The 56,501-nt window shown below is 67.9% G+C and carries 58 protein-coding genes (2 of these 58 running past the window's edge); 23 read left to right on the forward strand and 35 right to left on the reverse strand.

The window, feature by feature from the left end; genetic code table 11:
* Window positions 1-98: the 3' end of an acyl-CoA thioesterase gene (locus G432_RS08765; protein WP_015458462.1), read on the forward strand. The gene continues 295 nt to the left of window position 1, outside the view; 98 of the gene's 393 nt are visible here — the last part of the coding sequence; its start codon lies beyond the left edge, outside the window; its stop codon occupies window positions 96-98.
* 15 nt (window positions 99-113) lie between these two features.
* Here the strand turns inward: G432_RS08765 and G432_RS08770 are convergent, their stop codons facing one another.
* Entirely contained in the window at window positions 114-902 is a 789-nt protein-coding gene (locus G432_RS08770; RefSeq protein WP_015458463.1) for a DODA-type extradiol aromatic ring-opening family dioxygenase, read from the reverse strand.
* 168 nt (window positions 903-1,070) lie between these two features.
* On the opposite strand from G432_RS08770, the gene G432_RS08775 reads away from it, so the two are divergent.
* From G432_RS08775 to G432_RS08790, 4 genes are all read left to right on the forward strand, one after another.
* A complete protein-coding gene (locus G432_RS08775) occupies window positions 1,071-1,625 on the forward strand; it encodes a (2Fe-2S)-binding protein (protein ID WP_015458464.1) in 555 nt (184 codons plus the stop codon).
* 119 nt (window positions 1,626-1,744) lie between these two features.
* Window positions 1,745-2,632: an RcnB family protein gene (locus G432_RS08780; protein WP_015458465.1), complete on the forward strand. Its 888-nt coding sequence runs from the start codon at window positions 1,745-1,747 to the stop codon at window positions 2,630-2,632.
* Between the two features lie 220 nt (window positions 2,633-2,852).
* Entirely contained in the window at window positions 2,853-3,284 is a 432-nt protein-coding gene (locus G432_RS08785) for an RcnB family protein (protein ID WP_015458466.1), read from the forward strand.
* A gap of 103 nt (window positions 3,285-3,387) precedes the next feature.
* Window positions 3,388-5,226, forward strand: coding sequence for a DUF885 domain-containing protein (locus G432_RS08790; protein ID WP_015458467.1), 1,839 nt, complete (start codon window positions 3,388-3,390; stop codon window positions 5,224-5,226).
* 360 nt (window positions 5,227-5,586) lie between these two features.
* On the opposite strand, the gene G432_RS08795 is transcribed toward G432_RS08790, so the two are convergent.
* The gene (locus G432_RS08795) at window positions 5,587-5,805 is read right to left on the reverse strand and encodes a hypothetical protein (RefSeq protein ID WP_015458468.1); all 219 of its coding nucleotides are present in this window, start codon (window positions 5,803-5,805) and stop codon (window positions 5,587-5,589) included.
* Between the two features lie 179 nt (window positions 5,806-5,984).
* On the opposite strand from G432_RS08795, the gene G432_RS08800 reads away from it, so the two are divergent.
* Window positions 5,985-6,470 (forward strand): GNAT family N-acetyltransferase, encoded by a 486-nt coding sequence (locus tag G432_RS08800; RefSeq protein WP_015458469.1) that lies wholly within the window; start codon window positions 5,985-5,987, stop codon window positions 6,468-6,470.
* A 190-nt stretch (window positions 6,471-6,660) separates the two neighbouring features.
* Here G432_RS08800 and G432_RS08805 read toward each other — a convergent pair whose 3' ends face one another.
* Complete coding sequence (locus G432_RS08805; RefSeq protein ID WP_015458470.1) at window positions 6,661-7,674, reverse strand: polyprenyl synthetase family protein; 1,014 nt, start codon at window positions 7,672-7,674, stop codon at window positions 6,661-6,663.
* A gap of 106 nt (window positions 7,675-7,780) precedes the next feature.
* On the opposite strand from G432_RS08805, the gene G432_RS08810 reads away from it, so the two are divergent.
* Window positions 7,781-8,065, forward strand: coding sequence for a chorismate mutase (locus tag G432_RS08810; RefSeq protein ID WP_015458471.1), 285 nt, complete (start codon window positions 7,781-7,783; stop codon window positions 8,063-8,065).
* 71 nt (window positions 8,066-8,136) lie between these two features.
* Window positions 8,137-8,616, forward strand: coding sequence for a hypothetical protein (locus G432_RS08815; protein WP_236626899.1), 480 nt, complete (start codon window positions 8,137-8,139; stop codon window positions 8,614-8,616).
* A 2-nt stretch (window positions 8,617-8,618) separates the two neighbouring features.
* On the opposite strand, the gene G432_RS08820 is transcribed toward G432_RS08815, so the two are convergent.
* From G432_RS08820 to G432_RS08835, 4 genes are all read right to left on the reverse strand, one after another.
* Window positions 8,619-9,164 (reverse strand): SixA phosphatase family protein, encoded by a 546-nt coding sequence (locus G432_RS08820; RefSeq protein ID WP_015458473.1) that lies wholly within the window; start codon window positions 9,162-9,164, stop codon window positions 8,619-8,621.
* Complete coding sequence (locus G432_RS08825) at window positions 9,161-11,920, reverse strand: ATP-dependent DNA helicase (protein ID WP_015458474.1); 2,760 nt, start codon at window positions 11,918-11,920, stop codon at window positions 9,161-9,163. The genes G432_RS08820 and G432_RS08825 overlap by 4 nt, the downstream gene beginning before the upstream one ends.
* A gap of 321 nt (window positions 11,921-12,241) precedes the next feature.
* On the reverse strand, window positions 12,242-13,243 hold the full coding sequence (locus G432_RS24070) for a histidine phosphatase family protein (protein ID WP_144062017.1): 1,002 nt from the start codon (window positions 13,241-13,243) through the stop codon (window positions 12,242-12,244).
* A gap of 15 nt (window positions 13,244-13,258) precedes the next feature.
* Entirely contained in the window at window positions 13,259-13,840 is a 582-nt protein-coding gene (locus tag G432_RS08835) for a hypothetical protein (protein WP_015458476.1), read from the reverse strand.
* A 102-nt stretch (window positions 13,841-13,942) separates the two neighbouring features.
* Between G432_RS08835 and G432_RS08840 the strand changes: the two genes are divergently transcribed.
* Window positions 13,943-15,511: a lysine--tRNA ligase gene (locus G432_RS08840; protein ID WP_015458477.1), complete on the forward strand. Its 1,569-nt coding sequence runs from the start codon at window positions 13,943-13,945 to the stop codon at window positions 15,509-15,511.
* An 86-nt stretch (window positions 15,512-15,597) separates the two neighbouring features.
* On the forward strand, window positions 15,598-18,126 hold the full coding sequence (gene hrpB / locus G432_RS08845; protein WP_015458478.1) for an ATP-dependent helicase HrpB: 2,529 nt from the start codon (window positions 15,598-15,600) through the stop codon (window positions 18,124-18,126).
* A gap of 11 nt (window positions 18,127-18,137) precedes the next feature.
* Here the strand turns inward: hrpB and G432_RS08850 are convergent, their stop codons facing one another.
* The 13 genes from G432_RS08850 to G432_RS08910 form a co-directional block, all read right to left on the reverse strand.
* Entirely contained in the window at window positions 18,138-18,770 is a 633-nt protein-coding gene (locus G432_RS08850) for a glutathione S-transferase family protein (protein ID WP_015458479.1), read from the reverse strand.
* Window positions 18,771-18,910: 140 nt separating this feature from the next.
* Window positions 18,911-19,747, reverse strand: coding sequence for a 2,3,4,5-tetrahydropyridine-2,6-dicarboxylate N-succinyltransferase (dapD, locus tag G432_RS08855; RefSeq protein WP_015458480.1), 837 nt, complete (start codon window positions 19,745-19,747; stop codon window positions 18,911-18,913).
* Complete coding sequence (locus G432_RS08860) at window positions 19,744-20,415, reverse strand: pyrimidine 5'-nucleotidase (protein WP_015458481.1); 672 nt, start codon at window positions 20,413-20,415, stop codon at window positions 19,744-19,746. Before G432_RS08860 ends, dapD begins: the two co-directional genes overlap by 4 nt.
* Window positions 20,416-20,638: 223 nt before the next feature.
* Window positions 20,639-20,998 (reverse strand): HesB/IscA family protein, encoded by a 360-nt coding sequence (locus tag G432_RS08865; protein ID WP_015458482.1) that lies wholly within the window; start codon window positions 20,996-20,998, stop codon window positions 20,639-20,641.
* On the reverse strand, window positions 20,998-21,483 hold the full coding sequence (locus G432_RS08870; protein WP_015458483.1) for an SUF system Fe-S cluster assembly protein: 486 nt from the start codon (window positions 21,481-21,483) through the stop codon (window positions 20,998-21,000). The genes G432_RS08865 and G432_RS08870 overlap by 1 nt, the downstream gene beginning before the upstream one ends.
* Entirely contained in the window at window positions 21,480-22,694 is a 1,215-nt protein-coding gene (locus G432_RS08875; RefSeq protein ID WP_015458484.1) for a cysteine desulfurase, read from the reverse strand. Before G432_RS08875 ends, G432_RS08870 begins: the two co-directional genes overlap by 4 nt.
* Complete coding sequence (locus G432_RS08880; protein WP_015458485.1) at window positions 22,691-23,443, reverse strand: SufD family Fe-S cluster assembly protein; 753 nt, start codon at window positions 23,441-23,443, stop codon at window positions 22,691-22,693. Before G432_RS08880 ends, G432_RS08875 begins: the two co-directional genes overlap by 4 nt.
* Complete coding sequence (gene sufC, locus G432_RS08885; protein WP_015458486.1) at window positions 23,440-24,183, reverse strand: Fe-S cluster assembly ATPase SufC; 744 nt, start codon at window positions 24,181-24,183, stop codon at window positions 23,440-23,442. Before sufC ends, G432_RS08880 begins: the two co-directional genes overlap by 4 nt.
* A gap of 2 nt (window positions 24,184-24,185) precedes the next feature.
* On the reverse strand, window positions 24,186-24,713 hold the full coding sequence (locus G432_RS08890; protein WP_330218199.1) for an endonuclease domain-containing protein: 528 nt from the start codon (window positions 24,711-24,713) through the stop codon (window positions 24,186-24,188).
* Window positions 24,706-26,178, reverse strand: coding sequence for a Fe-S cluster assembly protein SufB (gene sufB, locus G432_RS08895; protein WP_015458488.1), 1,473 nt, complete (start codon window positions 26,176-26,178; stop codon window positions 24,706-24,708). The genes G432_RS08890 and sufB overlap by 8 nt, the downstream gene beginning before the upstream one ends.
* Window positions 26,175-26,597, reverse strand: a complete 423-nt coding sequence (locus tag G432_RS08900; protein WP_015458489.1) for an SUF system Fe-S cluster assembly regulator — start codon at window positions 26,595-26,597, stop codon at window positions 26,175-26,177. The genes sufB and G432_RS08900 overlap by 4 nt, the downstream gene beginning before the upstream one ends.
* Before the next feature lie 107 nt (window positions 26,598-26,704).
* Window positions 26,705-27,574, reverse strand: coding sequence for a helix-turn-helix domain-containing protein (locus G432_RS08905; protein ID WP_236626876.1), 870 nt, complete (start codon window positions 27,572-27,574; stop codon window positions 26,705-26,707).
* Between the two features lie 295 nt (window positions 27,575-27,869).
* The gene (locus G432_RS08910; RefSeq protein ID WP_015458491.1) at window positions 27,870-29,693 is read right to left on the reverse strand and encodes a DUF885 domain-containing protein; all 1,824 of its coding nucleotides are present in this window, start codon (window positions 29,691-29,693) and stop codon (window positions 27,870-27,872) included.
* Between the two features lie 144 nt (window positions 29,694-29,837).
* Between G432_RS08910 and G432_RS08915 the strand changes: the two genes are divergently transcribed.
* From G432_RS08915 to G432_RS08935, 5 genes are all read left to right on the forward strand, one after another.
* Complete coding sequence (locus tag G432_RS08915; protein ID WP_015458492.1) at window positions 29,838-30,872, forward strand: quinone-dependent dihydroorotate dehydrogenase; 1,035 nt, start codon at window positions 29,838-29,840, stop codon at window positions 30,870-30,872.
* A gap of 91 nt (window positions 30,873-30,963) precedes the next feature.
* Window positions 30,964-31,179 (forward strand): DUF2061 domain-containing protein, encoded by a 216-nt coding sequence (locus G432_RS08920; protein ID WP_015458493.1) that lies wholly within the window; start codon window positions 30,964-30,966, stop codon window positions 31,177-31,179.
* Window positions 31,180-31,876: 697 nt separating this feature from the next.
* Window positions 31,877-34,114, forward strand: coding sequence for a TonB-dependent receptor (locus G432_RS08925; protein WP_236626877.1), 2,238 nt, complete (start codon window positions 31,877-31,879; stop codon window positions 34,112-34,114).
* Window positions 34,115-34,212: 98 nt separating this feature from the next.
* Window positions 34,213-35,910 carry an amidohydrolase family protein gene (locus G432_RS08930; RefSeq protein ID WP_015458495.1) on the forward strand — a complete coding sequence of 566 codons (1,698 nt, stop codon included), beginning with the start codon at window positions 34,213-34,215 and terminating at the stop codon, window positions 35,908-35,910.
* Between the two features lie 144 nt (window positions 35,911-36,054).
* Complete coding sequence (locus G432_RS08935) at window positions 36,055-37,740, forward strand: amidohydrolase family protein (protein ID WP_015458496.1); 1,686 nt, start codon at window positions 36,055-36,057, stop codon at window positions 37,738-37,740.
* A gap of 147 nt (window positions 37,741-37,887) precedes the next feature.
* On the opposite strand, the gene G432_RS08940 is transcribed toward G432_RS08935, so the two are convergent.
* The 4 genes from G432_RS08940 to G432_RS08955 all read right to left on the reverse strand — a co-directional run bounded on the left by G432_RS08940 (window position 37,888) and on the right by G432_RS08955 (window position 42,699).
* Complete coding sequence (locus G432_RS08940; protein ID WP_015458497.1) at window positions 37,888-38,343, reverse strand: Lrp/AsnC ligand binding domain-containing protein; 456 nt, start codon at window positions 38,341-38,343, stop codon at window positions 37,888-37,890.
* 108 nt (window positions 38,344-38,451) lie between these two features.
* Window positions 38,452-40,248: an AMP-dependent synthetase/ligase gene (locus G432_RS08945; RefSeq protein ID WP_015458498.1), complete on the reverse strand. Its 1,797-nt coding sequence runs from the start codon at window positions 40,246-40,248 to the stop codon at window positions 38,452-38,454.
* A 106-nt stretch (window positions 40,249-40,354) separates the two neighbouring features.
* A complete protein-coding gene (gene ggt, locus G432_RS08950; protein ID WP_015458499.1) occupies window positions 40,355-42,022 on the reverse strand; it encodes a gamma-glutamyltransferase in 1,668 nt (555 codons plus the stop codon).
* A 110-nt stretch (window positions 42,023-42,132) separates the two neighbouring features.
* Window positions 42,133-42,699: an HNH endonuclease gene (locus tag G432_RS08955; RefSeq protein WP_015458500.1), complete on the reverse strand. Its 567-nt coding sequence runs from the start codon at window positions 42,697-42,699 to the stop codon at window positions 42,133-42,135.
* A 177-nt stretch (window positions 42,700-42,876) separates the two neighbouring features.
* On the opposite strand from G432_RS08955, the gene gluQRS reads away from it, so the two are divergent.
* The 6 genes from gluQRS to G432_RS08985 all read left to right on the forward strand — a co-directional run bounded on the left by gluQRS (window position 42,877) and on the right by G432_RS08985 (window position 47,880).
* Window positions 42,877-43,737 (forward strand): tRNA glutamyl-Q(34) synthetase GluQRS, encoded by an 861-nt coding sequence (gene gluQRS / locus G432_RS08960; RefSeq protein ID WP_015458501.1) that lies wholly within the window; start codon window positions 42,877-42,879, stop codon window positions 43,735-43,737.
* 9 nt (window positions 43,738-43,746) lie between these two features.
* Window positions 43,747-43,974, forward strand: a complete 228-nt coding sequence (locus tag G432_RS08965) for a twin transmembrane helix small protein (RefSeq protein WP_015458502.1) — start codon at window positions 43,747-43,749, stop codon at window positions 43,972-43,974.
* Window positions 43,975-43,994: 20 nt separating this feature from the next.
* Window positions 43,995-44,567 (forward strand): cob(I)yrinic acid a,c-diamide adenosyltransferase, encoded by a 573-nt coding sequence (locus G432_RS08970; protein ID WP_015458503.1) that lies wholly within the window; start codon window positions 43,995-43,997, stop codon window positions 44,565-44,567.
* A gap of 92 nt (window positions 44,568-44,659) precedes the next feature.
* Window positions 44,660-45,943 (forward strand): ergothioneine biosynthesis protein EgtB, encoded by a 1,284-nt coding sequence (gene egtB, locus G432_RS08975; RefSeq protein ID WP_041865283.1) that lies wholly within the window; start codon window positions 44,660-44,662, stop codon window positions 45,941-45,943.
* 1 nt (window position 45,944) lies between these two features.
* Entirely contained in the window at window positions 45,945-46,919 is a 975-nt protein-coding gene (gene egtD / locus G432_RS08980; RefSeq protein ID WP_015458505.1) for an L-histidine N(alpha)-methyltransferase, read from the forward strand.
* Between the two features lie 91 nt (window positions 46,920-47,010).
* Entirely contained in the window at window positions 47,011-47,880 is an 870-nt protein-coding gene (locus G432_RS08985; protein WP_015458506.1) for a 3-hydroxyacyl-CoA dehydrogenase NAD-binding domain-containing protein, read from the forward strand.
* Here G432_RS08985 and G432_RS08990 read toward each other — a convergent pair.
* From G432_RS08990 to panB, 7 genes are all read right to left on the reverse strand, one after another.
* A complete protein-coding gene (locus tag G432_RS08990; RefSeq protein WP_015458507.1) occupies window positions 47,847-48,218 on the reverse strand; it encodes a DMT family transporter in 372 nt (123 codons plus the stop codon). The two genes, G432_RS08985 and G432_RS08990, sit on opposite strands and share 34 nt — an antisense overlap.
* 67 nt (window positions 48,219-48,285) lie before the next feature.
* Window positions 48,286-48,711, reverse strand: coding sequence for an Hpt domain-containing protein (locus G432_RS08995; protein ID WP_015458508.1), 426 nt, complete (start codon window positions 48,709-48,711; stop codon window positions 48,286-48,288).
* 132 nt (window positions 48,712-48,843) lie between these two features.
* Window positions 48,844-49,047: a sulfurtransferase TusA family protein gene (locus G432_RS09000; RefSeq protein WP_015458509.1), complete on the reverse strand. Its 204-nt coding sequence runs from the start codon at window positions 49,045-49,047 to the stop codon at window positions 48,844-48,846.
* Window positions 49,047-50,426 (reverse strand): ribosome biogenesis GTPase Der, encoded by a 1,380-nt coding sequence (gene der / locus G432_RS09005; protein ID WP_015458510.1) that lies wholly within the window; start codon window positions 50,424-50,426, stop codon window positions 49,047-49,049. Before der ends, G432_RS09000 begins: the two co-directional genes overlap by 1 nt.
* A 102-nt stretch (window positions 50,427-50,528) precedes the next feature.
* The gene (locus tag G432_RS09010) at window positions 50,529-51,872 is read right to left on the reverse strand and encodes a PQQ-like beta-propeller repeat protein (protein ID WP_015458511.1); all 1,344 of its coding nucleotides are present in this window, start codon (window positions 51,870-51,872) and stop codon (window positions 50,529-50,531) included.
* 5 nt (window positions 51,873-51,877) lie between these two features.
* Complete coding sequence (locus G432_RS09015; protein WP_015458512.1) at window positions 51,878-52,594, reverse strand: tetratricopeptide repeat protein; 717 nt, start codon at window positions 52,592-52,594, stop codon at window positions 51,878-51,880.
* Window positions 52,595-52,672: 78 nt separating this feature from the next.
* Complete coding sequence (gene panB, locus G432_RS09020) at window positions 52,673-53,533, reverse strand: 3-methyl-2-oxobutanoate hydroxymethyltransferase (RefSeq protein ID WP_015458513.1); 861 nt, start codon at window positions 53,531-53,533, stop codon at window positions 52,673-52,675.
* Window positions 53,534-53,646: 113 nt separating this feature from the next.
* Between panB and G432_RS09025 the strand changes: the two genes are divergently transcribed.
* Window positions 53,647-53,901: a hypothetical protein gene (locus tag G432_RS09025; RefSeq protein WP_015458514.1), complete on the forward strand. Its 255-nt coding sequence runs from the start codon at window positions 53,647-53,649 to the stop codon at window positions 53,899-53,901.
* 13 nt (window positions 53,902-53,914) lie between these two features.
* On the opposite strand, the gene G432_RS09030 is transcribed toward G432_RS09025, so the two are convergent.
* Genes G432_RS09030 through G432_RS09040 form a run of 3 tightly spaced genes read right to left on the reverse strand, consistent with a single transcriptional unit; the run spans window position 53,915 to window position 55,436 of the window.
* On the reverse strand, window positions 53,915-54,262 hold the full coding sequence (locus G432_RS09030; RefSeq protein WP_015458515.1) for an ArsC family reductase: 348 nt from the start codon (window positions 54,260-54,262) through the stop codon (window positions 53,915-53,917).
* 55 nt (window positions 54,263-54,317) lie between these two features.
* A complete protein-coding gene (locus G432_RS09035) occupies window positions 54,318-54,983 on the reverse strand; it encodes a glutathione S-transferase family protein (RefSeq protein ID WP_015458516.1) in 666 nt (221 codons plus the stop codon).
* Between the two features lie 9 nt (window positions 54,984-54,992).
* Entirely contained in the window at window positions 54,993-55,436 is a 444-nt protein-coding gene (locus G432_RS09040) for a hypothetical protein (RefSeq protein ID WP_015458517.1), read from the reverse strand.
* A gap of 270 nt (window positions 55,437-55,706) precedes the next feature.
* Here G432_RS09040 and G432_RS24075 point away from each other — a divergent pair, with 270 nt between their 5' ends.
* Window positions 55,707-55,988, forward strand: a complete 282-nt coding sequence (locus tag G432_RS24075) for a hypothetical protein (RefSeq protein ID WP_236626878.1) — start codon at window positions 55,707-55,709, stop codon at window positions 55,986-55,988.
* A 133-nt stretch (window positions 55,989-56,121) separates the two neighbouring features.
* Here the strand turns inward: G432_RS24075 and guaA are convergent, their stop codons facing one another.
* Window positions 56,122-56,501, reverse strand: partial view of a glutamine-hydrolyzing GMP synthase gene (gene guaA, locus G432_RS09050; protein ID WP_015458519.1) — the 3' portion only. Its footprint extends 1,195 nt past the window's final position; the window shows 380 of its 1,575 coding nt (coding positions 1,196-1,575); the start codon falls outside the window, past its right edge; it ends in the stop codon at window positions 56,122-56,124.

The raw sequence follows: 56,501 nt of genomic DNA on the forward strand, positions 1-56,501 counted from the left end.
GCGATGCCGGCGCGCAGGAGGTGAAGGTGACGGAAGGACTGTTCACCTTCGTGGCGCTCGACGAGAATCACCGCCCGCGCCCCCTGCCTCCCCGCTGATCGGATGGCCGCGCTTCAGCCGAAGCGGTAGCCGGAAACCTTCCAGCCGATCACATGATCGGCGAACACATGCGCCGCAGGATCATCCCCGCCGGCCCCGGCCGCGACCATCAACGGGATAAGATGCTCCTCGCGCGGATGCGCGAAGCGGGCATGCGGCAGCATGCTCCACGCCGAAAGGCGCCGGGCGCGCGCCTCAGGATCGGGATCGGTGGCGGCCGCGGTCAGCGCGGCATCGAAGATGTCGGCGGGGCCGGTGGCGTCGCCGTCGCGCACGCGCATATTGTGGAAGCTCATCCCCGATCCGACGATCAGCACGCCTTCATCGCGCAAGGGCGCCAGCGCGCGGCCGGCGGCGATATGCGCGGCGGGATCGAGATCCTTGCGCAGCGAAAGCTGGGCCGTCGGGATATCCGCCCCCGGCACCGCGACCTTCATCGGCACGAACACGCCGTGATCCCAGCCGCGCTCGGCGTCACGGGCAGTGGCGAATCCCGCATCGGCCAGCAAGCCGGCGGCGCGCCGCGCCACATCGGGGGCGCCCGGCGCATCCCAGTGGAGCTGATAGGTATGCGGCGGAAAGCCGTAATAATCGTAGAGCAGGCCCGGCCGCGCGCCATCCTGGACGGTGAACGCATCCTCCTCCCAATGGCCCGAGACGACGAGCAGCGCCTTCGGCCGTTCCGGCAGGCCCGCGACGAAGCCGGCGAGAAACGCCTCCATGCGCGTCCACATGCCGGCGGGATCGTCCATGAAGAAGCAGGGGCCTCCGCCATGGGGGATGAAGAAGCTGGGTTGGCGCATCCGATTCCATATCCTTCGCGGGCCACGCTTTACCCGCCCGTCGGGTCATGGCCGGCCATGGCGACGGAGATGGCATGTGCCGCGCCATTGGCAAGGGCCGGCGCGCGCCATGCCGATCGCCCGCAGCACTCTTTCAAGCGGCAGCCGCAGCGTTTATGCGCTGATGGCATGACGCGCTTCACGGTGAACGGCCAGCCGGTCCATTATCGCATGGATCCCGAGACCCCGCTCTTGTGGGCGCTGCGCGACGCATCGAACCTGACGGGCACCAAATATGGTTGCGGCGCGGGGCTGTGCGGAGCCTGCACCGTCCATATCGACGGCGCGGCGGTGCGATCCTGCCAGGTGCCGATCGGCTCCATCGAAGGCAGCTTCGTGACGACGATCGAGGCGCTGTCGCGCGATCGCAGCCATCCCGTGCAGCAGGCGTGGGTGGCCGAAAGCGTGCCGCAATGCGGCTATTGCCAGTCCGGCATCATCATGGCCGTGGCGGCGATGCTGGAGAAGAATCCCAACCCCAGCGATGCCGACATCGATGCGGAGATCACCAATATCTGCCGCTGCGGCACCTATCCGCGCATCCGCCGCGCGATCCGCCACGCCGCGCGCGTCGCCGCCGGGGGCGAGACGATCGCCGCCGCGCCGCCGCCGGGGATCGATCCCGAGGACGCCGCCCGCGCCATTCCCGCCCTCACCCCGCCCAAGCCCACCGGCAAGGAATGAGCGGAAAGATCCGGCAGCTTTCAATTCGCTGACCAAGGGGTTCAGCCTCCGCTCAGTGGACTTCGCCCAAGGTGTGCCCCAAGGTGGCGCGGATGTGCGCCTGGGCAAGGAGCATGGACATGGTGCGTGGGACTTTGGTGGCGCTGCTGCTGGCCGCGACCGCCGCGACCCCGGCGCTGGCGCAATCGCAAGGCTGGCACGGGCAGGGTTCGCAGGGACGGAGCTGGCAGGGGCAGACCGGCGGGCGCGGCGATATCGGCCGTCCGGGCGGCCGCATGGAAGGCCCCGCGCAGCGCCCCGACACGGCACGCCCCGCCCCCTCGGCCAATGCGTCGCCCCGCTGGAACGGATCCATCGCCCGCGGCAACAGCGCGGAGGGCGCGCGCGGCCCGCAGCGCCCGGCGCCGCAGCGCGCGGGGCTTTCTGGCAATGAAGACGGCCGCGACCGCGCCGCCCTCCGCCGTGGCGATAGCTGGTCGGCCGATCCCCGGACACGCCCCGGATCGCAGCCGGCCGACAGCCGCTATCGCGACCGCACGATCCGCTATGGCGATCGCGATGCAATCAACGGCCGGCCCGGAAATAACTGGAACGACCGGGACCGGCCGGGCCGCGACAATCGCTGGGACAATCGCGAGCGGTGGGACGACCGCAGGGATCGCGATCGCAGGGACAACCAATGGGACAACCGCAACCGCTGGTCGCAGGGGTGGCGCAACGACAATCGCTACGACTGGCAGCATTATCGCCAGTCCAACCGTTATATCTATCGCCTGCCCGTCTATTACGGCCCGGCCGGCCATGGCGGCTATCGCCGCTGGGCGCCGGGCTACCGGCTGCCGGGGGTCTATTATGTCCGCAGCTACTGGATCAGCGATCCCTGGTATTATCGCCTGCCGCCGATCTACGGCCCCTATCGCTGGGTCCGCTATTATGACGACGTGCTGCTGATCGACACCACCACCGGCCTGATCGAGGATGTCATTCCCGGCTTCTTCTGGCGCTGACCGAGGCGGATATCCAGGAAGGCCCGGCCTGCACAGCGCAGGCCGGGCCTTCTGTTTCGTCATCATGTTTCAGCCTTGAAAAAATCCAGCCTTCCCAGCGCCTTGTTTCTGTATGGAAGCTGACGATCGCATTCCTCCACCGTTCACGCGCGCTATGGAAATCCGGGGATCGGAAGCGGACGGCAATCGATCCGCGGACCTTGGAGGAAAGACCGGACCCATGCGCAAGCTCATCATCTCGGCCCTGATCGCGGCCACCGCCATGCCGCTGGCCGCCCAGGCGCAGACCGCCGAACTGAAGCGGGATCGCCAGGATATCCGCATGGCGCAGCGTTATGGCGACAGGCACGACGTGCGCGATGCGAAGCGGGAATATCGCGAGGACTGGCAGGATTATCGCCGCAACCATCGCGACGTCTATCGCCGTCCGGCCTATGTCGGCCCGCGCGGCTACGTCTATCGCCCGGTCGCCGTCGGCGCCCGTCTGGGTGCGCCTTATTATGCCTCGCGTTACGTGATCAGCGATCCCTATCGCTACCGGCTGCCGAAGCCGACCGGCGTCAACCGCTGGGTGCGCTACGGCAACGACGTGCTGCTGGTGAACGTGCGCACCGGCCGGGTGATCGAGGCCCATCGCGCCTTCTTCTGGTAAGCGGGCGGCGGCAGCCGCCGGGAGACATCGTCTTCCCGGCGGCTTGCGGCCGGTGTATTACCCCCGTAAAGCGGACGGCATATCTCCTAACAGGGAGCCATGCATGGCCGTTCGTCACCTTCTCCTCGCTTCCGCCGTCTCGCTGCTCGCGGCCCTGCCCGCGAACGCTGAGGCGCAGTCCCCCGCCCCCGTCGCCGCGGCGAGCCAGTCCGCGCACGATCAGCTCCACGCGCTGTTCCACGCCAGCGACGAGGCGAGCCTGAAGCGCAACCCGATCAACGCCATCTTCCGCGGCGACCTGCGCTATGCCGATCATCTCGGCGATTATGTGAGCGACGCTTATTACGATGCCGAGCGCGCCGCGGCCGAGGACGACCTGAAGCGCCTGCACGCGATCGACCGCGCCAGCCTCGATGCCACCGACCAGATCGCCTATGACGTGTTCGAATGGCAGACGCAGGAAACGCTGAAGAACCTGACGCCGGAGATGCTGGCGCTGACCGCCGTGCGCCCGATCGACCATTTCACCGGCTTCCACACCTTCTACCCCAGCTTCGCCTCGGGCCAGGGGGCGGCGCCGTTCAAGACGCTGGCGGACTATGAGAACAACCTGAAGCGCCACAAGGAATATGTGGCGCTGCTGGATCGTTCGATCGAGCGCTTCCGCCAGGGCATGGCATCGGGCGTCGTCCAGTCGAAGATGACGGTCCGCAACATGATCGACCAGCTCGACGAGATCATCGCCCTGGGGGTGGAGGGATCGACCTTCTACGGCCCGGTCAAGAAATTCCCCGAAGGCATTTCCGCCGCCGACCAGGCCCGGCTGAAGACGGCCTATGCCGCCGCCATCCGCGACGAGCTGATCCCCGCCCATATCCGCCTGCGCGATTTCCTGAAGAACGAATATCTGCCGGTGGCGCGCGAGGCCGTGGGCATCAGCGCGATGAAGGGCGGTGACAAGGTCTATCTCGCCGCGATCGAGCAGCTCACCACCCTGCCGCTGACGCCCGATTATGTGCACCAGCTAGGCCTTTCCGAAGTGGCGCGCATCCGCAGCCAGATGGAGGCGATCAAGACGCAGGTGGGCTTCAAGGGCACGCTGGCGGAATTCTTCCACCATCTGCGCACCGATCCGAAGTTCAAGCCGAAGTCCAAGCAGCAGCTCGTCGACGGCTATTATGCGATCGGCAAGCGCGTCGACGCGCGCATCCCCGAGCAGTTTTCGACCATCCCGAAGACCCCGCTCGAGATCCGCTATTACGAGCCCTATCGCGAAAAGACGCAGGCCGGCGGTTCCTACGAGCCGGGCATGTACGATCCCAAGGACCCGTCGAAGAACCGGCCGGGCATATTCTACTTCAACACCTACGACCTGCCTTCACGCACCACGCCGGGGATGGAGACGCTCTATCTCCACGAGGGCGCGCCGGGGCACCATTTCCAGATCAGCCTCGCGCAGGAGAATGATCGCCTGCCCGCCTTCATGCGCTATGGCGGCAACACCGCTTATGCCGAAGGCTGGGGACTTTATGCCGAGACGCTCTGGAAGGAGCTGGGCATGGAGACCGATCCCTATGAGCGGTTCGGCGGGCTGGACGACGAGATGCTGCGCGCGATGCGGCTGGTGGTCGACAGCGGCATCCACGCCAAGGGCTGGACCCGCGAACAGGCGATCAAATACATGCTCGACAATTCGGGCATGGGCGAGACCGACGCGACCGCCGAGGTCGAACGCTACATCGCCTGGCCGGGGCAGGCGCTGGCCTACAAGATCGGCCAGCTCACCATGTCCCGCCTGAAGGCCAAGGCGCAGGCGGAACTGGGCGCCAGGTTCGATCCGCGCGAGTTCCACGCCCAGATCCTGATGACCGGCGCGCTGCCGATGACGGTGCTGGAAAAGAAGATCGACGGCTGGATCGCCAGCGTGAAGGCGGCGAACTGATCCGGGGGCGGTGAGGCCCTCCCCGCCCTATCATGGGCGGCGGGCTGGACCGCTTTCGAACGAAGGACTTGCAGGCCCCTCTCCCGCCCTGGCGGGGGAGGGGTTTGTTTTGCGGCAGATTCGATTGCTGTGAGGAAGCTTCTGCCGCCAGCGATGCCGGCCTGCGCCGGCATGAGGGCTTGGATCGGCGCCCATGATCTTGGCGACTGCTTGTCGTCACCCTGCACCTGTTTCAGGGTCCATCGTGCGACAAAGGCTGTTGGCATTGGGGGAGAAGTGGCCCCTGAAACAAGTTCAGGGTGACGATTCTCTGGCGTGATCGAACCACCACCCTCCTGATGGCGATTGGCTTAGGCCGGCTCAGCCCCCGTCGTCATGGAGATAGAGGTCGACCGGCCAGGGCTGGGCCGACGCCCAGCGCACCGCCTCGGCGATACTGATGGCTTCGCGTTCGATCGGCGCCGTCTGGATGTCGCAGGCGAGAAGATAGGCGGGAACCGGCTCGGCGCCCACCGCGCCCTGCCCCGCGGGCTGCAGCACGGCGCGCACCGTCCGCCAGCGGCCCGGCCGATCGCGCATATCAATAAGATTCTGTATCAATGCGACTTTCCGCCCCTCTCGCTTGCGGCAGTAGATCATGGGCGCGAAGGAGGGAGCGTTTTTCTACGAACGGTGCCTGCAGGGCGATAAACGACGGCAAAACCGCCCCGAAATGGGACGACTTGTAAGGCCATGATCTTGCACGGCATATAGCCGGGATGATCCAGATCAGGCGGGCCACGGCGGCCGACGGGGCGGCCTTGTGGGCCATTATCGAACCGATCGTGCGCGCGGGCGAAACCTATGCCCTGCCGCGCGACATGGCCCGCGAGGACGCGCTCGCTTACTGGCTGGGGCGGGACCGGCATACGTTCGTTGCTGAGGCGGAAGGCCGCGTCCTCGGCACCTATTATCTGCGCGCCAATCAGGCCGGCGGCGGCGGCCATGTCGCCAATTGCGGCTACATGACCGCGCAGGACGCCGGCGGCCGGGGCGTGGCGCGGGCGATGTGCGCCCATTCGATCGATCAGGCCCGCGCGGAGGGGTATCGCGCCATCCAGTTCAACTGTGTCGTCTCCACCAATGTCCGCGCGGTCGGCCTGTGGCAGAAGATGGGGTTCGAGATCGTCGGCCGCCTGCCCGGCGCCTTCCGGCATCCGACCGCCGGTTATGTCGATGCGCTGGTGATGTTCCAGACGCTCTAGGCCGCACCCCGGGCGGGCGGGTGGTCGCTCCCGTGTAGCCGGGAAGGTCAGCCTTCCATCGCATCTCATTCCGCCTTCGCGGGAATGAAGGGTTTGGGCCTGCCTCGATGCGATGCCGGCCTGCGGCATGACGATTTGGAAGGGGCGCCCGGCGATTTTCCCGGATCGGCCGCCTTATCCTTCCGCCGATTCAATAAGCCCGGGCGACCGCGAACTCGACCGCCTCGACCAGCGCCGCGCGGGCATGGCCGCTGCCCAGCCCGCCCAGCGCATCGACCGCGCGCTGGCCGTAGATGCGGGCGCGGGCGAAGGTATCGTCCAGCGCGCCGGTTTCGCGCAGCAGGCGGGTGGCGTGGGCGAGATCATCGTCCGAGGCGCGCCGGCCTTCCATCGCATCGCGCCAGAACTGGCGATCCTCGTCCGAACCCCGCGCATGGGCGAGGATCACCGGCAGCGTGACCTTGCCGTCGCGGAAATCGTCGCCCGTGTCCTTTCCCATCGTCGCCCCGTCCGACAGATAGTCGATCGCGTCGTCGATCAGCTGGAAGGCGATGCCGAGGTTGCGGCCATAGGCGTCGAGCGCCAGCTCCACGCTTTCGTCGCGTTCGGCCACAACCGCGGCGATGCGGCAGGCCGCGGCGAACAGCGCCGCCGTCTTGGCGCCGATGATGTCGAGATAGCGTTCCTCGGTGGTTTCGATCCGGCGCTGGGCGGTGAGCTGGTTCACCTCGCCCTCGGCGATCACGGCCGATGCGTTGGACAGGATGCGCAGCACGCGCAGGCTGCCATCCTCCACCATCAGCTCGAACGAGCGGCTGAACAGGAAATCGCCGACCAGCACGCTGGCGGGGTTGCCCCAGATCATGTTGGCGGTGCGCTTGCCCCGGCGCAGGCCCGATCCGTCGACGACGTCGTCGTGCAGCAGGGTGGCGGTGTGGATGAATTCCACCGACGCGGCCAGCTTGTGGTGGCGCGTGCCGTCATAATCCAGCAGGCGGGCGCAGGCGAGCGTCAGCATCGGCCGCATCCGCTTGCCCCCGCCGGCGATCAGGTGGCCGGCCAGTTCCGGGATCAGCGGCACATCGCTCTGCATTCGATCGAGGATGACCGCGTTCACCTGCTTCATATCGGCTTCGACGAGACGGACCATCGGCTCCAGCGAGGGCGCGGCCTTGCGATGCAGGGGGGTAACGGTAGCAGTCATGACAAGCGCCCTTGGCGCGGCGCGGCCGTAAAGGCAAGCGCCCGGGGTTGCACAGAGGCCCGAACCTCCACAAAAGGGCGCCGGTTCCGAGCCCGAAGGGAAAATGATGTCAGACGACGTGCTGAAGCGGTATCGCGAAAGCATCGACAATATCGATGCCGCGCTGGTCTTCATGCTGGCCGAACGCTTCAAGGTCACGCAGGCGGTGGGCCGCTACAAGGCCGAGGCCGGCCTGCCCCCGGCGGACCCCGGCCGCGAATCGGCCCAGATCGAACGGCTGCGAACGCTGGCGCGATCGGCCAATCTGGACCCGGACTTTTCCGAAAAATTCCTGCGCTTCATCATCGACGAGGTGATCCGCCACCACGAAAAGGCGCGCGAGGCGGAATAAGGGCCGGGGACGCTACCGGAACGCGGCATCACGCCTTGTTAAGCGGGCGGATTTAGGCTCAACCCTTGCTTGTGGAAAAGCCCCCGCTGACGCCCCTCGACCTCCTGCCGCTGACCCATAGCTGGCCGCTTTTCGAATCCGGGCAGCGGTTTGACCTGGGAACGCTGCGGGGCGATGCGGGGCCGGCGACGAACGTCGTCCTCGATCCCGACCATTTCGAGCGGCGGGGCATCGGCGTGTGGCAGTGCGATCTTGCCGACAACGGGCTCCGCTGGTCGCCTACCGTCTACGACCTGTTCGGCCTGCCGCGCGGGGCCGGGCTATTGCGGCCGGAGATCGTTGCGCTTTATTGCGAGCCCTCGCGCGCGGCGATGGAGCGGCTGCGCGCGCACGCCATCCGCCACCGCCGCGGCTTCACCATCGATGTGGAGATCCTGCCCGCCCGCCGGAGGAGCCGGTGGATGCGTCTGGTGGCGGCACCGATCTGCGAAGGCGGCCGCACGGTGCGCCTGCACGGCCTGAAGCGCGACGTCACGCACGAATATCGGTAAGATCAGCGCCGGGCCTCTGGACCTAGCGCGGGATCGAGATCGCGGGGGCGGATGAAGCGGGCGAGCGCGCCGCTGCCCGCCTTCACATCGGCCCAATGATCGACGTCGATATGGATTTCCGCGAGCGCGGCGGTGGGGAATTTCTCCTCCACCTGATCGCGCGCGGCGTCGTCCGGCCGGTCGGGCACCAGCAGCAGCACCAGATCCTCCATCCCCGGATTATGCCCGCTGAGCAGCAGGGCATCGGCATCGTCGGGCGCTTCCTGCACGACATCGAGCAGGGTGGCGGCGGATGCGAGGTAGATGCGCTTGTCGAGCTCGACATGGAGCGAGCGGCCATAGCCTTCCCACAGGCCGTCCAGGGTTTCGACCACGCGCAGGGCGGGCGAGGCGATGACGAGATCGTAACGCAGGCCGAGATCGCGCATGTGCCGGCCCATCAGCCGGGCGCCCTTGAACCCGCGCGGATTGAGCGGTCGATCGAAATCGCGGGCGACGGGATCGTCCCAGCCCGATTTCGCGTGGCGCAGCAGCGTCAGCCGTTTCATTCCGTTCCAACATCCCCTTCCGGCTCCATGCTGATGCCGGAAACTTGTTGCGGTGAAAAGGCGCCGACAGGGTTAGCGGGCGCGGATGCGTTGAGCGCCGCGACATGCGCGACGGCTTCGTCCAGCGTGAGCCGCCGCACCGGCACGCCGGCCGGAAACGCATCCAGCAGGCGGGACGGCGTGGCCGCCGACAGCAGCACGAAGGCGCCGCGATCGTCCGCGCGGCGGATCAGCCGGCCGAAGGCCTGCGCCAGCCGCGCCCGCACGACGCGATCGTCATGCGCCGATCCGCCGCCGGCGGCGCGGCGCGCGGCATGGAGCACGGTGGGGCGCGGCCATGGCACCCCTTCCATCACCACCAGCCGGAGCGATTCGCCCGGCACGTCCACCCCGTCGCGCAGCGCATCGGTGCCGAGCAGCGAGGCGCGGCGATCATCGCGGAAGATATCGACCAGCGTGCCCGTATCGATCGGATCGACATGCTGGGCGTAGAGCGGCAGCCCTTCGCGGGCGAGGCGATCGGCGATACGGGCGTGCACCGCCTTCAGCCGCTGGATCGCGGTGAACAGGCCCAGCGTGCCGCCGCCTGCCGCCTGGATCAGCCGGGCATAAGCCAGCCCCAGCCCGGCGAGATCGCCGCGCTTCAGATCGGTGACGATCAGCACCTCGGCCCGGGAGGCATAGTCGAAGGGGCTCGGCGCCTCGAAGCGGGGCACCGCCTGATCGAGATGGACGGCGCCCGTGCGGGCTTCGGCGGCCGCCCAATCCTCCCCGCCGCGCAGGGTGGCGGAGGTGACGAGCACGCCATGCGCGGGCTTCAGCACGGTTTCGGCCAGCGGCCGGGTGGGATCGAGCCAGTGGCGGTGGAGGCCGATGTCGAATTCGCGCCCCTCGATCCGGTCGACGGCCAGCCAGTCGACATAATCGGGATCGACGGGGCCGCCGATCCGCGCGAGCAGCGCCACCCAGGCGGCGAGGAGCTGGCCGCGGTTGGAAAGGCCGGCGACGGCCCCTTCGATCCGCGCGCGGGCCGGGCCGTCCAGCCAGTCCGGCCCGTCTTCCAGCAGGCCTTCCAGCCGCTGGCGCAGGCGGGCGAGCGGGCGGACCAGCGCCTCCAGCGCACGGGCGGCGGGAGCGGCGGCATCGATCAGCGCGGGATCGAGCTCCGCCGCCTCGGTTTCCAGGCCGTATCCCGCATCCGCCGCGGACGCGCGGGCATAGACGGTGTCGCGCACCGCGGCGAGCAGCCGTTCGACCGGGCCGAGCGGCAGCCCTTCCCCCAGCCTGCCCAGCCAGCCATCGGCCGGCAGCGCGGAGGCTGCCTCCACCGCCGCATCGATGGCCAGCGCGCCTTCCTCGTCATAGGAAGCGACATCGGAAAGGCGGGCGGAAAGGCCCCGCCTGCGCCCGCGCGACTTGCCTTCGGGGCCGACGATCCAGCGGCGAAGCTCGATCGTCTCCTGCCCGGTCAGCGCGGTGGCGAAGGTGGAATCGGCGGCATCGAACAGATGATGCCCCTCGTCGAACACCATGCGCGCGAGCGGCAGGCCTTCCTCGCGCCGGCGGGTGGCCAGGATCATCACCAGCGCATGGTTGGCGATGACGAGATCGGCCCCTTCGGCCGCGCGGGCCGACCGTTCGATGAAGCATTTTCGATAGTGCGGGCAGCCGGCATAGACGCATTCGCCGCGCCGATCGGTGAGCGCGGTGGAGCCGGCGCGGCGGAACAGGGTGACGAGCCAGCCGGGCAGATCGCCGCCCACCATATCGCCGTCGCGGCTATAGGCCGCCCAGCGCGCGACCAGCTGGGCGAGGATCGCCGCCCGCCCCTGGAAGCCGCCCTGCAGCGCATCCTCCAGATTGAGCAGGCAGAGATAATTTTCCCGCCCCTTGCGCACCACCACCCGGCGCGCGCGATCGGCGGGATGCGGGAAGATGCGCGCGGTTTCGCGATCGAGCTGGCGCTGGAGCGCCTTGGTATAGGTGGAAACCCAGACGGTGCCGCCGGCTTCCGCCGCCCAGAGCGAGGCCGGTGCCAGATAGCCCAGCGTCTTGCCGATGCCGGTGCCGGCTTCGGCCAGCAGCATGTTGGGCCGGCCTTCCGCGCGGCGGGGATCGAAGACGCGCGCCGCGGCTTCGGCATAGAGGCGCTGGCCCTCGCGCGGCTCGGCGCCCGATCCCACCAGCCGGGCCAGCGCGTCATCGGTTTCGGCATCGGCCAGCACCAGCGGCCGGGGCTGCGGGCGGGGCGCTGCCTCCTCCCATTCGGGAAGCTTCGAGAACAGCCAGCGTTCGGCGCGTTCGGGCCGGTCGATCCGTTCGGCGACAGCGGCCGCCCAGGGCCAGCGCAGGCGGAACATGGCCTGCGCCGCCGTCCAGCCGCCCTCGCGCTCCGCCCAGCCGGCATCGCCCAGCCGATCGAGCAAGGCGGCGGCGGCGCGCAGCAGGAAGGGCGCGGCGGCCGCATCGTCCGCCGGCGGCTCCAGCCCCAGCGCGCGGGCCATGCCGGCGGGCGTGGGCACGACGAAGCGGGCGGGATGGACGAAGGCGAAGAGTTCGAGCAGGTCGAGGCCGGAAAGCTCGCCATAGCCCAGCCGGGTGGCGGTGACGGGCGCGTTGAGCAGCACCGCCGGGGTCTCCGCCGCCAGCGCGATCGCCTCCCCCCGGCCGACGCTGCGGACGGCGCCGTCGGGGGTGGCGATCCAGATGCCGCCATGGGTGGCGTGGATGGCGGGCCAGGGAAGCGGGGTGGACACGGACCCTCCTTAGCGCCACGGGAACGGGAGGGGAACGGCCAGCTTGCGGATCGGTTGCGGACGGGATGGGGGGTTGTTGCTTATCCCCGCGTCACGCCAGCGCAGGCTGGCGTCGCTGACGATCAACCCGTCCGATCATGCCGCCGAGAGGCCATGCCAGGCCCGATGCGATGCCAGGCTGCGCTGGCATGGCATTGGGGCCTGATACGACGTTGAGGGGGGAACATCTGTTGCGGGCATTCCCCGCGTCCCCGTCGACAGGCTCTCCGTCCGCCGGATATCCCAAGGCCTGTCGACGGGATTGTCGAGGGCGCCCGCGCCTTATGCGATCCGGGCGCGCAGCCGCTGCGCTTGTCCCGAGCGGGTCGCGGCGCCGATCGCGCCGAAGCCGACCAGCAGCATCAGCCAGGTCGCCGGTTCAGGAACCGAAGCCGGAACCGGGAGGGCGATGCCCTGCCAGCTGGTCACGTAGGGCTTGTCGTTCACGATCTCGAGCTCGACGATGCCGGTATTGTCCAGGCCATGCGAGAAGGCGAAGCCCGAGCTGACATTCTGGGCGAAATAGGACATGACAAAGCCGATTTCGGCCCCGTGCCCGACGATGGCCACGACCCCGTCCTCATCCTTGTGGGCGGCGATCATCTCCTGCCACGCCGGCAGCACGCGGGCGACCATGTCATCCAGCGATTCCGCATTGGGCAGATCGGCCTTGGCGGCGGTATCCCCCATCGCCCAGCGACCGATGATGCTCAGATAATCCACGGCCGGGCCGCCAAGCTCGACATCGCCGACATACCATTCGTTGGTGCGGGCGTCGGCGGTGGGCGTCAGGCCGAAATGGGCGGCGGTGGGCGCGATGGTCTGCTGCGTGCGCTGATAGGCGCTCGTATAGATGGTCGTGATATTATAGCCGGCCAGGACATCGGCCAGATCGAGCGCCTGCTGCTGCCCCAGGGCAGTGAGCGGCGGATCGAGCATCTCTTCAACAGTAGTGGCGGTGCCGGCGTTCGCCGTGCTTTCGGCGTGGCGGATGAAAAGGAAAGATGCCGCGTTTGCGGCCGCCCCCTGCATCGCCGCAATCAGAAGTGCGGCGATGATCGTGATTTTCGACATCGGCTTCCTCTCTGTTGTTGTTCTGGGCTTCGGGAAACCTGCGTATGGGATGGTTAACGGCGCTTCAATTGGGAATTGCCGCGGCCGCCGCCAGGGATTGTTTTGATAATCCGCTTTTTCGGATTTGCGGACTCTGAGAGACTGTTCGGGAAATCCGGTTTCACCGGATTTGCAGGGCCGTGCCGAAATCCGCGGAAAGCGAATTTCCAAACGGCCCCTCAGATCCTACCGCGCCAGCGCCGCCACGAATTTTTCGACGTCGGGCAGGCGATCGAAGTGGATGTTGCCATCGATATCGGCGGCGGGATCGCCATGGACCATGATCATCGCCGCATTGCCGAAGCCGCGCCGGTCGACCGCGCCCAATATGCCGCCGAGGATGCGCTCGCGGCCGATCTCCATCAGCGGGTGGCGTTGCCAGGGCAGGCTCCACACCACGCGCCGGTCGGTGACGGTCAGCCGGATGAAGGGCGCGCGGGCGACGCCGAGCAGGAAGCCCGGATAGCGGCGGAGCAGCAGGAGGATGACGAGCAGCACCAGCAAGGCGAGCGTAACGGTGCCGCCGACCGCGAAAGCGAGGAGACGCGGCGTCTGCGGCGCCGGCCACCACATCGCCCAGAGGAGGAAAGTGAGCGTCCAGAGCTGGAGCAGCAGGCAGCCGGCCATGATGAGGCTGCCCGAGGGCATCGCCCGGAGCCCCGGCCGCGCGACATAGAGCCGGCGTTCGGGAATCGGATCGATCCGCCGCGCATAGAGCACGGGCAGCGCGGCATCGGCTGAAAGGATTTCCGGTTCCACGGTCCGCATCGGACACCCCGCTTCCCGCCCCGATTGCGCGCCCTTCGGCTTTCCATCCGGGGCGGAATCGCTCTAAGGCGTCCTCCAAACACCTAAACGACACGGGAACACATGGCAAACGACCTCCGCGCAGCCGCCCTCGACAGCAAGGCCTGGCCCTTCGAGGAAGCCCGCAAGCTGCTGAAGCGATATCCGGACGGCGCGCCGGATAAGGGCTATGTGCTGTTCGAGACCGGATATGGCCCGTCGGGCCTGCCGCATATCGGCACCTTCAACGAGGTGCTGCGCACGACCATGGTCCGCCACGCCTTCGAGGCGCTGTCCGACGTGCCGACCCGGCTGATCGCCTTTTCGGACGACATGGACGGCCTGCGCAAGGTGCCGGACAATGTGCCTAACCAGGAGATGCTGCGCGCGCATCTGGGCAAGCCCCTGACCCAGGTGCCCGACCCGTTCGGCAAGTTCGAAAGCTTCGCCCATCACAACAATGCGATGCTGCGCGATTTCCTGGATCGTTTCGGCTTCGAATATGAATTCCTGTCCGCCACCGAATGCTACACGTCCGGCCGGTTCGATGCGGCGCTGAAGGATATCCTGCGCCATTATGACGCGATCATGGGCGTGATGCTGCCGACGCTGCGCAAGGAGCGGCAGGCGACCTATTCCCCCGTGCTGCCGATCAGCGAGAAGAGCGGCATCGTGCTGCAGGTGCCGGTGGAGGTGGTGGACGCCGAGCAGGGGCTGGTGCGGTTCGAGGATGAGGGCGAGACGGTCGTCCAGTCCATCCTCGGCGGCAAGGCCAAGCTGCAGTGGAAGGTCGACTGGGCGATGCGCTGGGTGGCGCTGGGCGTCGATTACGAGATGGCCGGCAAGGACCTGATCGATTCGGTGACGCAATCGGGCAAGATTGCCCGCGTGCTGGGCGCGCGGCCGCCCGAGGGCTTCAATTACGAGATGTTCCTGGACGAGAAGGGGGAGAAGATCTCCAAGTCCAAGGGCAATGGCCTGAGCCTCGAGCAGTGGCTGACCTACGGGCCGGAGGAGAGCATGGCCTTCTACGCCTATCGCGAGCCGAAGAAGGCGAAGTCGCTCCACATGGGTGTGATCCCGCGCGCGGTGGACGATTACTGGCAGTTCCGCGCCGCCTATCCCGCCCAGCCGATCGAGCAGAAGCTGGGCAACCCGGTGCACCATATCCACAATGGCCAGGTGCCGGCGGCGACCCTGCCGATCAGCTTCGGCCTGCTGCTGAACCTCGTCGGCGTGCTGGGCGAGGCGGACGAGGCGCAGGTCTGGGGCTATCTGGCCAATTACGTGCCCGATGCGAGCGCGGAGGCCTATCCCGAACTTGCCCGGCTGATCGGCCACGCGCTGGCCTATCACCGCGATTTCGTGGCGCCCACCCTGGTCCGCCGCAAGCCCGACGCGAAGGAAGCCGCCGCGCTGAAGGAGCTGGACGACAAGCTGGCCGCGCTGGGCGAGGATGCCGATGCCGAGGCGATCCAGAACGAGGTCTATGAGATCGGCAAGGCGCATTTCGGCAAGGAGGCGCTGCGCGACTGGTTCAAGGCGCTCTACGAAACCCTGCTGGGATCGAGCCAGGGGCCGCGCATGGGCAGCTTCATCAAGCTTTACGGCGTCGCCAACAGCCGCCGGCTGATCGCCGAGGCGCTGGCCTGACAGGCGCGTTTGAAAATGCGCTTTCAGCACATTTTCAAGGCGGCACCGGCCCGATCACCCGGACATATCGGCAGGAAGACGCCGGCGTGACCGATCTTCCCATCCACGCCGTGCTGCCCGATCTGCTGGCGGCGCTGCGCGCGCGGTCGTCCGCCGTGCTGGTGGCGCCGCCGGGCGCGGGCAAGACGACGGCGGTGGCGCCGGCGCTGCTCGGCGAGGCGTGGTGCGACGGACAGATCCTGCTGCTGTCGCCCCGCCGGCTGGCCGCGCGCGCGGCGGCCGAGCGGATGGCGGCGCTGGCGGGCGAGCCGGTGGGCCGCACCATCGGCTATGCCACGCGGATGGATTCGAAGCAGTCGGCGGCCACGCGCATCCTGGTGCTGACCGAGGGCATCTTCCGCAACCGCATCCAGGCCGATCCCGAGCTGGCCGGCGTTTCGGCCGTGCTGTTCGACGAGGTGCACGAACGCAGCCTGGACAGCGATTTCGGCCTGGCGCTGGCGCTGGATGCGCAGGGCGCGCTGCGGCCCGACCTCAGGCTGGTGGCGATGTCCGCCACGCTGGACGGCGCGCGCTTCGCCGCGCTGATGGACGACGCGCCCGTGATCGAGAGCGAGGGGCGGAGCTGGCCCCTGACGCTGCGCCATATCGGCCGGCGGGCGGAGGCACGGATCGAGGACGAGATCGCGGCCGCCATCCGCCGCGCGCTGGCGGAGGAAGAGGGCAGCCTGCTGGCCTTCCTGCCGGGCGTGGCGGAGATCGAGCGGACGGCGGAGCGGCTGGCGGGGCTGCCGGCCGATATCGCGATCCACCGGCTGCACGGCACGCTGGAACCGGCCGAACAGCGCGCCGCCATCACCACGCCGCCGCCGGGCATCCGCAAGGTGGTGCTGGCGACGAGCATCGCCGAGACCAGCCTGACCCTGGACGGCGTGCGCATCGTCGTCGATTCCGGACTGGCCCGGCGGCCGCGCTACGACCGGGCGGCGGGCGTGACCCGGCTTTCGACCGAGCGGGTGAGCCAGGCGGCCGCCACGCAGCGCGCCGGCCGCGCCGCGCGGCAGGGGCCCGGCACCGCCTATCGCCTGTGGGAGGAAGCGGCGACCGCCGGCCTGCCCCGCTTCGACCCGCCGGAGATATTGGAGGCGGACCTTTCCGCCCTGCTGCTGGACTGCGCGAACTGGGGCGTGACCGATCCGGCCGCGCTGCGCTGGATCGATCCGCCGCCCGCCGCCGCCGTGGCCGAAGCACGGGCGCGGCTCGCCGTGCTGGGCGCGATCGACGGGGACGGCCGGCCGACGCCCCACGGCAAGGCGATCGCCGCGCTGCCGCTGCCGCCGCGCCTGGCCCATATGCTGGTGGAGGCGAAGGCGCGCGGCTGGGCGGATGTCGCGGCCGAGGCGGCGGTGCTGCTGTCCGAACGCGGGCTGGGCGGCAACGACGCCGACCTCGAGCTGAGGCTGCGCCGCTGGCGGGGCGAGCGCGGCAAGCGGGCCGAGGCCGCGCGCGGGCTGGCGAAACGGTGGCGGCGGCTCGTTCAGCACACCTCTCCTCTTCCGGGAGAGGAGGGGGAGAAGGAAAGCCCCTATCCGCCTGCACGCCATTCGGGGCGGCCGCCCCCTCTCCCCGAAGCGGAGAGAGAGAATGCGCTGGCCGCCTGCGTCGCGCTGGCCTTTCCCGATCGGGTGGCGCGCAGGCGCGATGCATCGGGGGAGAATTGGATCGCCGTCGGCGGGCGGGGCTTCCGGCTCGATCCGCTGTCGCCGCTGGCGCGCGGCGAATGGCTGGCGGTGGCGGAGACGCAAGGGTCGGCGGCGGGCGCGCGCATCCTTTCCGCCGCCGCGATCGAGCTGGCCGATATCGAGGCGCTGTTCGCCGACCGGATCGCCATGGTGCGCGACGTGCGCTTCGATCCCGCGACCGGCGGCGTGATCGCCCGGCGCGAGCGGCGGCTGGGCGCGGTGCGGCTGGGTGGCGGGCCGGACGACGCGCCGGACCGGGACGCCGTGGCCGCGGCGCTGGTGGAAGGGGTGCGGCAGCACGGCCTGGGCCTGCTGCCCTGGCCCGAAAGCGCGGTGGCGCTGCGGCAGCGCGCGGCCTTCGCCCGGACGCACGACGCCTCGATTCCCGACCTGTCGGACGCGGCGCTGATCGCGGCGATCGACGAATGGCTGGCGCCGATCGTGGCGGGCCGGCGGAGGCTGGACGCGGTGAGCCCCGGCGACCTTGCGCAGGCGCTGGAGAATATCCTGGGCTGGGAGGGCGGGCGGGCGATCGACCGGCTGGCGCCCGCGCGGCTGGCGACGCCCGCCGGATCGAGCCACGCGATCGACTATGCGGCGGACGGCGGGCCGGCGGTCGAGCTGCGGCCGCAGGCGCTGTTCGGCCTCACCCGCCACCCGATGCTGGCCGACGGCCGCGTGCCGCTGGTGCTGCGCCTCACCTCGCCCGCCGGCCGGCCGATCCAGACGACGCGCGACCTGCCGGGCTTCTGGGCGGGAAGCTGGGCCGCCGTCGCCAAGGAGATGCGCGGCCGATACCCCCGCCATCCCTGGCCCGACGATCCGGCCGGCGCCGATCCGACGCTGCGGACCAAGAAAGCGAGCGGGCGGTAGGACCGGCGGGATTACGCCCCGAAAGCGAGGCTGAACGGGCCGCCGCGTGCGACGGCGCGTTGCCAGGCGGGGCGGGCTTCCATGCGGGCGACGAAGGCGGTGAGCGCGGGGCGATCCTCGATCTGGCCCTGCGCCTTCAGGAATTGCAGCTCGTGGGTGAGCTGGAGATCGGCGGCGGTGAAACCATCGCCGATCAGATAGTCGCGCCCGGCAAGCAGGGCATCGAGATAGTCGAGCTGCACGCCCAGGCCGTGCGCCGCATAGCCTTCCAGCATGGGCGCGCTGACGCCGAACAGGCGGATGAACAAGGGCAGCAGCGTGCGCAGCGCCAGCGAGGATTCCGGATAGTGCAGCAGTTCCAGGAATTTCGCATAATCCGGCGAATCCGGCGCGGGGGCGAGACGGCCCCGGCCGTAGCGCAGCAGCACATATTGGATGATGGCGGCGGATTCGGCCATCGCCACGCCGTCTATCTCCACCGACGGCGCCTTGCCGAGCGGGTGGACCTTCGTCATTTCCGGCGGCGCCGCGCCCATCATCCGCTGGTAGCGGACGATATCATAAGGCAGCTCCAGCTCCTCAAGCAGCCAGACGATGCGCTGCGACTTCGAATTTTCGAGATGATGGACGACGATCTGCGCCATGGCGGCTTCCCCCTCCCGCAACCGGCCCCTTCGCGGAGCCGGCCGGTCCGCCAGTCTAGGCACGGCCCGCCCGGCGCCCCAAGCCGAATCGTGGCGGGCGCCGGGCGAAGGAGGGAAAAAGCGTCACGAAAGGCGGGCGATCAATCCCGCAGCAGCTCGTTGATGCCGGTCTTGGCGCGGGTCTGCGCATCCACCCGCTTCACGATCACCGCGCAATAGAGCGACGGGCCGGGCGTGCCATCCGGCAGCGGCTTGCCGGGCAGCGATCCGGGGACGACGACCGCATAGTCGGGCACGCGGCCGACGAACACCTCGCCGGTCGCGCGATCGACGATCTTGGTCGAGGCGCCGAGATAGACGCCCATCGAGAGCACCGCGCCCGCGCCCACGATCACGCCTTCGGCCACTTCCGCGCGCGCGCCGATGAAGGCGCCGTCGCCGATCACCACCGGATTGGCCTGCAGCGGTTCCAGCACGCCGCCGATGCCGGCGCCGCCCGAAAGATGGACGTTGCGGCCGATCTGCGCGCAGCTGCCCACCGTCGCCCAGGTATCGACCATCGTGCCTTCGCCGACATAGGCGCCGATATTGACGAAGCTGGGCATCAGCACCGCGCCCTTGCCGATGAAGGCGCCCCGGCGGACGACCGCGCCGGGCACCGAGCGGAAGCCGGCGGCGCGATATTCCGCCTCGCCCCAGCCGGAAAATTTGCTGGGCACCTTGTCCCACCAGCTCGCCTCGCCCGGCGCGCCGGTGATGAGCGCATTGTCGTTGAGGCGGAAGGAGAGCAGCACCGCCTTCTTCAGCCACTGGTGGACGATGACCTCGCCATCCACCGTCTCCGCCACGCGCGCGGTGCCGGCGTCGAGCTGGGCCAGCGCCGCATCCACGGCGGTGCGCACATCGCCCTTCGTATCGAAACCCAGCGTGTCGCGGACTTCCCACGCGGCTTCGATCGTCTGCGCCAGATCGCTCATATCTTCGTCCCCAATATCTCTTCCAGCCATTCGCCGACCTCGGCGATCTCATAATCGATATAATCGGGATCATGGCCGTGATCGCCATGATCCGATCCGTTGTTCACCCACACCGTCTTCATCCCCAGCGCCTTGGCGGGCTTGAGGTTGCGGGCCATGTCCTCCACGAACAAGGCCGTCCGCGGCGCGACGTTCAGCGCCGCGCACATCGCATCGTAGCTCGCCGGATCGGGCTTGGGCCGATAGGCGCAGGCGTGGATATCGTGGATCGCCTCGAAGCTTTCCGACAGGCCCAGCCGGCCCAGCACGCGGCGCGCATAGGCATGGTCGCCATTGGTGAAGACGAGCTTGCGCCCCGGCAGCCGGGCCAGCGCCTCGACCAGCCGGCGATCCTCGGCCAGCGCGTCCATCTCGATATCGTGGACGAAATCCAGGAATTCGCGCGGCTCGATCCCATGGCGCGCCATCAGCCCGTTGAGGGTGGTGCCGTGCTCTACGAAATAGCTTTTCTGGATGCGGTGCGCCTCCACCGGGTCGACGCCGAGGAGGTTCTGGACGAACTGGCCCATGCGCACGTCGATCCGCGCGAACAGATCGGCCGACGCCGGATAGAGCGTATTGTCCAGATCGAAGATCCAGCAATCGACATGGGCGAGCGCGGGCAGCATGGCGCGCGGTCTAGCGAGGGGTGCCGGTGGGGGCAACCGGCGTTCGAGCGCGATCGTCCTGCCGAACCTGATTCAGCATCATGGCCGCAACGCTGCCATCGCGGGCGTTGCGGCAATGGATCTGACTTTCGTCAGGATGACGGGATGGCCACCGAAATCCCGCCGTTCGTGTGGAGCGAAGTCGAGGCAGGTCGCCCGGAGCGAACGGGCAACGCGGCCCCGCCTAGACGGTAAAGCTCTCGCCGCAGCCGCAGGCGCCCTTGGCGTTCGGGTTCTGGAAGACGAAGCCGGCGGTGAAATCATCCTCCACCCAGTCCATCGTCGATCCGATGAGGTAAAGGATCGAGCCGCCGTCGACGTAGAAATCGCCGCCCGGCGTCACGATCTTCTCGTCGAAGGGATCGGCTTCGGTGACGTAATCGACCGAATAAGCGAGGCCCGAGCAGCCGCGGCGCGGCGTGGAGAGCTTGACGCCGACGGCGCCTTCGGGGGCGCGGGCCATCAGATCGGCGATGCGCTGCTCGGCCGACGGCGTCAGGATGATCGCGGCGGGGCGGACGCGGGGGGCAGTAGTCGTGCTCATCACAGCATCCCCAGTTCGAGCTTGGCTTCGTCCGACATCTTCTGCGGGTCCCATGGCGGGTCCCAGACGAGGTTGACCTCCGCCACGCCGACGCCGGGCACGGAACCGACACGCAGCTCCACCTCGCCCGGCATGGATTCGGCCACGGGGCAATGCGGGGTGGTGAGCGTCATGGTGACGACGACATGGCCGGCATCGACATCCACGCCGTAGATGAGGCCGAGATCGTAGATGTTCACCGGAATCTCGGGATCGTAGATTTCCTTGAGCGCGGCGATCACGCCCTCGTAAATCTCCCCGCCGGGCTCGCCCGCGCCCTGGGGCACGGGCTTCTGGGCGAGGAAGCCGTCCAGATAATCGCGCGGGCGATCGGCCGCGGCATCGGCCGCGGGCGGCGCATCGTCCACCGCATCCTCGACGCGCGCGCGCGGCGCCGGCGCCACGGCGCTCACTTCCTCGGTGCGGATCTTCGTTTCCTCGTTCATCCGAATATTCTCGTCACCCGTTCGATACCGTTGGCGAGCGCCGCCACATCCGCGAGCCCGTTATAGACGCCGAAGCTGGCGCGTGCCGTGGCGGGCACGCCCAGATGCTCCATCAGCGGCTGGGCGCAATGATGCCCGGCACGGATGGCGACATGCGCCTCATCCAATATGGTGCCGACATCGTGGGGATGCACCCCTTCCACCGCGAAACTGACGATGCCGGCCGAATCCTCCGGCCCGAACAGCCGCACGCTGTTGATGCCGGACAAGGCTTCCCGCGTGGCCTTCACCAGCGCGGTTTCGTGCGCGTGAATCGCGGCCAGGCCGATCGCATCGACATAATCGATCGCGGCATGGAGGCCGACGACGCCCACGACATGCGGGGTTCCCGCCTCGAACCGGGCCGGCGGCGGCGCATAGGTGGTGCGTTCGAAGCTGACCTTGTCGATCATCGATCCGCCGCCCTGCCAGGGGGGCATGGATTCGAGGATGTCGGCCTTCGCCCACAGCACGCCGATGCCGGTGGGGCCGTAGAGCTTGTGGCCGGAAAAGACGTAGAAATCGCAGCCGAGCGCCGCCACGTCCACCGCGAGGCGCGGCACCGCCTGGCAGCCGTCGACCAGCAGCCGCGCGCCGACATCGTGCGCCAGCGCCGCCGCGCGGCGGACATCCAGCACCGAGCCGAGCACGTTCGAGACATGGGCCAGCGCCACCAGCTTGTGCGCGGGGGTGAGCATCGCCGCCACGGCATCGAGATCGATCCGGCCATCGGCGGTGAGCGGGGCGACATCGATCTCCACGCCCACGCGATCGCGCAGCAGTTGCCACGGCACGATGTTGGAATGATGCTCCAGCGTGGAAAGCAGGATGCGGTCGCCCGCCTTCAGGTGGGTGCCGCCCCAGCTCTGCGCCACGAGGTTGATGCCTTCGGTGGCGCCGCGCACGAACACGATCTCGTCCGCCGAACCCGCGCCGATGAAGCGGGCGACCCGCTGGCGCGCGGCCTCGAACGCGACCGTCATGTCCGCCGAGCGCTGATAGACGCCGCGATGGACGGTGGCATAGGTTTCGCCATAGGCCCGGGCGATCGCATCGATCACCATCTTGGGCTTCTGCGCGGTGGCGGCGGTATCGAGATAGGCCCAGCCTTCCGGGATCGCCGGGAAATCGGCGAGCCAGTCGAGCGGGCGGGCATCGGCGAGCGCGGTCACAGCAGCGCCTCCAGCGCGGCGAGCGCCTTCGCTTCCAGATCGGCGCGCGCGGCATCAGCCTCCAGCGCCACGAAGGCGCCGGCGACGAAGGCCTGCAGCAGCAGCGCCTTGGCCTCGGCGGGCGGAAGCCCGCGGCTTTCGAGGTAGAAGAGCGCCTGCCGGTCAAGCTCGCCAACAGTGGCGCCATGGGCGCACTTCACGTCGTCGGCGAAGATCTCCAGCTCCGGCTTGGCGTTGGCGGTGGCGGTGCGATCGAGCAGCATCGCCTTCACCGACTGGCTGGCATCCGTCTTCTGCGCATCGCGCGCGACGGCGACCTTGCCGAGGAAGCTGCCGGTGGCGGTTCCGGCCAGCACCGATCGCACCACCTGGTTGCTGGTGGCGTTGGGCTCGACATGGTTGACGGTGGTGACGATCTCCAGCGTCTGCCCCGCGCCGCCGACGATCGCGCCGCCCAGCTCGAAATGGGCGCCGTCGTGCAGGGTCACGTCGATGGCGATGCGGCCCAGCCGGCCGGCGATGTTCAGGATGAAGAAGGCGCAGGTTCCGCCGGCGGCGATATCGACGGCGTAATCCGCGATCACCACGCCATCCGCCCCGGCCTGCGGCGCGACGATGCGCACGGCGCTTTCACCGGCGGCGACGCTGATCCGCTCAGCCGGCGGCACCGGCCAGACGGTGGCGACGGCCTCCAGATCGCTGTAGCGCCAGGCCTCCTGCCTCGCGGTGGGGAGGGCCAGCGCGGTCACGCCGCGATCGCTCCATAGCCTTCGCGCTCCAGCTCCAGCGCGAGTTCCGGCCCGCCCGAACGGACGATGCGGCCATTGGCGAGAACGTGGACGAAATCCGGCCGGACATAATCGAGCAGGCGTTGATAATGGGTGATGAGCAGCACGGCCTTGTCGTCCTTCCGCATGATGCGGTTGATGCCGTCGCCGATCACGCGCAGCGCATCGATGTCGAGGCCGCTGTCGGTTTCGTCGAGGATGGCCATCTTCGGATCGATGATGCCCATCTGCACCATCTCGTTGCGCTTCTTCTCGCCGCCCGAAAAGCCGACGTTCACCGGGCGCTTCAGCATCTCCATGTCGAGGCCGAGCGCCTGCGCCTGCGCGCGCGCGACCTTCAGGAACTCGGCGCCCGAAAGCTCCGCCTCGCCCCGGCTCTTGCGCTGGGCGTTGAGCGCGGTGCGCAGGAACTGGAGGTTGGAGACGCCGGGAATCTCGACCGGATATTGGAAGCCCAGGAACAGGCCGGCGGCGGCGCGCTCGTGCGGATCAAGCGCCAGCAGATCCTGCCCGTCGAGCGTGGCGGTGCCCTCCGTCACCTCATAGCCGGGGCGGCCGGCGAGGACGTAGGAAAGCGTCGACTTGCCCGCGCCGTTCGGCCCCATGATCGCATGGACCTCGCCCGCATTGATGCTGAGCGAGAGGCCCTTGAGGATCGGCTTGCCGTCGACTTCGGCGTGGAGGTTATTGATCTGCAACATCTTCAATCTTCGAATCCCATGATGGGCTGCCGCCCCGCAAAAGGAACGGCCAATTCAGGCCCCTCCCCTTCAGGGGAGGGGTTGGGGTGGGGCGCCCGCCGATCGGGCATGGTTTCGAGCGTTTCGCGCAACAGCCGCAACACGCCGTCCATATTCCCCATGACCTCGCCATTGGTGACGCGCACGACCCTGTAGCCGAGCGCCGCGAGCGCCGCATCACGGCGTGCGTCGGCCACTGGCTCATGGGTATCGCCATCGACTTCCACGATCAGCCCTTTGCGGGGGCAGAGGAAATCCGCGATCCAGCCATGGATCACCGCCTGCCGACGGAATTTATAGCCATCGAGCTGGCTGTTGCTAAGGTGCCGCCACAGGCGCTTTTCCGGCCCGGTGGGATTGCCCCGCATGGCGGCTGCGCGATCGCCCAGTTCGGCGATGCGCCCGGCCGAGAGGCCCCACCCCCGGCCCCTCCCCTGGAGGGGAGGGGTGCCGAGGCGCCTCGCGTCGTCCCGGGGCGTCAATTCAGCCAACGCTGCCCTCCAGGCTGATGCCGAGCAGCTTCTGCGCCTCGACCGCGAATTCCATGGGGAGCTGCTGGAGCACTTCCTTGGCGAAGCCGTTGACGATCAGCGCCACGGCCGATTCCTGATCCAGCCCGCGCGACATGGCGTAGAAGAGCTGGTCGTCCGAGATCTTGCTGGTCGTCGCCTCATGCTCGATCTGGGCCGAGGGGTTGCGGACCTCGATATAGGGCACGGTGTGGGCGCCGCAGTCCGACCCCAGCAGCAGGCTGTCGCACTGGGTGAAGTTGCGCACGCCCGCCGCCGTGGGGCCGACGCGGACGAGGCCGCGATAGGTGTTGTTCGAGCGGCCGGCCGAGATGCCCTTGGACACGATGGTCGAGCGCGACCCCTTGCCGAGATGGATCATCTTGGTGCCGGTATCGGCCTGCTGCATGTTGTTGGTGACGGCGACCGAATAGAATTCGCCGACGCTGTTCTCGCCCGCCAGCACGCAACTTGGATATTTCCAGGTGATCGCCGATCCGGTTTCCACCTGCGTCCAGCTCACCTTGCTGTTGCGGCCCTGGCAGAGCGCGCGCTTGGTGACGAAGTTGTAGATGCCGCCCTTGCCGTCGGCATCGCCGGGATACCAATTCTGGACGGTGGAATATTTGATCTCGGCATCGTCCAGCGCCACCAGCTCGACCACGGCGGCGTGGAGCTGGTTCTCGTCGCGCATCGGCGCGGTGCAGCCTTCGAGATAGGAGACGTAGCTGCCCTTGTCCGCCACGATCAGGGTGCGTTCGAACTGGCCGGTATTTTCCGCATTGATGCGGAAATAGGTGGAAAGCTCCATCGGGCAGCGCACACCTTCGGGGATGTAGACGAAGGTGCCGTCCGAAAAGACCGCGCAGTTCAAGGTCGCGAAATAATTGTCGTGCATCGGCACGACCTTGCCCAGCCACTTCCGCACCATATCGGGATATTCGCGGATCGCTTCCGAGATGGAGAGGAAGATGACGCCGGCCTTCTTCAGCTCATCGCGGAAGGTGGTGGCGACGGAGACCGAGTCGAACACCGCGTCCACGGCCACCTTGCGGCTGCCCTCGACGCCGGCGAGCACCTTCTGCTCCTCGATCGGGATACCGAGCTTCTCATAGACCTTGAGGATCTCGGGATCGACCTCGTCCAGCGAGTTCAGCTTCGGCTTCGCCTTGGGCGCGGCGTAATAATAAGCGTCCTGATAGTCGATCGGCGGCACGTTGAGCTTCGCCCAGTCGGGCGGCGTCATCGTCTGCCACAGGCGGAAAGCCTTGAGGCGCCATTCCAGCATCCATTCCGGCTCGTTCTTCTTGGCCGAGATGAAGCGGACGGTATCCTCGTTGAGGCCCTTGGGCGCGAAATCCTGCTCGACATCGCTGGTGAAGCCCCATTCGTAGGTCGAGGCTTTCTGCGCGGCCTCATAGGCCTCGCGGTTGCGGACTTCACTCATGCGGGCACTCCTGCAAGCGTGGCGAGGCTGACCCCGCCGAGCGCGCCCTTTACCGCGCCGTTCACCGCCGTCCAGTGCGGACGGACACGGCAGCCGGCTTCGAGCGCGCAATCATGGCGGCCCTGCTCCACGCAGGCCGTCATCGCGATCGGGCCTTCGACCGCCTCGATGATCTCCGTCAGGCTGATCGCCGCCGGATCGCGCGCGAGGCGGAAGCCGCCGCCGGTGCCGCGCGCCGAGGTGAGGAGGCCGGCGCCCGCCAGCCTGCCCATCAGCTTCTGTGCGGTGGGCAGCGGCACGCCCGTCTCCTCCGCCAGCATCGCCGCGGACAGGCGCGCATCATCCGCCCCCGCGCCGGCATGGCGCGCGGCGGCGGTGAGCATCACGACCGCATAATCGGCAAGGCTGGAAAGGCGCATGATCTCCAATCGGACTGATTCGTTCCGATTGGCACTTGGGGCCGATGGCCGCCTACGTCAAGGGTGCGGTGGGAGGCCGCCCTGGTTCCGGCGCGGCCGGAGCGGGATCAGCTCACCAGCGCGAGCCGGGGCAGGCTGGCGAGGTGGCGCCGGGCGAGCGTGAGGCGGGTGACGGCCGAAGGCTCGCGCTGGAACTGGCAGGGGGTGTGGCCGGTGAAGCGCTTGAATTCCCGGATGAAATGTGACTGATCGTAGAAAGCGTCGCCCGCCGCGTCCGCCCAGCCCATCCCCGTGGCCGCGAAGCGGCTGGCGGCGCGCAGCGCGCGATATTTGCGGGCGAGCAGCTTGGGCGGCGCGCCATAGAGCCGGCGGGCGAGGCGCTCCACCTGGCGGCCGGACACGCCGGCCTCCCGCACCAGCGCATCGACCGAGGGCGACGGCGCATCGGTGAGCCAGCGATCGGCGAGGAGCGCGAACCAGTCCGGCATCCAGTCCGAGCCGTCCACCAGCCCGCGCAGCAGCCGATCGACCGCCGCGATCATCCGGCTGGGGCGGGGATCGTGGCGCAGCGCATCCAGCGTCTCCGCCGTCGCGGCCCCGAACATGGCGGCGCCATCGACCACCGAATCGGCGAAGAGGCTGGCATCCTCCCGCACCAAGGCCCCCCAGCCCATGGGCAGGATGGCGATGCCGAACACCAGCGCCGGCCCCTCGACATCGAAGGCGGTGGCCGCCGTCGTCGGCCCGAGCAGCGAGATTTCGGGAGCGCCCGCAAAGCGATCCTCGCCGAAGCCGTAGCAGCCGGCGCCCTGGACCATGAAGCGAAGCTGGGCCATATCGGCCCGGACCAGATCGGCCAGCCGTGGCTGATCCGTCTGGAATATATAATAGGCCGCGATGAATCGCCGCAATTCCGGCGCCGGCGCGAAATAGCGCAGGCTCACCGTGCTGGCACGTCCGGCTCCGATATTCCCCACGTCCGTCCAACTCCCCAGTTGTCCGTCCAGAACGCATGGGAGCATCTTCGTTCCTCCTTGTCACGGACAAAAAGACGAAGGCCGCGGGCCAAAAAAAGCCCGGCTGGAAAAATCCAGCCGGGCCAAAGGAAAAGGCCTCGCCATCCTTGGACGGTGAGCCCTTCGGGTCGCAGGAAAGTGACTAGCGCACTCTGCTGCGCCGCGATTGGATAGAATCGACTCAGGTATTACCCGGATGGGAAAAGGGCCGGCCAGCATGCGGGACGCGCGCGGAACGCGCCCCGCCGGCCGGCGATCAGGCCGCCTTCTGCGCCTTCACCCAGGCATCCACCTGTTCCTCGAGCACGTCGAGCGGCACCGGCCCGCTCTTCAGCACGACATCGTGGAAGCCGCGGACGTCGAAGCGGTCGCCCAGCGCCTTCTGCGCCTTGTCGCGCAGCTCGCTGATCTTGAGGCGGCCGATCATGTAGGCGGTCGCCTGGCCGGGATAGACGGCATAGCGCTCGATCGCCTTGACGATGCCGCCCGGCGCATCGGCGCTGTTGTCCTCGACATATTTGATCGCCTGCTCGCGGGTCCAGCGCTTGTGGTGCATGCCGGTATCGACCACCAGCCGGATCGCGCGATGCAGCTCCAGCTGGAGGCGCCCGAAATCGCGATAGGGATCGGTATAGAGCCCCATGTCCTTGGCGAGCTTCTCCGAATAGAGGCCCCAGCCTTCGGTATAGGCGGTGACGCCGCCGAACTGGCGGAAGGGCGGCACGTCCTTCAACTCCGTCTGGATCGTCCGCTGGAGGTGATGGCCGGGCAGGCCCTCATGGTAGAAGAGCGCCTCCACCTCGAACAGCGGCATATCCGCCATGTCGTAGAGGTTGGCATAATAGGTGCCGGGGCGCGAACCATCGGGCGCGGGGCTCTGGTAGAAGGCCTTGCCGGCCGATTTCTCGCGGAACGGTTCCACCCGCTTCACAACCAGCGGCGCCTGCGGCAGCACGCCGAACCATTGCGGCAGCTTCGCCGTCACCCACTGCTTCGCCTTTTCGGTTTCGGCGAGATAGAGGGCGCGGCCCTCGTCCGTATTGGGCGCGTAGAAGCGCTTGTCCTCGCGCATGAACTTGAAGAAGGCTTGGAGGTCGCCCTTGAAGCCGGTTTTGTCCATGATCGCCTGCACCTCGCCATGGATGCGGGCGACATTGTCGAGGCCGATCTGGTGGATCTGATCGGGCGTCAGGCTGGTGGTGGTGTAATTGGCCAGCCGCTCCGCATAATAAGCGGCGCCGTTCGGGAACCGCCACACGCCGTCATCGGTGCCGGCCTTAGCCTCCTGCGCGGCCATCTCCGCAATCAGCCGCTGATAGGCGGGCTGGACGGACGTGGTGAGCGCGCTTGCGCCGGCGGCGATCAGCGCATCCTTCTCCGCCTGCGGGATATCCAGCTTGCCCACCTTGGCCTTGAGATCGGCGAAGAGCGGCGCATCCTCGCCCGGCCCGAAGGGCGCGCCGGCCACGACGTTGCGCGCATCGGAGATGACATAGGGGTAGACCCATTTGGGCGGCGTCAGCCCCTTGGCCGCGCGTTCCTTCGACGCCGCGACGATCTCGTCGATCGCCGGGCCCAGCGCCTGGAGGCGGCTCACATAGGCTTCGGCATCCGCCTTGCTGGTGACGCGGTGGATGTTGATGAGGAAGGCGGGAAGCTGGCTCTGCGCGCCGTTCATCTGATCGAAGGCATATTCATAGTCGCGATAGGGGAAGGCCCGGTCGCGCCGCTCGATCATCTTTTCGAACAGGTGGAAGGACAGGCGATCCTCCTCGTTCAGCTTCGCGGGGTCGAAGCGCTTGCGCATTTCCGCCAGCGCCGCCTGCTCCGCATCGTGCTGGCGTACCTCGGCCGCGTCGGAGAAATCGTTCCACCTGCCGTAATCGCCGTCGCGGATGCCGCGATAGGCCTTGGTCATCGGCGAGCGGGCAAGCTCCGCCTTGTCGAAATCCACGAAGAACTGCTTCAGCGCGGCATCCTGCGCGGTGGGAACGGCGGCAGGCGCCGCAGCGGGCGCGGCCAGCGCCGCGGCAGGCGCCGCCAGCAGCATGGCGGAGGTGAGAAGAAGGGTGCGGAACATGCGGACTCCCTGTTTATCCTGTTCGATTGCCGGCTAGATCATCTGGTCCCCTGCCAGTGTGTTAGCGTGACCAGACGCCGCGTCAAACCGCCATTCGCGCAAAAGACATGACAGCGGCGGGCGCGACGGGTTAGGCGGGCGGCCATGTCGCTCTATCCGCTGATCCGCCCCTTCATCTTCCGCATCGACGCCGAAAGCGCGCATCGCGCGACGGTGACGGCGCTGCGGCTGAAACCGGCGGGCGGCAGGCCGGCGCCCGATCCCCGGCTGGCGGTGAACCTGGCCGGCATCGCCTTCCCCAATCCGGTGGGGCTGGCCGCCGGCTTCGACAAGGACGCGCAGGTGCCGGACGCGATGCTCTCGCTGGGCTTCGGCTTCGTCGAGGTGGGCACCCTCACCCCCTTCCCCCAGCCCGGCAATCCCCGCCCCCGCCTGTTCCGGCTGCGCGAGGACCGCGCCGTCATCAACCGCATGGGCTTCAACAATGGCGGCCAGGCGGCGGCGCTGGAACGGCTGCTGAAGCGGCGCCACCGCCCCGGCATCGTCGGCGTCAATATCGGCGCCAACAAGGATACCGCCGATCGCATCGCCGATTATGCGCGCGGCGTGACGGTGATGAAGGACGTGGCCGATTATCTGACGGTCAACATCTCCTCCCCCAACACGCCGGGCCTCAGGGCTCTGCAATCGCGCGCGGCGCTGGACGAATTGCTGGCCGGCGTGATGGAGGCGCGGGGGCAGGCACGGCCGCCGGTGTTCCTGAAGGTCGCGCCCGATCTGGAGCCCGCCGATATCGACGATATCGCCGCCGTCGCGGCCGACCGGAAGATCGACGCGCTGATCGTCGCCAATACCACGATCGGCCGGCCGCCGCTGAAATCGGCGCTGCGCGGGGAGACGGGCGGGCTTTCCGGCGCGCCGCTGCGCGATCTCGCCCTCCAGCGGCTGCGCGATTTCCGCAAGGCGACGGGCGGCGCGATCCCGCTGATCGCGGCGGGCGGGATCGCCAGCGCAAGCGACGCCTATGCCCGCATCCGCGCGGGCGCCAGCCTGGTGCAGCTCTACAGCGCGCTGGTCTATGAAGGCCCCGGCCTGGCGCGACGGATCGTGCGCGACCTGCCCGAGCTGATGGCGCGCGACGGCTTCAGCCGGATCGAGCAGGCGATCGGCCAGGATTGATCGATACAGGCGATCACAGAAGCGATATCAATCGCCTTGATCTTATTGCGAACGATTCGCATATAGGCCGGACCAGCAAAGGTCCGCCGCCATGTCGCACGAATATCTGAAGACGCTCACCTATCTCGCCATCCACCTGACGGTGGGGTTCAGCGTGGCCTATGCCCTTACCGGATCGGCGCATATCGCCGGCGGGATCGCGCTGATCGAGCCGTGCGTGAACGCGGTCGCCTTCTTCTTCCACGAACGGGCCTGGGCCGGGCGGCTGCGGCTCCCCCGCCTCGGCCGGGCCGCCGCCGCCCGCTGAAATTCCCTGATCCGGCGCGGATCGCTCCCGCAATGCGGCCCGCGCGGCGGCCGCACGCTCCCTCCCACTTCGGCCTTTTCGAATATCGTTCGGTTAGTCCCCATTTCGGGAGAAATGCGTCCGCGATCCCGAATATGTTGCGCCCTGTGCGCCAAATCGGGCCACGGATCGCAAATCCGTGGGCCGCTTAGCCCTATCATCCCCCATTTTTGCGGATATCACCGCGGGAATGCCGATGGATGTCCAGCATGCGGAACATGATCCCCTCGGTTCCCGCGCCTTGCGGGATGCCTGCCCTTGCTCGCTTCCGGCCGCAACGGCTGGCGGGAATCACCGCGATCATCGTGATATCTCCGGCATTTCCCCCTCATACCCGAAAAGCTGCCGCTTCAGGCCAATTCAGGAGAAATTCTCCGATTCCCGACGTCAGCCCGAAGAAAATTCTACTTTGAGGGGCAAAAAAACAAACACCTTCGCGTGAGCCGATGTTACGGTTCACGGACAAGAAAAAAACAGAACAAAACCGATAATCAGAACCAAGGGATAATGAGGACAAGGTTCCTGCGGGTCGCGCTGGAACAAAAAATTTAAAAGGGGGTCTCCGATGACATTTGGATTCGGCGAAGTTTTCGCCGCGCGCTCTGCTGCCCGATCGCAGCGCAAGGTTGCACTGCTTGTAGGCACTGCGATGCTTGTCATGCCACATCTCGCCCACGCCCAGGAAACCGAGAATTCCGGCGAAATCGTCGTCACCGCGCTGAAGCGCGACACCCGCCTGCAGGATACACCGCTCGCCATTTCCGCCGTCGGCGGCGAATCGCTCCAGCGCGGCGGCACCACCAGCTTCACCGATCTCACCCGCAACACGCCCAGCCTGCGCATCGTCGACAGCGGCCCCGGCAACCGCCGCGTCATCCTGCGCGGCGTGACCGCCGCCGGCGAGCCGACCGTGGGCGTCTATTTCGATGAATCGCCCGTCTCGGGATCGGTCAGCACCACCAGCGACGCGGCCAGCTCCACGCCCGACCTGCGCCTGTTCGACGTGCAGCGCGCCGAAGTGCTGCGCGGCCCGCAGGGCACGCTCTACGGCTCGGGATCGATGGGCGGCACGGTGCGCATCATCTACGAGAAGCCGAAGACCGACCGGATCGAGGCGGCTGTCGCCGGCACCATGTCCGCCGTGGACGGCGGCAGCATGGGCGCCTCCACCGACGCGATGATCAACCTGCCGATCGTCGAGGACAAGCTCGCGATCCGCGTCGTCGGCAACTACAACCAGTTCGCCGGCTATGTGGACAATGAGTTTTACGGCACCACCAACATCAACGACGGCTATTCCTATGGCGGCCGCGCGCTGGTGCGCTTCACCCCGACCGACGAACTGACCGTCGACCTCGCCGCTTATTATGAGAAGGTTTCGACCGACAGCCCGCGCTGGATCGCCGAGACCGGCAAGCGCTACGTGACGGACGGCCGTTCGGAATCGGGCAATTACGACAAGAACCGCATCTACAGCGGCACGATCAACTATGATTTCGGCCCCGTAGCCCTGACCGCCGTCACCACCTATTTCGATCGCGACCGCACCCAGGTCGGCGACGTCAGCGATACCTTCAACGGCCGCGACAATGCCGCGGGCTGCGCGCGCTATCACCTGGGCATTACCGATCCCCTGCAGAACCCCGCCACCTGCTCGCCGACCGAGCTTGCGACCTATCTCGAAGAGACCGGTCGCATCCTCTATTCGAGCCTCTACCAGCCGCAGCGGATCAAGAACTGGACCAACGAGCTGCGCGTGAGCTCGACCGACGGCGGTCCGTTCAACTGGACGGTCGGCCTCTTCTCCGAAGACCGCAAGACCACCGTGCGCAGCACCCTGCTGACGGCCGATCCCAATACCGGCCAGCTGCAGGACTTCGTGGACGAGAACATCTTCTACGATCGCACGATCAAGGATCGCCTGAAGCAGAAGGCTGCCTTCGCGGAGCTTTCCTACAAGTTCTTCGACAAGCTGACGCTGACGGCCGGTGCGCGCTATTACGACTATGACAAGACGGTCGGCGGCCGCATCGACAAGGGCCAGGAGCATTATTCCTCGAAGGTCACGCCATATACCGAGGAAAGCTCCAGCGAGGACGGCTTCGTCTACAAGTTCAACGTCTCCTACGAGTTCACCAGCGACCTGATGGTCTATGCCCAGGCGGCGCAGGGCTTCCGCCCCGGCGGCGTCAACCAGGTGATCGGCCTGCCGGCGGCGCTTGCGGCCTACAAGTCCGACAGCCTGTGGAACTATGAGCTTGGCGTAAAGTCCAAGATCATGCCCGGCGTCTACTTCAACGTCACCGGCTACCAGATCGACTGGGACGACCTGCAGGTCTCGGGCCGCACCGCCGGCACCGGATCGGTGTTCGGCCTGATCGCCAACGCCGGCGCGGCCCGCATCCGCGGCGCCGAGGTGGAGCTGAACGCCACCCCGATCGACGGCCTCTCGCTGATCGCCAATATCGGCTACACCGACGCCAAGCTTTCGGAAGACCAGGTGAGCGAGGTCGTGATCGCCACCGGCCGCAAGGGCGATCGCCTGGCCTATGTGCCGAAGTGGAACCTCGCCGGAACGGCGGAATATACCACCGGCCTGACCGACGGGCTGGACGGTGTCGTCCGTGTCGACGCGAGCTACACCAGCAACTCCTACAGCACGCTCTCCCCGCTCGACGTCTATCGCCGCAAGGTCGACGCGTTCGAACTGGTCAACCTCCGCTTCGGCGTCCAGGCGCCGGACGGCGAGTGGAGCGCGCATCTGTTCATCAACAACCTGTTCGATGCGGCGGCGGTCAACAGCCGCGGATCGAGCTCCAACACCGGTGGCAAGACCACCGTCTACAGCGCTCCGCCGCGCACGTTCGGCCTGAGCCTGCTCAAGCGCTTCCGCTGAGCCTGCTTCCGCGCCGGTCCGATCCCAACCTGGACCGGCGCGGATTGCGCCCCCTCGCGTGGGCGCCGCACTGCCTAACCGGGAACAGGGGGTCTGAAATGAAAAAGCATAAATTCGGGTTCGTGCGTACCGCGCTGCTGATCGGCGCCGCCGGCTTCGGCCTTTCGGGCGGGCCGATGGCCAGCGCCCACCAGGCGCCGCCGGCCGGCGGCAAGGTGGATGCGGTGAAGCCGCGGGCGGGCGCCAACCCCGCCCCCGCCCGCCAGCCCGGCGAAGGGGCCGGCCCCTTCCGCAAGATGGTGATCCGCGGCGTCACCCTGATCGACGGTTCGGGCGCCCCGCCGCGCGGCCCCGTGGACATCGTCATCGAAAACAACGTCATCGCCGATATCCTGCCGGCCGGCACGCCCGGCCTGGCGATGAAGCAGGGCCGCGAGCCCCGCGACTTCGACTATGAGCTCGACGCCACCGGCATGTATGTGACGCCGGGCTTCGTCGACATGCACGTCCATGGCGCCAGCGACGACAAGGCGCCGGACATGAGCTATTCCTACAAGCTCTGGCTGGCCCATGGCGTGACGACCGTGCGCGGCGTGGACCTCGCCCCGCTCGAAATCTCGCTGAGCGAGCGGGCGCGTTCCGCCCGCAACGAGATCGTCGCCCCGCGCATCTTCGCCTATCAGCGCCCCGGCCAGGGCAAGGGCTGGACCGGCGGCCGCACCAACACGCCCGAAAAGGCGCGCGCCTGGGTGCAGTGGGCGGCCAAGCAGGGCATCGACGGCATCAAGCTGATCGACAATGAGGATCAGCCGCCGGAAGTGATCGAGGCGATCATCGACGAGGCCAAGAAGCAGAAGCTCGGCACCGTCGCCCATCTTTCCCAGATCGGTGTGGGCCGGATGAACGCGCTGCAGGCGGGCGAGGCCGGCCTCGGCACCGTCACCCATTTCTACGGCCACTTCGAATCCATGCTGAAGAACGGCCAGGTCCAGAACTGGCGGCACGATTATAATTATGCCGACGAGCAGGACCGTTTCGGCGATGTCGCCAACCTCTACGAGGAAAGCGTGGCCGAGGGATCGCCGGAATGGTGGGCCTATCTGGAAAAGCAGAAGGAAAACCACGTCACCTTCGATCCGACGATGACGATCTACGCCGCCGGGCGCGATCTGATGCACGCCCGCAACGCCGACTGGCATGACAAATATACCATGCCGCAGCTCTGGGGCTTCTATCAGTCGTCGCGCGAGAACCACGGTTCCTATTTCTACGACTGGACCGTGGGCACCGAGATCAAGTGGCGCAATTTCTACCACAAGTTCATGCGCCTGCTGAACGATTACAAGAATATCGGCGGCCGCGTGACGACGGGTTCGGATTCGGGCTTCATCTTCGAGCCCTACGGCTTCGGCTACGTCCAGGAACTGGAGATGCTGCAGGAAGCCGGCTTCAACCCGAGCCAGGTGCTGATGTCCGCCACGCTGAATGGCGCTCTCACCCTCTATGAGCCCAAGGGCCAGCCCGTACCGCCGATCGGCACGGTGCGCGTCGGCAAGCTCGCCGACCTGGTCATCGTCAAGGAGAATCCGCTCCAGAACTTCAAGACGCTCTACGGCACCGGCGCGCTGCGGCTGAACGAGCAGACCCAGAAGCTCGAGCGGGTCGGCGGCGTCAGCTACACCGTGAAGGACGGCATCGTCTACGACGCGAAGAAGCTGCTTTCCGACGTGGCCGAGATGGTGAAGGCCGAGAAGCGGCGCATGGGGATGCCCGAGGAAGGCCTGCCGCATCCCTGATCCTGTTACTGGGCGGTCGAAGTTGGCCGCCCTTTTTTGTTCCGCCCGGCGCCCCTTGATCGGGGCGCCGGGCAAGCCGATGAAAGACAAGGATTCCCTGCCGGTCGCACAACGCCAGACGGGAAGAGCAAAGGGGCTGAAACAATGAAGAAGATGATCCTCCGCCTGACCGCGCTGGCGCTGGCCACGACTTGCCTCGCCACCGTGTCCCCCGCCCATGACCCGGACGAATGGTATGCCGGCGGCGCCACCGGCGCGGTCGCCGGCGCGCGGCCGCAATTCGTGCCCGCGCCCGCGCGCACGTCCGCCGAGAGCAAGGGGCCGTTCCGCAAGTTCGTGATCCGTGGCGCCACGCTGATCGACGGCACCGGCGCGCCGCCGCGCGGGCCGGTGGACATCACCGTCGAAGGCAACAAGATCACCGCCGTCACCCAGGCCGGCTGGCCGGGCCTGCCGCTGAAGGCCGAGCGCGAGCCGCGCGACGCCGATTATGAGATCGACGCCACCGGCATGTATGTGATGCCCGGCTTCGTCGACATGCACGTCCACACCCCGGCCAGCGACAAGGCGCCGGACGTCAGCTACGCCTACAAGCTGTGGCTGGCCCATGGCGTGACGACCGTGCGCGGCGTGCCGCTGGCCGATCCGGCGGTCGCCAGCTCCGAGAAGAACCGCTCGGCCGCCAATGAGATCGCGGCCCCGCGCATCTTCAACTATCAGACGCTGGGCGCGGGCTGGAGCGGGGGCGCGATCGATTCCGCCGAAAAGGCCCGTCTCTGGGTGCGCTGGGCCGCCAAGAATAATATCGACGGCATCAAGTTCTTCAACCGGCCCGAGGAAACGCCCGAGATCATCGCCGCCGCGATCGACGAAGCCCACAAGAATAAGATGGGCACCGTCGCCCACCTCGCGCAGACCGGCGTCGCCAATTTCAACGCCCGCAACGCCGGCGACGCGCATCTCGATACGGTGACGCATTATTACGGCCATTTCGAATCGCTGCTGAAGGATGCGACCATCCAGCAGTTCCCGGTCGATTATGATTATAATAACGAGCAGCATCGCTTCGGCGAGGTCGCCGAGATCTGGGACGAGGTGTTTCCGGCCGGTTCGCCGCAATGGGGCGAATATCTGCAGCACCAGAAAGAAAACAACGTCATCTTCAACCCGACGTTCAACATCTACGCCGCCTCGCGCGATCTGATGCGGGCGCGCAACGCCGACTGGCAGAACAAGTTCACCACCCCGCAGCTTTGGAACTATTTCCAGTCCACCCGCGACAATCACGGTTCCTATTTCTACGACTGGACGACGGAGAACGAGTTCGCCTGGGGCCGCTTCTACGGCAATTTCTTCAAGCTGATGAACGCCTACAAGAATATGGGCGGCCGGGTGACGGTGGGCACCGATTCCGGCTTCATCTTCAAGGTCTACGGCTTCGCCTATATCGAGGAGCTGGAGCTGTTCCGCGAGGCCGGCTTCACCCCGCTGGAGATCATGCGTTCGGCCACCATGTGGGGCGCGGACGAGGCCTGGCGGCCCAAGGGCGTGCCCGCGCCCACCGGCGTCATCCGCCCCGGCATGCTCGCCGACATGGTGATCGTGAAGGAAAACCCGCTCGCCAACCTGAAGACGCTCTACGGCACCGGCCACCTGCGGCTGAACCCGGAGACGAACAAGCAGGAGCTGGTCGGCGGCGTCAGCTACACGATCAAGGACGGCATCGTCTTCGACGCGAAGAAGCTGCTGGCCGAAGTGGCCGACATGGTGGCTTCGGAGAAGACCCGGCTGGGCCAGCCCGGCGCGCCGGCCCCCAATCCGGGCCAGTAACACCCGCATCTCCCGCCGCCGCCCCCCACGGCGGCGGGGGAACCGCCGGGCGGTTCGGGGCACGGCCATCGCCCCGACGACCTGAAGCCCAGACAAAAACGCCGGCCCGAGGCCGGCGTTTTCCAGCAATCCGGAACCAGGCCGCGATCAGATCGGCAGCGCGGTGACGTTCTTCACCTCGTCCAGCACCGCATAGGTGCGGGTTTCGCGGACGCCGGGCATCTGCACCAGCGTATCGGCGAGGAAGGCGCGATAGGCCGCCATGTCCCGCACGCGGACCTTGATAAGATAATCGAAGCCGCCCGCCACCATGTGACATTCCAATATCTCGGGCAGATTGCTGACGGCCGCCGCGAAATCCTGAAAAACGTCTCCGGTCGTGCGATCGAGCAATACTTCGATGAACATCAACAGCGCGCGATCGAGCTTCACCGGATCGAGCAGCGCGGCGAAGCCGGTGATATAGCCCTGCTCGCGCAATTTGCGCAGCCGATCGAAGCAGGCCGAAGCAGATAATCCGCATCGGGCGGCGAGTTCCTGGTTGGTTATTCGCCCTTCACCTTGAATCGCCCGCAGGATTCGACGGTCCGTCTCATCAATCATTGCCGAATCTCCGGTTCCGAAATTGATCCAGACAAACTGCAACGATTTTCATGTATTTCGCAAGTCTATATTGAGTATATCCCGAAAATCAAAAGTGGTTACCGCCCGTCAGGAGCGCGTGCCGTAGAGCGCGTCCAACGCCGCGCCATAGGCCTTGCGGATGATGTGACGGCGGATCTTGAGCGAGGGCGTGAGCATCTCATTCTCGATCGAGAAGGGTTCGTCGGCGATCAGGATGCGGCGGACCTTCTCGATCACCGAAAGGCTGCCGTTCACGCGATCGACCGCCGCCATCAGCGCCTTCTGGAAGGCGGGATCGCCGCGCAGCACGGCGGGGTCATAGGCAATCCCCTGCGCCTCCGCCCATTCGCGCGCCCATTCGGGATCGGGGACGATCAGGCCGACCAGATGTGGCCGCCGGTCGCCCGTCACCATCGCCTGCAGGATCTCCGGCTCGAGCGTCAGCATCCCCTCGATCTTCTGGGGCGCGACATTGTCGCCCTTGTCGTTGACGATGATGTCCTTCTTGCGATCGGTGATGACGATGCGGCCCTTCTCGTCGATATGGCCGACATCGCCGGTGTGCAGCCAGCCGTCCTTGAGGACGCGCGCCGTCTCCTCCTCATTCCGCCAATAGCCGTGCATCACCAGCTCGCCGCGCACGAGAATCTCGCCATCGTCGGCGATGCGGACCTCCACGCCGGGCAGCGGCGGGCCGACCGTGTCCATCTTGATCCCGGCCGAGGGACGGTTGCAGGAGATGACCGGCGCCGCCTCCGTCTGGCCATAGCCCTGCAGGAAGGTGAGGCCCAATGAGTGGAAGAACAGCCCCACTTCCGGGTTGAGCGGCGCGCCGCCCGACACCATCGCCTTCATCCGCCCGCCGAAGCGCTTGCCCACCTTGGGCTTCAGGGTGCGCCGCAGGATGAGCTTCATCGGCAGGTCGCCCAGCGTGGAGCGGCCGGCATAATTCTTCTCGCCGATCTGGAGCGCGCGGCGCATCAGATATTGCGCGGTGCGGCCCTGCTTCTCGATCGATTTCAACACGCGGGCGCGCAGCACCTCGAACAGGCGAGGGACGACCACCATGATGGTGGGGCGCAGCTCCTCGATATTGGAGGCGAGCTTTTCCAGCCCCTCGGCATAATAGATCTGCGCGCCGAGCCCGATCGGGAAATGCTGGCCGCCGGTATGCTCATAGGCGTGGCTCAGGGGCAGGAAGGATAGGAACACCTCGTCATCCCAGCCGAAATCCTCGGCGATGATCGTGGTGCAGCCGGCGACATTGTGGAGAATCGCGCCATGATGCTGGCGCACGCCGCGCGGCGCGCCGCCGGTGCCGGAGGTGTAGATGATGCAGGCGAGGTCGTCGCGCCCGAAATCGGCGGCCGCCTCCGCCGCGGCGATATCGCCGGGCTGGGATGCGATCAGCTCCGCCCAGTCGTGGAAGCGCACGTCGCCCGACTGGCCGATGCGCAGCGGCTCGATACCGATGACGTGGCGGCAGCCGGTGGAACGCAGCACCGCCGGCATCAGCGCGCGGGCCAGCTTGGGCGTCGACACGATCACCGCGCGCGCGCCGCTATTCTCCAGGATATGGGCGTGATCCCGCTCGGTATTGGTGGTGTAGGTGGGCACCGTCACCAGCCCGGCCGCCATGATCGCGAGATCGGCGATGCACCATTCGGGGCGGTTTTCGGAAACCAGCATCACCCGGTCGCCGCGCCTCAGCCCCATGCCGCGCAGGCCTTCGGCCAGCGCCGCCACCTCGCGCGCGGCCTCAGCCCAGCTTGTCGGCTGCCAGCCATCACCCCGCTTGGCCCAGAGGAAGGGCGCGCCGCCCTTCTCCCGTGCGCGCGTGAAGAACATGGTGACGAGATTGGGGAAATGTTCCAGCGTGCGCATGCCCTGTTCCTGCAGCCTCTCCGGGGCCTTCTCTGCTGCCCCCGCTGCCGGGATAGCCCGATGCACCCGCTACGGAAAGGCCGCTCGCACAGCGGGCCGGCCGGCGCTATTCCGCCAGCACCACGCCTTCGCTGCGCGGATCGGCGGCGCCGCGCCAGCCATCGCCGATGCGTTCGATCGCGTTGAGCTTCGACGGCAGATCGGCCGCGACGACGGGCTGGCCGAAGCGGGCGAGCGCGGGGCGCATGGCATCGAGCGCGCTGCCCTGTTCCACCTGCAGCGCGCCGCCGCCGAAGAAGATGTTGGGCAGCGCGATCGCATCGGCCGCGGGCAGCTTCCAGTCGAGCACGCCGACCAGCGCCTTCATCACATGCATGATGATCCGCTTGCCGCCGGCGGACCCGATCGCCAGCACCACCTTGCCGTCCGGCCCGTAGACGATGGTGGGCGACATGGAGGAGAGCGGCCGCTTGCCGGGCTCCACCCGGTTGGCGACGGGGGCGCCATCCTTTTCCGGCGCGAAGGTGAAATCGGTCAGCTCGTTGTTGAGCACCATGCCCGAGGCGACGAGCTGGCTGCCGAACGGCCCTTCGACCGTGGAGGTCATCGTCACGACATCGCCGTCGCCATCGACCGCGACGAAATGGGTGGTGCCCGAAACCTCGCCGGAGACGGCGGCGGTGCGCGGCTCCGCCCCCGGCGGCACGCCCGGTTCGTAGGTGCCACGGGCATGATCGGGCGCGATCAGCGTGGAGCGGCGGGCGAGATAGTCGCGGTCGATCAGCCCCTGCAGCGGCACCGACACGAAATCGGTATCGCCCAGCCAGGTATCGCGATCGGCATAGGCAAGCTGCATCGCCTCGCCGATCAGGTGCCATGCCTCCGGGCTGTCCTTGCCGAGGGCGGCCAAGTCGAAGCGTTCGAGCATGCCGAGCATCTGGAGGATGGTGGTGGTGCCCGACGAGGGCGGCCCCATGCCGCAGACGCGATAGCCGCGATAGGCGCCGCACAGCGCCGGGCGTTCCTTCGCGCGATAGGCGGCGAGATCGGCGAGCGTGAGCGGCACGGGATTGACCGGCGCCTTGCTGACCGCATCGACGATCGCCTGGCCGTTCCTGCCGCCGTAGAAGGCATCCGGCCCACCGGCGGCGACATCGCGCAGCAGCTTCGCCAGCGCGGGATTGCGGATCAGGGTACCGACCGGGGGGGCCTTGCCGTCGCGGGCATAGATGGCGGCGATGCCGGGAAAATCCTTCCACAGCGGCGCGACATAGCCGGCAAACTGGCTCATCCGCGGCGTGACCTTGTAGCCGCCTTCGGCCAGCCGGATCGCGGGTTCGAACAATTTCGCCCAGGGCAGCCGGCCCCATTGGCGATGCGCCTCCGCCATCAGCCGGATATTGCCGGGCACGCCGACGGACTTGCCGCCGGGAAAGGCGGAAGCGAACGGCATCGGCCGGCCATCCTGCATGAAGCGATCGGGCGTGGCGGCGGCGGGCGCGGCCTCGCGCCCGTCGATCGTGGCGATGGCGCCGGTGCGGCCGTCATGATGGACGAGCAGGCCGCCGCCGCCGATGCCGGAGGATTGCGGCTCCACCACGCTCAGGGCCAGCATGATCGCCATCGCCGCATCGGTGGCGCTGCCGCCGGCGCGCAGCATCTCCCGCCCGGCCTCCGCCGCGCGCGGATCGGCGGCGGTGACGATGCCGCCCGCCGCATAAGCGGGGAGGGCCGCGGTAAAAATGGCGAAGAGCAGGAAAAGGCGCGCGATCATGCCACCAGCCTTAGAGCAGTCCCGCCCGGAAATGAAAGGGAGGCGCGCTCGGGGCTGTCGAGAAATCCGGCATCACCGGATTTGCCGGTAGCGAATCTCCAGACGGGCGCTCAGGCGTCCAGCTCGACATCCCAATAGAGCCAGTCCCGCCAGCTCTGGTGCAGATAGTTGGGCGGGAAGCTGCGGCCGTTTTCCTGGAGCTGCCAGGTGGTGGGGCGGATCGGTTCCTCCATCAGCGCCATATGCGCCTGGCGCGGCGTGCGGCCGCCCTTGCGGAGGTTGCAGGGCGCGCAGGCGGTGGCCACATTCTCCCACGTCGTCCGCCCGCCCTGGGCGCGGGGGATGACGTGATCGAAGGTGAGGTCGGTGGCGGCGCCGCAATATTGGCAGGTGAAGCGATCGCGCAGGAACAGGTTGAACCGGGTGAAGGCGGGATATTGCGATTGCCGGACATATTGGCGAAGGGCGATCACCGAGGGCAATTGCATCGCGAAATTGGGGCTGTGCACCTCGCGCTGATAGTAAGCGACGATATCGACGCGTTCGAGGAACACCGCCTTGATCGCCGTCTGCCAGGACCACAGGCTGAGCGGATAATAGCTGAGCGGCGTATAATCGGCATTGAGCACGAGCGCCGGGCAACTATCCGGATGGCGCAGGAGATCGGGATGGTACATGGAACGGACGGCCTCCCCGTGTGGCTGGAAGAGCCACCGGACGGCTTCGGTCCCGTCGCACTCGGGACGCGGAGGCCGAACCGGCTCGCGTCTCCCGACGTCGCGCTCCTAACCTCAAGAGCGTGACACCGTCATGACAACATCGTTCCCGACTCGTGGTCAAGAGCCGTTTTGCCGATGAGTCACGTAATTTCGCGTTTCGCGCCGAGCCCGACCGGCGCGCTGCATCTGGGCCACGCCTTCTCGGCGATCCGCGCGCATGATCTGGCGCGGGCGGCCGGCGGCCGCTTCCTGCTGCGCATCGAGGATATCGATCCCGGCCGCACGCGCGAGGAGCATGTGGCCGGAATATTGGGGGATCTGGCCTGGCTGGGGCTGCGCTGGGACGGCAATGTCGTCCGCCAGTCCGCCCGGCTCGGCCTCTATGCCGACGCGCTCGACCGGCTGAAGGCGATGGGCCTCGTCTATCCCTGCTTCTGCACCCGCGCAGAGATCGCCGCCAGCGCCGCGGCGCCGCACGGGCCGGCAGGCGCCGTCTATCCAGGCACCTGCCGCCATCTCGATCCCCAGGTCCGTGCCGCCCGCATGGCCGCCGAGCCGCACGCCTGGCGGATCGACATGGCGACCGCCATCGCCAGCGCCGGCCCGCTCGACTGGACGGACGAGACCGCCGGCACGGTGCCGGCAGTGCCGGGGGAGCAGGGCGACGTGGTGCTCGCCCGCAAGGACGCGCCGGTATCCTATCACCTCGCCGTCACCGTCGACGATGCCGCGCAGGGCGTGACGGACGTGGTGCGCGGCGAGGATCTGTTCGCCGCCACCCATGTCCACCGCCTGCTGCAGGCGCTGCTGGGCCTGCCGACGCCGCTCTACCACCATCATCCGCTGCTGACCGGGCCGGACGGCAAGAGGCTGGCCAAGCGCGACGGCGCGCCCGCGCTTGCCCTGATGCGCCAGCGGGGCATGGACGGCCACGCATTGGCCGCATCGCTGCGCGCCGGGGCAATCCCCGCTGGCATTCCCCCGGCAAGCGCCTAGAATGGCGGCATGTCCACTTTCCTGATCATCCTCATGATACTGGCCATGCTGGCGACGCTGGCGGCGCTGGTGCGCGGCATCGTCATCTTCCTGAAGACCACCGAGGCGGATCTGACGGGGAGCGGCCCCAATCTTTCCGGCCAGCGGCAGAACAGGATGATGCGCGCGCGCATCGGCTTCCAGGCGCTGGCGATCATCCTCATCATATTGTTCCTGCTGGTCGCCCGCGGCGGCTGAGCCCCGGCGGACGAGGCGGCATGGTAAAGCTCAACAGGATCTACACGCGCACGGGCGACGCCGGCACGACCGGGCTGGTCGATGGTTCGCGCGTGTCCAAGGCCGATCCGCGCATGGCGGCGATCGGCGACGTGGACGAGGCCAATTCGGCGATCGGCGTCGCGCTCCAGCACGTCGCCGACGAAAGCCATGCCGCCCTGCTCGGCCGCATCCAGAACGAGCTGTTCGATCTGGGCGCGGACCTCGCGACACCCGGCGAAGGCGATTTCGCACCCACCGAGATGGAATTGCGCATCGCCCAATCGCAGGTGGACCGGCTGGAGCGCGAGATCGACATGCTGAACGAGGGGCTGGCGCCGCTTCGCAGCTTCATCCTGCCGGCCGGCCCCGGCGCGGTCGCGCACCTCCACCTCGCCCGCGCCGTGGTGCGCCGGGCGGAGCGATCGGCGGTGGCGGCGGCGCGCGAGGTTGCGCTCAATCCGCGCGCGCTTGCCTATATCAACCGGCTTTCGGATCATCTGTTCGTGCTCGCCCGGCTGATCGCCTCCCACAATGGCGGCGACGTGCTGTGGCAGCCGGGGGCCACGCGCTAGCCGCCACGGCAGCGCATCCGGCCCCTGAGCCGGGCCATTCCCCATGCAACCATGCCGGCCGTGATCCGTTGGTCGGCCATGGGCTTGAGGCCATGCTGAGCGACGCGGCACGACAAACCCAGCCGCAGGACGATATCGCGACCCGTTTCCGGGCGGTGCGCGGATTGAGTCTTGCGCTGGCGGCGCCGCTTTCGGACGCCGATGCGACCGCGCAATCCATGCCGGAGGCATCGCCCGCCAAATGGCATCTGGCGCATACGAGCTGGTTCTTCGAAACCTTCGTGCTGCGCGACGCCGGCACCGGATATCGCCCGCGCGATCCGCGCTGGGCGCGTCTGTTCAACAGCTATTACGAGGCGGAGGGCGCGCGCCATCCGCGCGAGCGGCGCGGCATGCTGACCCGGCCCAGGCTGGACGAGGTGATCGCCTGGCGCGAGGCGGTGGACGAAGCGGTGATCGCCGCCCTGCCGGGGCTGGACGCCGCCATGCGCGACCGGGTGATGCTGGGCATCCAGCACGAACAGCAGCACCAGGAATTGCTGCTGACCGATATCCTCAACCTCTTCGCCGCCAATCCGCTCTGCCCGGCGATGTGGGAGGCGCGGCGCGATCCGCCCTCGCCGGCGCCCGATCCGATCAGGTGGATCGAAGGGCGCCACGGCATCGTCGAGATCGGCGCGGACGCGCGCAACGGCTTTGCCTTCGATTGCGAAGGGCCGCCCCATCCGGTGATGCTGACCCCGCATGCCCTGGCCGACCGACCCGTCACCAACGGCGAATGGCAGGCGTTCATGGCCGATGGCGGCTATGACCGGCCCGAACATTGGCTGGCGGACGGCTGGGCCTGGGTGCGGTCGCAGGGGATTTCGGCCCCGCTCTACTGGCGCCGGGCGGAAGACGGCGCGGGCTGGGCGAGCTTCGCGCTGGACGGGCTCCACCCCGTGCGGCCGGCGGCGCCCGTCACCCATATCAGCTATTATGAGGCGGACGCCTATGCCCGCTGGGCCGGCGCGCGCCTGCCGACCGAGGCGGAATGGGAAAGCGCCGCCGCGGCGATCGATCCCAATTCCGGCAACCAGCTGGACGAAGCCGGGCCGGTGCGGCCGCGCGCCGCAGGCGCCGGCGGGCCGGGGCTGAGGCAGATGTTCGGGGACGGGTGGGAATGGACCGCCAGCGCCTATCTGCCCTATCCGGGCTTCCGCCCCGCCCCCGGCGCGGTCGGCGAATATAATGGCAAGTTCATGTCCGGCCAGTGCGTGCTGAAGGGCGCGAGCTGCGCCACGCCGCGCGGCCATACGCGGGCATCCTACCGCAACTTCTTTTACCCCCATCAGCGCTGGCAGTTCACCGCATTGCGGCTGGCGAAGGATATCTGACATGGCCGCAACCGACCTGCTCGACCGCGCCGGCACGCTGCACGCGGCCTTCCGGGCCGACGTGATCGCCGGCCTTTCCGCCCGCCCGCGCGCCATCCCGGCGCGCTGGTTCTACGACCATCGCGGGTCCGAATTGTTCGAGGCGATCACCCGCCTGCCCGAATATTATCCGACGCGGGTGGAAACCGCGCTGCTGGCCGAACATGCCGGCGCGGTCGGCCGCATCGCCGGGCCGGGGCGCGCGGTGATCGAGTTCGGATCGGGATCGTCGGCCAAGACGCCGCACCTGCTGTCCGCCATCGCGCCCGCCGCTTATGTGCCGATCGACATTTCGGGCGATTTCCTGCGGCAATCGGCCGATGCGCTGGCGGCGGACTTTCCCGGCCTGCCGGTGATCCCGGTGGAGGCGGATTTCATGGCGCGGGTGGCGCTGCCCCGCGATGTCCGCCACCTGCCCAAGCTGGGCTTCTTTCCCGGATCGACGATCGGCAACATGGGGCCTGCGCACGGCGTGGACCTGCTGCGCGCCATGGCCGGCACGCTGGGCGAGGGCGCGATGCTGCTGATCGGCATGGACAGGGTGAAATCGCCCGCCATCCTGATCCCCGCTTATGACGATGCCGAAGGGGTGACGGCCGCGTTCAACCTCAACCTCCTCCACCGCATCAACCGCGAGCTGGACGGCGATATCCCCATCGCCGCCTTCCGCCATCGCGCGATCTGGAACGACGAGGCCGCGCGGATCGAGATGCATCTGGAGGCGATGGCGGACATAAGCTTCATCGTCGCCGGGCAACGCTTCGCCATGGCGGCGGGCGAGACCATCCATACCGAGAACAGCCACAAATATGATCCGCGCGGCGCCCGGCTTCTGCTGGCGGCGGGCGGCTGGACGCCGATGCGCGAATGGACCGACCCGGACGGGCTGTTCGCGCTGATCCTGGCCGAGGCGCGCCCGCCGGAAACCGCGCCCTGATCGCGATTGCGGCAGCCGGGCCGCGCCCCGGCTTCCCATCGCCGCCATCCTCCCCTATCCGCGAGGCCGATCAGACTGGAGGGAAGCGGACATGGACAGCATCGGCGTAATCGGCGCGGGCCAGATGGGGGCGGGCATCGCCCAGGTGGCGGCGCAGGCAGGATATAGGGTGTTCCTGTCCGACGTTTCGGCCGACGTCGCCGAAAAGGGCAAGGCGGGGATCGCCAGGATCCTCGCCAAGCAGGTGGAGAAGGGCAAGCTGGACGCGGGCGAGGCGGACGGCGCGATCGGCCGGATCGAACCGATCGGCGATCTCGCGCCCATGGCCGCCGCCGGCCTCGTCATCGAGGCGGCGACCGAGCGCGAGGACATCAAGCGCGTGATCTTCCAGAATGTCGGCAAGGTGCTGGCGGCGGATGCGGTGCTGGCGTCCAACACCTCCTCCATCTCCATCACCCGGCTGGCGCAGGCATCGATCGATCCGGCGCGCTTCATCGGCATGCATTTCTTCAACCCGGTGCCGCTGATGCCGCTGATGGAGGTGATCCGCGGCCTTGCGACCTCCGACGCGACCGTCGCCGTCGCCCAGGATTTCGCCAGGAAGGTGGGCAAGGAAACGGTGATCGCGCAGGATTCGCCCTGCTTCGTCGTCAACCGCATCCTGCTGCCGCTGCTGAACGAGGCATTCTTTGCCGTCGGCGAGGGCGTGGGATCGATCGTCGATATCGACAAGGGCGTGAAGCTGGGCCTTGGCCACCCTATGGGGCCGCTGACGCTGGCCGACATGATCGGCCTCGATACGATCCTGCTGATCCTGAGGGTGCTGCAGGAGGATTTCGGCGATCCCAAATATCGCCCGGCGCCGATCCTGGTGAAATATGTCGAGGCCGGCTGGCTGGGCCGCAAGACCGGACGCGGCTTCTACGACTATTCCGGGCCGGAGCCCGTGCCGACCCGCTGATCCGCGGAACCGGCATCGTGCGGCGTGGTGAGGTTCAGCCCCACCGCGCCCACGAGGATCAGGCCGACGCACAGCCACTGCGCGCCGTTCATCGGCTGGCGGAAGAAAGCGAGCCCGATCAGCGCGATCGCGACGATGCCGACGCCCGACCAGACCGCATAGGCGATACCCATCGGCACCCGCGTGAGCGTGATCGACAGCAGCCAGAAGCAGGCCGAATAAAGCGCGATCGAAGCGATCCCGAAGCCCGGCCGGGCAAAGCCTTCCGACGCCTTGAGGAGGGATGTTGCGGCGATCTCCAGCGCGATCGATCCGCCCAGCAATATCCATGGGTTCATGGGCCGTCCTCCTGCTCCGTCGCGCCGTCAGAGCATGGCGGCGGCAACGATGGCAAGCGGGACGAATTCAGCCCTGGCCGAAAACCGTGGGCGGGCGGCGGCCGAAGCTGGGGCGGCGCTGCATGAGGGGGCTGGCCTCGCGGTCGATCTGGGCGAGCGTTTCCTCGAACATCGGGCGCAGGCGGACGACATCGGGGATCAGCTCGTCCGGGGCCTGACGGGTCTCGACGCAGCGGCGGGCGACCTTTTCGATATGTTCGGAAAGCGCCGCCAGCGGTTCCGCCCCGAACTGGAGCGATTCGCCCTTCAGCGTATGCGCCGGGATCACGAGCGCGGTGGCGTTGCGGGCGCGCATCGCCTCCTCGATCGCCTGGATCGATTTCACGCCGTCTTCGCGGAAATAGCCGAGGATGCGGATGAAGCCCGCGCCAAGCTCGGTGCGCGCGCGCGAAAAGACGTCCCAGTCGACCAAAGCCAACGTCTCACCGGCCACTTGTCCGCTCCTCCATCGGCCATTTCCCCACGGCCAAACGCCCTGTTGCAGGAAATTCGTAAAGGCCGCGTTGACGGGGCGACGTGTTTTGTGGGCAGCGCCATCGACAATCCGCCGGATTATCGACCCATCTCAGCCCGTAACGATCAGGGCCTCGCCATCTTCCTCCACCTGCCAGCCATGCTGGGCGGCCAGCGCCGCCACCTCGCGCGGGGCGGCGGGATCGTCCGCAAGCAGGCGGACGGTGGCGCCGGGGCCGGCATCCCGCATCGCACGGGCCAGCCGCAGGGCCGGCCAGGGGCAGCGCATGCCCCGGGCATCGACCGCCAGGGCCATCAGGAATCGAACGGATTCTTCGGCGCGCGCAGCGTGAGGCGCACCGGCACCGCGCCGAAGCCGAGATCGCGGCGGATGCCGTTCATCAGATAGCGGCGATAGCTTTCGGGCAGCTCGTCCACCCGCGTGCCGAAGAGGATGAAACCGGGCGGGCGCGTCTTGGCCTGGGTGAGGTAGCGCAGCTTGATCCGCTTGCCGCCGGGGGCGGGCGGCGGATTCTTCTCGATCGCCTTTTCGAACCAGCGGTTGAGCTGGCCGGTGGAAACGCGGCGCGACCAGGCATCGCGCGATTCGAAGGCGACCTGGAGAAGCTGGTCGATCCCGCGCCCGGTGGCGGCCGAGACGGTGAGCAGCGGCAGGCCCTTCACCTGCGCCAGCCCCTCGTCCAGCGCGGTGCGCACGCCCTGGAACAGCGCCGGCGGATTTTCCGCCACGTCCCATTTATTGAGCGCGATGATGAGGGCGCGGCCTTCCTGCAGCACCTTGTCGGCGATGCGCAGGTCCTGCGCCTCCAGCCCCAGCGTGGCATCGAGCAGCAGCACGACCACCTCGGCGAAATCGACGGCGTGGAGCGCATCGGCGACCGAGAGCTTTTCCAGCTTGTCCTGCACGCGGGCGCGCTTGCGCATGCCGGCGGTGTCGATCAGGCGGACGGGGCGGACATTGCCTTCCGCATCGGTCCATTCCCAGTCGATCGCGATCGAATCGCGGGTGATGCCGGCCTCGGGACCGGTGATCATCCGTTCCTCGCCCAGCATGCGGTTGACGAGGGTGGACTTGCCGGCGTTGGGCCGGCCGACGATGGCGAGCTTCAGCGGGCCGGTGGGGCGGCCCTCCTCATCCTCGTCGTCCGCCGCCTCATCCTCCGCATCGTCCTCGCGATCGACATAGGGCAGCAGCGCGCTGAACAGATCGGCCAGCCCCTCGCCATGTTCGGCGCTGAACGGCACCGGATCGCCGAAGCCGAGCGCGAAGGATTCGAGCACGCCGCCCTCGCCCGCCTTGCCTTCGGCCTTGTTGGCGAGCACCACCACCGGCGTATCGCCGGCGCGCAGCCAACGGGCGATCTCCTCGTCCAGCGGCATCACCCCGGCGCGCGCGTCGATCAGGAAAAGGGCGACGTCGGCCGCATCGACCGCCGCTTCCGTCTGCCGGCGCATGCGGCCGGGCAGCGTATCGGGGTCCTCATCCTCGAAGCCGGCGGTGTCGATCACCCGGAATTCGAGGCCCAGCAGCGTGGCATCGCCTTCGCGGCGATCGCGCGTCACGCCCGGCCGGTCGTCGACAAGCGCGAGCTTCTTGCCGACGAGGCGGTTGAACAGGGTTGATTTGCCGACATTCGGCCGGCCGACGATCGCGACCACGGGAAGCTTGGACATTGTGCCCCCTTACCGACATTCGCGCGCCGGCGGGACTCAATTATGCGATCGGCGGCATCGCGCCCTCCCCGATGCCCTCGGGACACCGGAGAGCGGGCGATATCAGCGCCAGGCGGTCAGCGTGCCGTCCTCGGCCAGCACATAGAGCATGTTGTTGGCAACGATGGGGGAAAGATAGACAGGCCCGCCTGCCTTGCCCTTGGACTGCACCTTGCCGGTCGCCGGATCGACATAGGCAAGCTCGCCTTCCGTATTGGCGACGATCAGCCGGTTGCCCGCGAGGATCGGGCCGGTCCAGCTTACCGGGCCCTTCTTCGACTTCGCGCTGCGCCACCGTTCGAGCTGGCTGATCCAGCGGACCTTGCCGCTGGTGCGCGCGATGCACATCAGCCGCGCGTCATCGGTGACGACGAAGATCCAGTCGCCCGCCACCCAGGGGGTGGAGATGCCGGCGATGCTGAGTTCCCACATGCGCTGGCCGGTGTTGAGCTCCATCGCCACCATGCGGCCACCCTGGCCGACGGCATAGACGCGGCCCTGATCGATCACCGGATCGGCATCGATATCGGAAAGGCTGGCCACCGCGGTCGAGATGCTGGTGCGCGACAGCGCATCCTGCCAGACGATGCGGCCGTTTTCGTAGCGATAGGCGTTGAGCTCGCCCGAGGAGAAGCCGGCGACGACCGTGCCGGCCGCGGCGGCCGGGGCCGCGACGCCGAACACGCCGGCCAGTTCCAGTGTGCCGGCCTCGTTCCAGACGACCGATCCGTCCTCCGCCTTCAGCGCGAAGAGCTGGTTGTCCTGGCTGACGACATAGACATGGCCGTTGGCGACGGTGGGCGCGCCGCGCAGCGGGCCGCCGGGGCGCACCGTCCAGCCGATATTGCCGGTGGCGGCATCGAGCGAGGAGACATCGCCCAGCCCGGTCGTCGCATAGAGCCGGCCGGCTTCGTAGCTGACGCCGCCGCCGAACACGACCTTGCCGGACCGGCTTTCCTTTTGCTCCTCGCCCGACAGCTTCTTCGCCTGCGGGATCGCCTTCACCCACAATTCGCGCCCGCTGGCGGCATCGAGGGCATGGACGCGGCCACCGATATCCATCACGTAGAGCTTGCCGTCGGCCACCACCGGCGCGGCGGCAAGCCGCGCGCGCTTGGTGCTGCCGTCGATATGGGCGCGCCACGCCTCGGACAGGTTCTGGCCGAGCGCGACGTGGCTCAGCACCTTCCAGGCATTGCCGCCGGGCTGCGCCCAGGCATCGTTGGTCATCGGGCCCGGCACCTCGACAGGCGTGTCCGCCAGCGAGGCATCGACCTCGGCGCCCGTCTCATAAGTGAGGACGGGCGTGCGTTCGCCGAGCACGGCGGTCTTGGGCGCGGTTTTCTTGAATATTCCGCAGCCGCTGAGGCTGGCGAGGATCATCCCCGCGATCACGGCACGCTTCATGCTGGTCATTCCTTTGCGGCGCCCGGCGCCTTGACGGGGGCGGCAGGGGCTGCCGCATCGGCCCCGAGCGAAAGGGCGAGGCGCCCGGCGCGATCGCGGATCGAAGGGGGCACGCCCTCATCCTTCGCCATGGCCGCGAAGATCGGGCCGGCCAGGTCGGGCTTGCCCATCTTCATATAGGCGATGGCCGTCATCTCGCCGGCGCTGCCGAACCAGGGGTTGCCGGCTTCGGCCAGCGGCTTCAGCCGCGCGACCACCTGGGCGGGCGGCAGCGTATCGAATTCGGCGGCGGTCTGGCGGATGGTGGCGAGATCGCGGAACGGCTGCGGGATCGCCGGATCGGCGGCCACGGCCTGATAGCCGGCCGCCGCCGCCTTCACATCGCCGCGTTCCAGCGCGGAGGCCGCCTGGGCGAGCAAGGCCGCGCCGCGATAGGCGGGAATGCCTTCCTTCTGCACGGCTTCGAGCTTGGCCTTGGCGGCATTATGCTTGCCCTGCTCCAGATCGGTCAGGGCCTGCACCATCGCCTCGCTCGCGGCGTCGGCGGCAGTCTTCTGCCGGTGCTGCCAGTAGAGCCACCCGCCGAAGGCGACCAGCCCCACCACCACCGCAATGGCGACGAGGCGGCCATAAGTGCGCCAGAAGGTGCCGATCTGTTCGCGACGCAGTTCCTCATCCACCTCGCGGAAGAAGGCGTCTTCATTCTGGGGCTTCAGGGCCAAGCAGTCTCTCCAAGCATCGCGGCCGAATTATCGCGGGTCGCCTTCTTAGCGACGACTGAACCTGAACGAAAGCTGTGTTCAGCCTTTGGGCTGATAGGTCTGATCGATGCCGGGGAAGGCGCGCGCGCGCACCTCCTCGGCATAGGCGCCCGCCGCCGCATCGATGCGGGACGCCAGATCGTCATAACGCTTCACGAAGCGGGCGGTGCGTTCGAACATGCCGAGCATGTCGTCGATCACCAGCACCTGGCCGTCGCACCTGGCCGACGCGCCGATGCCGATCACCGGGCAGGAGACCTCCGCCGTCACCGCGACGGCCAGCGGCTCCACCACGCCTTCGACGACGATGGAAAAGGCGCCGGCATCGGCCATCGCGCGCGCATCGGCGATGATCTTCGAATGTTCGGCATTGCTGCGGCCGCGCGCGCCATAGCCGCCCAGCGCGTTCACCGCCTGCGGGGTAAGGCCGATATGGCCGACCACGGGGATGCCGCGTTCCTGCAGGAAGGCCACGGTGGGCGCCATCGCCTCGCCCCCTTCCAGCTTCACGCCGGCCGCGCCCGTTTCCGCCATCACGCGCGCGGCGGAGCGGAAGGCCTGATCGGGGCTCGCCTCATAGGTGCCGAACGGCATGTCGACGATCACCACCGAATGATAGCTGCCGCGCACCACGGCGGCGCCATGCGCGCACATCATGTCCAGCGTCACCGGCAGGGTGGAAGGCAGGCCGTAGATCACCTGGCCCAGGCTGTCGCCCACCAGCAGCATATCGCAATGCCGGTCGAGCAGCTGCGCCATGCGCGCCGTATAGGCGGTGAGCATGACGATCGGCTCCTTGCCCTTGCGCGCCTGGATCTGCGGCACCGTCATCCGCTTCATCGGCGCGGGCGTGGGGTGGGCGCGGCTGGTGGAGGTATCGAGGGTGAAGGTCGTGGACATGGGCGGGTGGTAGCCCCTGGCGGACCGCGCGGTCAAATCGTCGCAACCCCGATCGACGGCGCGGGCGGCGCCGGCTACAAGCGCGGGCACCAAGAACCATCGATCGGTCCCGCATGCGCGCCGCCCTGCTTATCCTGCCTCTGGCCCTGCTCGCGTCCGGCTGCGTCGCGCGGACGGCCGCCAATATCGTGACGCTGCCGGTGAAGGCGGTGGGCGCAGGTGTCGACGCCGTCACCACCAGCCAGGAGGAAGCGGACCGCAATCGCGGCCGCGAGATCCGCAAGCAGGAAGAGCGCGAGGCCAAGGAACGCAAGCGCGCCGAGAAGGAAGCCCGGAAACGCGCCCGCGAGCAAGGCCAGCCTTATTGAAGGGCCGGCCGGGTCAGCCGAACAGCGCCGCGTAGCGATCGGGCTTGAAGCCCACCGTCAGCCTGCCGTCCACATCCAGCACCGGGCGCTTGATCATCGACGGCTGCGCCAGCATCAGCGCGATCGCCTTTTCGGCGTCGATCCCTTCGCGATCGGCATCGGGCAGCTTGCGGAAGGTGGTGCCCGCGCGGTTCAGCAGCACCTCCCAGCCGAGATCGGCGACCCAGCGTTCCAGCGTGGCGCGATCGATCCCGGCGGTCTTATAGTCATGGAATTCCGCCGCGACGCCGTGCTGGGCCAGCCAGTCCCGCGCCTTCTTCATCGTGTCGCAATTCTTGATGCCGTAGATGGTGACGCCCACGCCGTTCCTCCGTGCCGATCGGATGCGGAGCCCTGCGCCAGCGCGGATGCGGCCGTCAATCCCCCGGCGGAGGCGCCGGCACCGGGAAGTAGGCGCGATAGGGCCGCGCTTCCTCCAGCACCCGCGCGAAGGACGGGCGATCCCGCAAGCGGCGGAAATAAGCGGCGAGCGCGGGATGGTCGCCGGTGAAGGGCTGCACCCATTCGGCATAGAAGAGCGCGGGCGCCGCCGAGCAATCCGCCAGCGAGAAGACATCGCCCACAGCCCAGGCCCGCCCGGCCAGCCGCTCCTCCAGCATGGCATAGGCCGTGCCGAGCGTGGCGCGGGCCTCCGCCACGCCATGCGGATCGCGCTTGTCCTCCGGCCGCAGATGGTCGCCGACGATGCGCTGCATCGGCAGCTCGACATAATGATCGAACAGCCGGTCCATCAGCCGCACCTCGATCGCCGCGGCGGCATCGGCCGGGATCAGCGGCGGCGCCGCCGCCCCGTGCCCATCGAGATATTCGATGATGATCGAGGATTCGGGGATCGCCCGCCCCGCCGCATCATCCGTCAGCACGGGAAAGCGGCACATCGGCCAGAGCGCCGCCAGCGCCGCCCGTTCCCCCGCGTCGCCGAGATCGACCTGCCGGGGCGTGAAGGGGACATCGCGCTCATACAGCGCCACCAGCACCTTCTGGCAGAAGGAGGAAAAGGGGTGGTAATGGAGCGTCAGCATCGCCGCCGCCTACCGAAGCCAGCCACGCCCGGCCGCCCGGCCCGAGAACCAGGCGAGCAGCGCCGCGACGAGGATGATGAAGATCGGGAACGGCACGGCCGCCGCCGCGCCGACCGTGCGCATGATCGGCGTCGCCAGGAAGGTCCAGCCGAACTGGACGATCGCGGCGGCCAGCGAGACCAGGAACAGGGGCTGCGCCCAGCGGCGCCGGACGATCAGCGCCACCGCGCCCGCCAGCCCGGCCCAGACGGCGATGGCATAGGCGCCCGTCACCCACACCGGCATCATCATCCAGATTTCCCGCTGCGCCGCCGGCAGTTGCGCCAGCGCATCGGCGGACATGCCGACCTGCGAGACATAGGCGAAGCAGCCCGCCCCCTCCCACAGCAAGGCAAGGACGGCGACCAGCCAATACCAGGCCGGCGGCTTCGTGGCGTCGAGACGATCCATCATGCGGCATCCCTCTCCCTGTTATTGGCAAGGAACCTGCGCGCGATGGGCGGCAAAGGCAATGCGGGGCTTGGCGGCAGCGCCAGTGCGCGGCGCCGTTGAAAACTGGGGTCCGAATGCCTTTTATGACCATCTACATGGTCGAGAACATGGCACGGACACGATCAGTCTGGCGGATGCCAAGGCCCATCTGAGCGAACTCGTCGACCGGGTGGAAGCGGGGATTCGATCGACATTACCCGGCGCGGCAGGCCGGTGGCACGGCTCACCGCCGTGGCCAGACCGCGCAAGCGGATCGACGCCGCCGCGCTGCGATCCCCGACGGCCGGGATGCCGAAATCCCAGAAGGCGGTCAATCTGGTGGGCGATGCGGGACGGCGACCGCTATCGATGCTTCATCTCGATACGTCGCTGATCGTCGCAGCGCTCTCCAACGAAGCAATGACACCGCATGTGCAGCCTGGTTGGCCGAACAGCGCCACCGTCCACACGCTCGACCATGGGCTTGCCAAAGCCGGTCCCGCTCTTGGCGTGCCGACGCCGCTGCTGGCCTGATCGAATAGCTCCGCTGAAGGATGCGAGCGCGGACGCCACCGAGGACATCCGCCTTACTCCCTTGCCTTCCCACGGCGACTTGCGCCGCCGAGTGGCGGGGGCGGATGTCCACCGGACACCCGCCCGATCCGCGTCACTCCCACTCGATCGTGCCGGGGGGCTTGGAGGTGTAATCGTAGGTGACGCGGTTGATGCCCTGGACCTCGTTGACGATGCGGGTCGCGACGCGGGCGAGGAAGGATGCGTCGAAGGGATAGATGTCGGCGGTCATGCCGTCCGTCGAGGTGACGGCGCGGAGCGCGCAGACCGAGTCGTAGGTGCGCCCGTCGCCCATCACGCCCACCGTCTTCACCGGCAACAGCACGGCGAAGGCCTGCCAGATCGCGTCGTAGAGGCCGGCGGCGCGGATTTCCTCGAGATAGATGGCGTCGGCCTTGCGCAGGATGTCGCAGCGTTCCTTGGTCACTTCGCCGGGGATGCGGATGGCGAGGCCCGGCCCCGGAAAGGGGTGGC

This window comes from Sphingomonas sp. MM-1, from assembly GCF_000347675.2.
Classification (GTDB): Bacteria; Pseudomonadota; Alphaproteobacteria; order Sphingomonadales; family Sphingomonadaceae; genus Sphingomonas_E; species Sphingomonas_E fennica.

Bases quoted from the DNA above. Each gene is read 5' to 3' on its own strand.
- G432_RS08770 (WP_015458463.1), bottom strand. From the start codon at position 902: ATGCGCCAACCCAGCTTCTTCATCCCCCATGGCGGAGGCCCCTGCTTC.
- G432_RS08775 (WP_015458464.1), top strand. From the start codon at position 1,071: ATGACGCGCTTCACGGTGAACGGCCAGCCGGTCCATTATCGCATGGAT.
- G432_RS08780 (WP_015458465.1), top strand. From the start codon at position 1,745: ATGGTGCGTGGGACTTTGGTGGCGCTGCTGCTGGCCGCGACCGCCGCG.
- G432_RS08785 (WP_015458466.1), top strand. From the start codon at position 2,853: ATGCGCAAGCTCATCATCTCGGCCCTGATCGCGGCCACCGCCATGCCG.
- G432_RS08790 (WP_015458467.1), top strand. From the start codon at position 3,388: ATGGCCGTTCGTCACCTTCTCCTCGCTTCCGCCGTCTCGCTGCTCGCG.
- G432_RS08795 (WP_015458468.1), bottom strand. From the start codon at position 5,805: ATGCGCGATCGGCCGGGCCGCTGGCGGACGGTGCGCGCCGTGCTGCAG.
- G432_RS08800 (WP_015458469.1), top strand. From the start codon at position 5,985: ATGATCCAGATCAGGCGGGCCACGGCGGCCGACGGGGCGGCCTTGTGG.
- G432_RS08805 (WP_015458470.1), bottom strand. From the start codon at position 7,674: ATGACTGCTACCGTTACCCCCCTGCATCGCAAGGCCGCGCCCTCGCTG.
- G432_RS08810 (WP_015458471.1), top strand. From the start codon at position 7,781: ATGTCAGACGACGTGCTGAAGCGGTATCGCGAAAGCATCGACAATATC.
- G432_RS08820 (WP_015458473.1), bottom strand. From the start codon at position 9,164: ATGAAACGGCTGACGCTGCTGCGCCACGCGAAATCGGGCTGGGACGAT.
- G432_RS08835 (WP_015458476.1), bottom strand. From the start codon at position 13,840: ATGCGGACCGTGGAACCGGAAATCCTTTCAGCCGATGCCGCGCTGCCC.
- G432_RS08840 (WP_015458477.1), top strand. From the start codon at position 13,943: ATGGCAAACGACCTCCGCGCAGCCGCCCTCGACAGCAAGGCCTGGCCC.
- G432_RS08850 (WP_015458479.1), bottom strand. From the start codon at position 18,770: ATGGCGCAGATCGTCGTCCATCATCTCGAAAATTCGAAGTCGCAGCGC.
- dapD (WP_015458480.1), bottom strand. From the start codon at position 19,747: ATGAGCGATCTGGCGCAGACGATCGAAGCCGCGTGGGAAGTCCGCGAC.
- G432_RS08860 (WP_015458481.1), bottom strand. From the start codon at position 20,415: ATGCTGCCCGCGCTCGCCCATGTCGATTGCTGGATCTTCGATCTGGAC.
- G432_RS08865 (WP_015458482.1), bottom strand. From the start codon at position 20,998: ATGAGCACGACTACTGCCCCCCGCGTCCGCCCCGCCGCGATCATCCTG.
- G432_RS08870 (WP_015458483.1), bottom strand. From the start codon at position 21,483: ATGAACGAGGAAACGAAGATCCGCACCGAGGAAGTGAGCGCCGTGGCG.
- sufC (WP_015458486.1), bottom strand. From the start codon at position 24,183: ATGTTGCAGATCAATAACCTCCACGCCGAAGTCGACGGCAAGCCGATC.
- sufB (WP_015458488.1), bottom strand. From the start codon at position 26,178: ATGAGTGAAGTCCGCAACCGCGAGGCCTATGAGGCCGCGCAGAAAGCC.
- G432_RS08900 (WP_015458489.1), bottom strand. From the start codon at position 26,597: ATGCGCCTTTCCAGCCTTGCCGATTATGCGGTCGTGATGCTCACCGCC.
- G432_RS08910 (WP_015458491.1), bottom strand. From the start codon at position 29,693: ATGTTCCGCACCCTTCTTCTCACCTCCGCCATGCTGCTGGCGGCGCCT.
- G432_RS08915 (WP_015458492.1), top strand. From the start codon at position 29,838: ATGTCGCTCTATCCGCTGATCCGCCCCTTCATCTTCCGCATCGACGCC.
- G432_RS08920 (WP_015458493.1), top strand. From the start codon at position 30,964: ATGTCGCACGAATATCTGAAGACGCTCACCTATCTCGCCATCCACCTG.
- G432_RS08925 (WP_236626877.1), top strand. From the start codon at position 31,877: ATGCCACATCTCGCCCACGCCCAGGAAACCGAGAATTCCGGCGAAATC.
- G432_RS08930 (WP_015458495.1), top strand. From the start codon at position 34,213: ATGAAAAAGCATAAATTCGGGTTCGTGCGTACCGCGCTGCTGATCGGC.
- G432_RS08935 (WP_015458496.1), top strand. From the start codon at position 36,055: ATGAAGAAGATGATCCTCCGCCTGACCGCGCTGGCGCTGGCCACGACT.
- G432_RS08940 (WP_015458497.1), bottom strand. From the start codon at position 38,343: ATGATTGATGAGACGGACCGTCGAATCCTGCGGGCGATTCAAGGTGAA.
- G432_RS08945 (WP_015458498.1), bottom strand. From the start codon at position 40,248: ATGCGCACGCTGGAACATTTCCCCAATCTCGTCACCATGTTCTTCACG.
- ggt (WP_015458499.1), bottom strand. From the start codon at position 42,022: ATGATCGCGCGCCTTTTCCTGCTCTTCGCCATTTTTACCGCGGCCCTC.
- G432_RS08955 (WP_015458500.1), bottom strand. From the start codon at position 42,699: ATGTACCATCCCGATCTCCTGCGCCATCCGGATAGTTGCCCGGCGCTC.
- gluQRS (WP_015458501.1), top strand. From the start codon at position 42,877: ATGAGTCACGTAATTTCGCGTTTCGCGCCGAGCCCGACCGGCGCGCTG.
- G432_RS08965 (WP_015458502.1), top strand. From the start codon at position 43,747: ATGTCCACTTTCCTGATCATCCTCATGATACTGGCCATGCTGGCGACG.
- G432_RS08970 (WP_015458503.1), top strand. From the start codon at position 43,995: ATGGTAAAGCTCAACAGGATCTACACGCGCACGGGCGACGCCGGCACG.
- egtB (WP_041865283.1), top strand. From the start codon at position 44,660: ATGCTGAGCGACGCGGCACGACAAACCCAGCCGCAGGACGATATCGCG.
- egtD (WP_015458505.1), top strand. From the start codon at position 45,945: ATGGCCGCAACCGACCTGCTCGACCGCGCCGGCACGCTGCACGCGGCC.
- G432_RS08985 (WP_015458506.1), top strand. From the start codon at position 47,011: ATGGACAGCATCGGCGTAATCGGCGCGGGCCAGATGGGGGCGGGCATC.
- G432_RS08990 (WP_015458507.1), bottom strand. From the start codon at position 48,218: ATGAACCCATGGATATTGCTGGGCGGATCGATCGCGCTGGAGATCGCC.
- G432_RS09000 (WP_015458509.1), bottom strand. From the start codon at position 49,047: ATGGCCCTGGCGGTCGATGCCCGGGGCATGCGCTGCCCCTGGCCGGCC.
- der (WP_015458510.1), bottom strand. From the start codon at position 50,426: ATGTCCAAGCTTCCCGTGGTCGCGATCGTCGGCCGGCCGAATGTCGGC.
- G432_RS09010 (WP_015458511.1), bottom strand. From the start codon at position 51,872: ATGAAGCGTGCCGTGATCGCGGGGATGATCCTCGCCAGCCTCAGCGGC.
- panB (WP_015458513.1), bottom strand. From the start codon at position 53,533: ATGTCCACGACCTTCACCCTCGATACCTCCACCAGCCGCGCCCACCCC.
- G432_RS09025 (WP_015458514.1), top strand. From the start codon at position 53,647: ATGCGCGCCGCCCTGCTTATCCTGCCTCTGGCCCTGCTCGCGTCCGGC.
- G432_RS09035 (WP_015458516.1), bottom strand. From the start codon at position 54,983: ATGCTGACGCTCCATTACCACCCCTTTTCCTCCTTCTGCCAGAAGGTG.
- G432_RS09040 (WP_015458517.1), bottom strand. From the start codon at position 55,436: ATGATGGATCGTCTCGACGCCACGAAGCCGCCGGCCTGGTATTGGCTG.